The sequence below is a fragment of the Hymenobacter sediminis genome (genome assembly GCF_003231285.1).
Classification (GTDB): Bacteria; Bacteroidota; Bacteroidia; order Cytophagales; family Hymenobacteraceae; genus Hymenobacter; species Hymenobacter sediminis.
This window is the reverse complement of sequence record NZ_QKNS01000002.1, coordinates 1-57,671: the sequence shown is the minus strand read 5'-3', so window position 1 is coordinate 57,671 and position 57,671 is coordinate 1. Positions and strand designations below refer to the sequence as shown.

The following is a 57,671-nucleotide window of genomic DNA, read 5'->3' as shown; positions in this document are numbered from 1 at the left end:
TTTTAAACATGATAAATAGGGAAAGTGGGTGTTAGAAAGCAGCACCAATGGGCAATGTGGGAGCCCACTTGTGCTGGTAAGCAAGAGGGCAGCAGTTGGGAGCTGCTGCTGGGGTAGGAAATCAGATTACGAAGGCTAACTCCCCAACTCCGTGAGAAAGGTTCGGGTGATTAGAGCGAAGTGTCTGGGTAGCTCAGATGCACCTTACCTCCACCCCTTTTTAGGGGGAGGAGAACTAACACTAGCCCCCTACCCTTCTCCATTGGAGCAGGGGTAGGGGGCTGGCTTCTACTTAACTGCTAGCGTGGCAGTAGCAGGTTTGCTGGCCCCAAAGGCCTGGCTGCGCGCGGAGGGTAGGGAGCCGCCCACAGCAATGGTCACGGGCGCGGTGGGCGCTGCTGCTTTGCCCTGGGCATCAATAAGGGCCAACTGTTCGGGCGTAAGGGTAAACTTGACGGTGGTGCTGGCGCCGGGCTGGAGCTGCACGCGGCGGAAGTTTTTGAGGGCGTAGCGCGGAATCTGCTGGCCCTGGCGCGGGGTGTGGGTGAGGTAGAGCTGCACCACTTCTTCGCCGGCTACTTTGCCGGTGTTGCGCACGGTGGCTTCCACTTCTACCGGCTTGTTCTTGGCCGCTTTCTTGGGCAGCTTCAGGCCAGAATACTCGAATTTGGCGTAGCTCAGGCCATAACCGAAAGGATACATGGGTTCCTGACTCATGTAGCGGTAGGTGCGGCCGAGCATGCCGTAGCTTTCGTAGGCGGGCAGTTGGTCGAGGCTCTTGGGGAAGGTGATGGGCAGCTTGCCCGAGGGCGACACTTTCCCGAACACAATGTCGGCCACGGCGTTGCCGCCTTCCTGACCCGGATACCAGGCCAGCACTACGGCGTCGCAGAGCTCATGCACCTCCGCCAGGTTCATGGGGCTGCCGCCGGTGATGATGGCTACCAAGGGCTGGGTGTTGTTTTTGCGCAGACCGCGCAGGAAGTCAATCTGGTTTTTAGGCAGGTTGTAGTCAAGCCGGTCGCCGAACGAAGGCGAGGCAATGGATTCGCCCTCCTCCCCTTCCAGCAGCCCGTTGATGCCCAGCACCACAAAGGTGGCATCGGAGGTGCGGGCCGTGCCGCTCACCCAGTCCACGCCGTTCTGGTTGGGCCGGTCGAGCAGGGCGCCGGGGCGGTACTGCATCTGACTGGCGGGGCTCACCCCGGCTACCAAGCCTTCCAGAATGGTTTTCATCTCGGGGTTTACGCCGTAGTAATTGCCCAGCAGGGCATCGAGGTTGGCGGCGTTGGGGCCGGTCACGAAGTACTTGGGCAGGTCGTTGCGCAGGGGCAGCACGCCGTTGTTTTTCAGCAGCACAATAGATTTCTGGGCTGCTTCGCGGGCCAGGGCGCGGTGCTGAGGGCTGTTGATAACGTCGGTACCGAGCTTATCGTAGGGGCTGCTGCCGGGCGCATCAAACAGTCCCAGCTTAAACTTGGTGCGCAGCAGAATGGCCAGAGAGCTATCTATTTTAGCTTCCGTAGTGAGGCCTTTCTGCACGGCTTCGGGCAAGGAGGGGTACACGCTCCCGCAGTTCAGGTTCACGCCCCGCTCCAAAGCCAGAGCAGCGGCCTCGGCAGGCGTTTTCACTACTTTATGCCCTTGGTAGAAGTCCACCAGCGCCCAGCAGTCGGATACAATGTGGCCCTTGAAGCCCCACTGCTTGCGCAGCACATCCTGGAGCAGGTACTGGTTGCCGCAGCAGGGTTCCCCGTTGGTGGCGTTGTAGGCGCACATCACGGCTTCCACGTCGGCGTCTACCAGTTGCTTGAAAGCGGGCAGGTAGGTTTCCTGCAAATCCTGGGGCGAGGCTACGGCATTAAACTCGTGGCGCAGCTTTTCGGGGCCGCTGTGTACGGCAAAGTGCTTGGCGCAGGCGGCTACTTTCAGGTGCTGCGGGTCGGGGCCTTGCAGTCCTTTCACAAACGCTACCCCCAGGCGGCCCGTGAGGGTCGGGTCTTCGCCGTAGGTTTCCTGTCCCCTACCCCAGCGCGGGTCGCGGAAGATGTTGATGTTGGGCGTCCAGAACGTGAGGCCGCTGTACTGCTGGCGGTAGCCCTTGGCCACGGCGGCGTTGTACATGGCGCGGGCCTCGTCGGAAATGGCCGTGGACACGCGCAGAGCCAGGTCGTCATCGAAGGTAGCGCCCAGCCCGATGGCCTGCGGAAACACCGTAGCAGCGCCGGCCCGCCCTACCCCGTGCAGAGCCTCGTTCCACCAGTTATAGGCCGGAATGTTCAGCCGCTCGATGGCTTTGCTGTTGTACATCATCTGATCAGCCTTCTCCTCCAGGGTGAGGCGCGAAATCAGGTCCCGCACCCGCACACTGACGGGCTTGGAGGGGTCGAGGTAGGCGGCTGGGACTTGTTGGGCGTGACCCGACAGGCTCAGGCAGGCCAGGAAGCCGGAGAAAAGCAGACGTTTCTTCATGCGGTGGGAAAGGTGGAGTCAGAGAACGTAGCGCCCTGAGGCCCCGAGAAATCGGGGCCTGGCAAAGCGGCGTAGTGCGGTAGGTGCGGATTCAGCCTGGGGAGCTGGGGGTAGGCAGGGCGGCTTCGGAGGAAGGATTTCCGAAGTCGCGGGACGGTGGTTATTGCGCCGGAGCGGTTGCCGACACGCTGGCCTGGAAAGCCGAAGCAGGCAGTCCTTCTTTGTTGTAGAGGTTGGCGCCCTCAGGGTTATCGGCCCAGGCGTAGCGCACAGTAACGGGGGTAGGCACAGCTTCGCTCCAAACAACTACGGAGTTGCCTTCAATGCGGGCCTGCGCCCACACAAACTTTTTGTCGGGGCCAGCTACGGCAAAGTGCTTGAGCGGACCACCACCTTTAGCTACCAGGCCACCGCCTACGCTGGAAAAACGCAACGTGGCCGTATTGCCTTTCACCTGCACCGATTCCAATACTGGGCCGGAGGCTACCAGCTTCTTCTCACCGTAAGCCACCTGACGAGCAGCCAAGGCCAGGCGCTGCCCTACCGCTTCTTTGTTCAAAGGATGAATGTCATTCCACTCCCCTACGTCGGTAATAACGGCCATGGCCGTGTTAGGTACGCGCAAGGTCTGACGCTGGGCTTCTCGCACCTCGGCCCAGCCACTTTCGCTGGGCTCCGGCTTCATAGCCATGAAATTGGCCAACTGCACGTACAGAAACGGCAAATCAGGCCGCCGGAAGTGGGTACGCCAGTCGCTGATCAGGCTGGTCATCAGGGCCTGGTAATCCTGGGGGCGGCCTGCGTTGCTTTCGCCTTGGTACCAGAGCACTCCTTTAATGGCGTAGGGCAATACCGGGGCAATCATGCCATTGAACAGGGCTCCGGGCTGAAACTGAAAGGCTGTTGTGCCAGGCGTGGGCGGCAGCGTAGCGCCCAGCTTGTACTGCCACGGCCCCCGCAGATCCAGGGTCTGGCTGCCGGCCCGCAACTGGTAGTTTTTGTCGGGTGTGAAGCCCCCGCGCCCGCCGTTGCTGATCAGGCGCACAACCACTACGTTTTTACCGGGCTTCAGCACGCCAGGCTTCACTTCGTACTTGCGGGGCGGATACTGGTAACCGGTAGTACCCACCAGTTGGCCGTTGATGTAGGTAGAGTCAGCATCGACGAGGGTGCCCAGCTCGAGGCGGGCGGGTTGGCCTACCATACTAGCGGGCACCTCTACCTCCTTCCGGAACCACACTACCCCGTTCACTAAGCCCAACGGGGTTTGGTCAACCCAGTAGCCAGGCACACCCATTGTGTGCCAGTCACGAGCATCGTAGGCTGGGTCCGACCATTTTTGCTGGCCGCGGGCCTCGCCCTGGTCGGCCTGGTAGAGGCGCTGGTACCAGCTGGCTACGGCCGCGCCTTCGCGCTGCCGCAGTTCGGCCACTTGGGCGCTGTCCCGGTACTTATCAGCTTGCTGCACATACTTCGGAAACTGGCGCAGCGCGTCGGCACTCAGCCAGGCTTCGGCCGGGGAGCCACCTACGGCATCCTTTATCAAGCCCACCGGCACCTGGTATTTGGCATTGATTTCCTTGGCGAAGAAGTAGCCCACCGCCGAGAACTGCAGCACGGTCTGCGGGTCAGCGGTTATCCATTTGCCGCCGGCCACATCGGTGCGAGGCTTCTGTAGGGTGTAGGTCATGGGCACCTCAAACTGCCGGATGCGCGGGTTGGCGGCCTGGGCAATGGCCTCCGGGAACTTGTCGCGCAGGCGGCTCATGGGCGTTTCCATGTTCGACTGCCCCGACAGCAGCCACACGTCGCCCACCAGAACGTCGGTCAGCTCTACCTCATTGGAGGCTTTGAAGCGCATGGTATAGGGCCCACCAGCAGGCTGAGCAGGTAGGTTCACCGCCCACTTGCCATCAGGACCAGTGGTAGCAGTGTACGTTTTCTTTTGGAAGGTAAGGGCGACCTTCTCGCCTTTGGCGGCCCAGCCCCAGAGGGTCAGTTTCGTATCCCGCTGGAGCACCATGCCGTTGCTCACGAGCCGCGGCAACCGCACCTGGGCTGTGGCCGCGTGGCTCAGCAGTGCGGTTGCTACGGAGAGTGATAGTAAGAGTGACTTCATGGAGAAAAGAGGATTGACGCTTCGGAAAGGGAGAATAGGCCAGAAATAGAAGCCGTGGTTTCCCTTGCGGAAAACCACGGCTTCTGCTGCTGATCAGGCTTAGTTATAGCCGGGGTTCTGAGTGATTTTTCCCCCTGTACGGTCGATTTCCTGTTGCGGAATCGGGCGCAGTACGTGGAAGGGCTGGATGTTGCGGGCAGCATCCGAGCCGTAGTTGTCGGAAACACCAGGGATGGGCGATGGTTTGGAGCCCACGTAAGCCGGAACGTACTTTTTCACCCGCTCCACCAGCTTGCCGGTGCGCACCAGATCATACCAGCGGGTAAACTCGCCGCATAGCTCGCGGGTACGCTCATCCAAGATAAAGTCGATATTCAGCTGAGCAGCGGTAATTTCCATCTGGGCGGTTTTGCCCGGAGCAGCCGCGCGCCGACGAATGGTGTTGATTTGGTCAACAGCTTTGCCAGTGCTGCCGAGGTACATGTTGGCTTCGGCCGCAATCAGGTAGGTTTCCGCCAAGCGGTAGAAAATCAGCGGACGGTCGGAGCTGTTATTGAGGGCAGCCCGGGTAGCGTCGTCGAATTTGTTGATGTAGGGCGAGAACTGGGTAGTGTAGGTGCTAGGGGTACCCACTACGTACCGGCCATTCGGACGGTTGTTGATGCGCGTTTGCTCGGCGGCAGAGATTTCGCGACCCGCGTACCAGGCCGCCGTATCGCCTACCACGGCCTTGGGGTTAAAGGCCGTACCGCCGTTACCACCGGGTGAATTCACCAGCCACAGCGTCGAGAACCACTTGGCGTAGCGCGTATCAGTAGAGCGCCACTCCCGTGGGTTTGTTTCCGTAGCTAGTTTGTATGAGTCGAGCAGATAGGGCGTGGAGCCCAAGCGACCGAAGGGGCGGCCGTAAGGAATGCTCCGGGCCATGTTCGGTAAGAAGTCGTACCGAACGCGAAACAGGAAATTGGTTTGATTCTGGCCAGCGCCACCGGCACCGTTATCCGAAATGCCCGTGAAGGTAGGGTCAGCATTGAACTGCACGTTCATCAGCACCTCTTTGCCATTCTCATTTCCTTCCACAAATACCTGGGCTGGGTCGGCTTCCAGACCCTTCCCGTATTTGGAGGCGTCACGGATCAATTCTTCCGCATATTGAGCTGCTTTCGCGTAGTCGTCGGGAGCTTTTGCCACAGAAGTGGCGCGGGTAAGATACACCTTAGCCAGCAGGTGCAGGGCCGTGGCACGCGTAACGCGGCCGGGCTGCGCCGCCGCATTGGCGATAGAGGTAGTGGTAGGAACACCCTGCGCATTAGGGTTGCCCAACGCATCGTTCAGATCCTGAATGATGGCATTGTAAACATCCGCTACAGGAGCCCGGGAGAAGTCCTTGGTAGGCGAATCTACGAAACTGAGCGTGAGAGGCACCGCGCCGAACGACTGCACCAGATAGAAGTAGTTCCAGGCGCGTAGCACCTTGGTTTCAGCCACAATTTGGGTAACAGTTGCAGCAGGCAGCCCTTGCACCGAGCCGGCGTACTGAATGACGCCGTTAGCGGTGTTGATGTTGCCATAAAAGGTGTTCCACAGGTTAGTGGCCGTGCCGTTGGTGGCGCTCATCAAACCCGCGTTGTAGTCCTCATAGCCGTCGGAGCCAGAGAAACCGCGCATGAACTCGTCGGTACCTTGCGACATGAAGTTCGAGCCACCCTGGTCGGCGGTGATGTTGCGCAGACCCGAGTACACACCTACCAAGCCGGCCTGGATACCATCGGGGGTACCGAAAAAGCCGGGTACCAGAACCGACCGTGGATTTTCATCCAGCGTGTCTTTATCGCAGCTAGCCAAGGCAAGCATCAGAGCCAGTGCCGAGCCGGAAAAAAGTATCTTTTTCATATAAAATAAGCGCAGGGGGGCGCTAAGAAAGTTGAGAAAAGAGTTGAGAAGGGAATTAGAAGCCGACGTTCAGGCCTACGATGAAGGCCCGGGTTGCGGGATAGTTCACGCCCCGACCAGCCAAGCCGTTGTTTACACTGCTGTTCAGGTCGCCCTCGGCGAAAGCTATGCCCCCATTGACTGAGGTGCTGCCGCTGAAGCGCGTAGAGTAAGACAGCGCGTCCGGGTCGATAGCTTTGTTTTTCCGGAAGTACTCTTCCTTCGACCAGATCAGGGGGTTCTGCACCTGCACATAGATGCGGGCCGTGCTCATTCTTGCCTTCTCAATGAGGCCTTTAGGCAGTGAGTAGCCTAAGTCAATGCTCCGAACCTTGATGAATGTTCCATCGAGGTAAGCCAGCGTCTGGGCGTTGGGCACAAAGTCGTTGAAGTAGTTGCGGTTAGGCTGCGGGAAGCGGTTGTTCGGGGCAGAAGGCGTCCAGTATGGCAGGTTCACCTGGTTGCGGCGGCCACCATAGGTAGTAAAGTAGGAAGGTGGGTACAGCACCGGATCAACGATGGTAGCTCCTACCCGGCTCAGGGCCACGATATTTAAGTCAAACCCCTTGAAGCGGAAGCGCTGAGTGGTACCAGCCTCAAACTTCGGCTGACGCGACCCAATGATTTGCCGATCGCCGGCATCTACTACGCCGTTGCCATTGAGGTCCTGAATCTTAACCTGCCCTACGCGGGTACCGGCCTTAATAGCGGCTGCCTCCTCATTGGGCTGCCAGATGCCATCGTATTTATAATCGTAGAAGACATAAAGTGGCTGCCCAATAAAGCGTTGGTTGCTGATGTCGCTACGCTCATTGCCGTTTTCATCCTTACCTAGGCCTAGGTCAAGTACCTTCTCGCGGTTCACGGTGAAGTTCCAGTCAGAAGCCCATTCGAAGCCACTTTCCGTGCGAATATTCACCGTCGTCAGACCCACTTCAATACCACGGTTCTGGGTTTTGCCAATATTGCGCGTAAAAGAACCGTAACCGCTGGTTGTGGGTAGTGCGTCGGGCAGCAGCAGGTCGTTGGTGCGCTGCTGGTACACTTCTACCGAACCCGTCAACCGGTTGTTAAAGAATCCGAAGTCAAGTCCGAAGTTGGTGGTTGCAGTGTATTCCCAACCGAGGTTGCTGTTCCGGATGCTGGCCGGACGTACGCCTACCACCCCGGTAGGGCCGAAGTTGTAATAGCCGTTGCCGAGGCCAGTTTGCAGTGACCCCAGTGTTTGATACGGGTTCACGGCTGTGCTTCCGGTGCGGCCGTAGCTAGCCCGCAGCTTCAGGTTGCTTATCCAAGCTTGTCCTTGCAGGAACTGCTCGTTAGAGAGGTTCCACGCTACTGCCAATGATGGGAAGGCCCGGTAAATGTTGCTTGACAGACGCGACGAACCATCTACGCGTACCGTACCCGTCACCGAGTAACGGTTGTCGTAAGCGTAGTTCAGGCGGCCCATGTAGGAAATAATGTCCCACTGGCTTTCATTGCTGCTGGGCGAAGTAGGCGTGCCCGTACCCAGGTTAGAGGCCAGCTGGTAGTTAGCGAGCAGGTTTTGCGCGCCGGCTCCGAAGCCGTCGGTACGGAACTGCTGCCAGCTGTAGAGGCCGGTAAAGTTCACGTCGTGCTTTTCTGCAAACGTGCGGTTGTACGTCAAGAGATTCTCAACCAGCAGGTTGAAGGCAACGTTGGTATTGCGCGAGCCAGCGCTGGTTTGTGTGCCACGGTTGGCCGTGTTGGTAGCGCTGAATCCTTCGCTGAACTCGGCACGGCCGTCCAGGCCCAGGTTCAGGCGGTAATCCAACCCTTTCAACAGGTTGACTTGGCCGTAGAGGCTGTTGAAGGTACGAATACGCCGACGACGATCTAGGCGAGCGTCTTCGGCATAGTTTGTCAGCGGGTTAGCCGACGCCTGATCATCGTTGGGATAGAGCCGGAGCGTACCGTCGGGGTTGTAAGGCGAAGCCAGAGGGCTCAGGGTCAATATGTTGTACATATTGTTCAGACCTGGATCGTCTTGCTGTGTGAAGCTATTGAGCGTGTTCAGGCCTACTTTCACCCGCTTGCCCACCTGCTGGTCCAGCGTACCACGAAGCGAGTAGCGCTGAATCCGCTGCACTGGCACGATGCCAGTTTCGTCGTAGTAGCCTAAGGAAGCTGAGTATTGCGTCTGCTCCGTGCCTCCGCTCAGTCCCAGGGCGTGGTTCTGAATGCGGCCGTTCTGAAACAGAAGATCCTGGTAATCAAAGTCGCGGCCGGCAGCATAGTTGGCCTTCTCGTCATCGGTCAGGAAGCCGGCGGCAGTATTGGGGTCCAGGCCGGCGGCGCGGTACGCTTCAGCGCGGTAGTTGTAGTACTCCTGCCCGTTCTGCAGGTCGTAAAGGCCGTAAGCTCTTTTGGTACCGTAGTAAGCGTTGTAAGTAGCCCGCGGAGCACCGTTCTTGCCACGCTTGGTAGTAATCAGGATAACACCGTTGGCACCCCGCGCACCGTAAATAGCAGTAGAAGAAGCATCTTTCAGAACTTCCAGAGAGGTGATGTCATCGGGGCTCAAGTCGTTGAGGCTACCATCGTACGGTACACCGTCCACTACTAGCAGCGGGTCGTTGCTACCAGCAAACGAGCGGTTACCACGAATACGGATAACCGGGTTCTGGCCAGGGGCCGAACTGGCGCTGGAAATGTTTACGCCAGCGGCACGGCCCTGCAGGGCCTGGCCGATGTTGGCCACGGGTACGTCGCGCAGGCTCTGCTCATCCACCGAAGAAATAGCGCCGGTTACCTGGCTTTTCTTCTGAACACCATAACCAACAACCACTACCTCGTTCAGGGCCTTAGCATCCGTGGAAAGGGTTACGTTGAAAGTTGTGTTGGAGCCGATGGGACGCTCCACCGATACGTAACCGATTGCCGAGAATACTAAGGTGTTGCCATCGGCCGGCGCCTGCACTGAGAACGAGCCGTCAGTACCAGTAGACGCACCTGCGGAGGTGCCTTTCACCAGCACCGTCACGCCTGGGATACCCTCGCCGGTAGCCTGGTCCGTAACGCGGCCGGTAATAGTGCGGGCAGCTTGCGCTTGTACTTGTGTAGGGGCTAGCAGCGCACCAGTCAGCGGCAGGCCAGCAGCAAGCATCAGCGGCCAACCCAGCCCAAGAGCCGATTTTCGTATAGTTGATTGCATGGAGTGTGGGAACTTTAAAAGTGTGGGATGATGCAGGTTATCCGCCGGAGCAGAAGTTAAAAGCCAATGGAATTGCCGCCATCCACGGGGAGGGAAGCACCGGTGATGTAGCGGGCCCCTTCAGAGGCCAAAAACACGGCCGCATGGCCGATATCGGAAGGCTGGCCAAACTTACCCATGGGCGTGCGGCGCATGGCCCGGTCACGGCGGTCAGGGTCGGAGTTCATGGCGGTACGGCTCATCTCGGTTTCAATGAAGCCGGGGGCAATGGCATTCACGCGCACATTATGCTTGGAGAATTCCGAGGCCAACACCTTCACCATGCCCTCGACGGCCGATTTGGAAGCGGCGTAGGCCACTACCCTATCGATGCCGTAGTAGGCAGCCATGGAGGAAATCATCAGAATAACGCCGCTTTTGCGCTCCACCATGCGGCGGGCACACACCCGGGTCAGGGCAAACACGGCGTTCAAGTTGGTATGAATGATGCGGCTGAATTCTTCATCCGTCACCTCCAGAGCCGGCTTTTTCATGTTGATGCCGGCGTTGTTCACCAGGATATCCAGTGGGCCATGGGTGGTTTCGATCTGCTCCACCAGGTCTTCCAGGGTATCGAGGGCGCACACGTCGTTGGTGAGGTAGTGCACCGAGGGGCCCAGGTCGGCCACGGCTTCCTGAAGCACAGACTCGCGGCGCCCCGTGATGATGACGGTAGCGCCGGCTGTAGCCATGCAACGGGCAATTTCCAGCCCGATACCGGTACCGCCACCCGTCACGAGGGCCAGCTTGCCTTCCAGAGAGAAGGTACTTGGCTGGTGCTGCCCATTCGACTGGGTATGCGGAGAAACAAAGGACTCGATGTGTGCCATGCGAGAAAGAATAATACTGTGCTGTATGTGATTAGCGTAGTTGGTAGATGTCAACCAGCTCCTTGATTTCGGCTAGCGGACGGGTAGGCGCCGGAAGGCTAGGTGGTAGGGGCCGCTTGGCGTAGGTCTGGAAGTAGAGCACGCAGGCATCGCGCCACCACAGCGCCTCGCGGTGCTGAATGCGCAGGCGAGCAGCCACATCGGCGTGCAGCTCAGGGTCCATGGCAGGCTTGGCCTGCTCCCACTGCTGTTGCATCCAAAGCACTGAGTCGGCGCCGGTGTAGTAGCGGGTAGTCAGCTCATCCCAAAGGGTGCGGCCGGTGCTGAGCTGCTGCCCCCAGCCCACATGGTGGAACCAAAGCAGGTAGTCGGGTGGGCAGGTGGCGGGGTTGCTCCACACTTGGCGGGCGCCGGGAGCATATAGGCTTAGGGCGTTGGAGCCGCTGGCAGTCCGGTTGAAGCCGAGGCCTTCAGCATCAGCCTTATGGTAGTACACGGAGGTCCAGTCGGGGCGGGCGCTTTTCTCCAGCCAAGGCTCGGGACCATAATGAATGCTCTGGCCCATGATGTGGTGCAGGCCCAGCGGCGTGGTGTAGCGCACGTAAATGTCGCGCGATTGATTGAGGACCTGGGTTACGTTGGCTACGGCTTTGGGCTCGCGCGTTACGGTCATCTTGGTCCATTCATCAGCTACGGAAGCCGAGCTAAGCGTGTGGTCCCAGGCTAGGCGGCCGTAGGCGTACCAGTTAGCTTGGCCTACAGGGTGGCCCGTCCAGTTACGGTCAGAGCCGATATTTGCTACCCCTGCAATGCCGCTGAGACTGTGCTTTTCCAAAGAGCCATCCACCACTTTGGCAACCGTAGAGCCAGGGCCCTGGGCGTGCGTATCGGCTTCGAGGCACTCTTTAATGAGCGGACCCAGGTACACGAGATGGGTAGCAAAGCCCAGATATTCCTGGGTTAGCTGCACCTCCAGCACCAGCGGGGTGCGCGGCATAGCGCCAAACAGCGGATGGAACGGCTCCCGGGATTGGAAGTCAATCGGGCCGTTTTTCACCTGCACCAGCACCTTGGGGTTGAACTTGCCATCGAGGGGCTGAAACTCCTCGAAGGCTTCCTTAAACCGGTCGCCCTTGGAGTTGGCTTTGTACACGAAAGCGCGCCACATTACTACCCCATCATGCGAGCCCAAGGCCGTGGCTAGCATATTAGCACCATCGGCGTGGTTACGGCCGTAGTCCTGGGGGCCAGGCTCGCCTTCGGAGTTGGCCTTCACCAGAAAGCCCCCGAAGTCGGGAATCGTCTTGTAGATTTCGTCGGTTTTGGCTTTCCACCACTGCTGCACCTTGGGGTCGAGCGGGTCGGAAGTGGGTAGCCCCCCAATTACTTTGGGTGCGGCCCAGAACACCGAAAGGTACACCCGGATACCATAGGGACGCATCACGCCGGCCAGAGCGGCTACCTTCTGCAGGTACTCGGCTGTGAGGTAGCGGGCGCTGGCGTTTACGTTATTAAGTACTACCCCATTGATACCGATGGAAGCATTGGCACGAGCGTAGTCCTGGTAGCGTGGGTCGAGGCGGTCGGGCAGTTCCAGCCATTTCCAGATAGAAGAGCCGGCATAACCACGCTCCACGGTGCCGTTGGGGTTGTCCCAGTGGTTGAGCAGGCGGTATTGAATGCGGGGTTGGCTGCTGAGATTCAGCTTTTCAGGCATCTGGCCGGTCTGCACCTGGCGGAGCAGGGCAAAGCAGCCATAGAGCACAGCCGCATCGGTTGGGCCCGTAATTTCCAGCCCGTTTTTCTGGCTCGTGATGCGGTAGCCTTCCGTGCCCAGCGTAGGGTCGGCGGCTACCCGCAATCGAATGCGGCCCTTGCCGCCCGGCACCGCCCCTATCGGCACCGGGCGTCCCAGCAAGCCTTGCAGCCCGAATTGCAGTTCATGGGCAGCAGTTTGCAGGGTGGGAGTTGCATTGTTTTCTACTACGATACCCCGCGCCTGTGCCTCCCAGGCCTTACGCAAGCCAGTTTCGGGCAGTTTGTCGTACTTCAGCCACAAGCGGTAACCGTCATCGGCACGCCCTAATAAAGGTGCGCCTAGGCAGAACAACGCGAGTAGCAGGAAAAGACGGGGTAGCATAGGTGGGAGCGGGTGGGATGGAAGGGTCGGGTGAGAGCAGCTAGACGAAGCGGGTGGCGTGGGCCTCGTCGGATAGTTGAGCAGAAGTGTTTTCTTCGGTGGCTTCTAGGTTGCGGCGAATACCAAGCTCCAACCCCCGCAGCTCAGCCAGTCCGCGCAGGCGGCCGATGGCAGAGTAGCCAGGATAAGTGCGCTTTTCTAGGTCGTCGAGCATCTGGTGACCGTGGTCGGGGCGCATGGGCAGGCTGGGGTTGCCCTCGCCGGTGCGGGCCCGGCGCCGCTCTTCGCGCACCAGTTCCCGTACCACAGCATACATGTCCACATCGCCTTCCAAGTGGTCGGCCTCGTGGAAGTTACGCGGGTTTTCTTCGCGCTTGGTGGCGCGCAAGTGCACGAAATGAATGCGGTTTCCCAGGCGCCGCACGATACCGGGCAGATCGTTATCGGGCCGCACGCCCAGGGAACCAGTGCAGAAAGTAAGGCCATTGGCCGGCGAGTCGTAGGCTTGCAGCAGGCCCAGTAGGTCGGCTTCGGTGCTTACTACCCGGGGTAGGCCCAGCAGCGGGAAGGGTGGATCATCGGGGTGAATGCACAGGTTGATGCCTACCTCCTCGGCCACTGGCCCTACCTCCCGCAGAAAGTAATACAGGTTTTCGCGCAGGGTATTGGCATCAATGGCGGCGTACTCATCCAGCAGCCCTTGAAAACCCTCCAACTCGAAGGCTTCTTCGGAGCCGGGCAGGCCCAGTAGCACCACGTTGGTAAGGGTAGCTATTTCCTCCGGCGTGAGGGTAGCAAACTTCGCGCGCGCTGCAATAGCTACTTCTTCCTCATAATCAGCTTCAGCGCCCGGGCGGCGCAGAATGCAGAGGTCGAACAAGGCGAAGTCTTCCCACACGAACCGCAGAGCCCGTGAGCCGTCGGGCATCTCGTAGTTGAGGTTAGTGCGCGACCAATCCAGCACCGGCATAAAATTGTAGCATACCGTCTGGATGCCGCAGGCCGCTAGGTTACGCAGGCTCTCCTTATAGTTACGGATGTACTCAGCGCGGGCTGGGCGACCTTTCTTGATATCCTCGTGTACAGGCAGACTTTCTACTACTACCCAGTGCAAGGGCGCATACTGGCTGTTATCTGCCTCGACTAGCTGCTGACGGGCCCGAATGTCTTCCTGAGTCCACACTGAACCAACGGGGAGGTGGTGCAGGGCCGTTACAACACCCGTGCAGCCCGCCTGCCGCAGAGCAAAAAGAGAAACTGGGTCCTGAGGCCCAAACCAGCGCATGGTATGCTGCATAGAAAGCGTATTCTTGTAATCAAAAAGTACAATTCTTGATTTGAAAGTACACTTACAGCTCGATCGGCTTAAATTTCGGCCAACACGACAGTTAGGGAGTACTTACTACCGAAGATAGAAGAAGTATCCAATGGATTAGCAACCTAAAATCCCCCTTAAATCCCTGATTTCTAAATAAAAATATCGAAAACGTTTTCGAAAACGTTTTCGATAGGTCGCAACAACTACCTATCTAGTAAAAATATTTCTGTAGATTATACCTAAATTAAAAAATACGGCTTCAGCCTTGACTTTTCGAATCATCTGCCCACCTTTGAAATAATTCAATTCCACCCATGATTAAATGCACCAAGTGCCGGTCGGCGGACGCGGTAATGCGCGCTGGCTTCATTCGGGGGCGGCAGCGGTATCATTGCAAAGCTTGTAATTACCACTTCACCGATGAGAAGGCCCTACCCCTACCCGAAAAGAAGAGGCGCCAAACCACTATCAGCGACGTAGCCAAGGAGTTAGGCGTGGCTCCCTCCACGGTATCGCGCGCGCTCAACGGCCACTCCGATATTAATGCCAACACCCGGCAGGCCATTCTGGAAGTAGCCCGCCAACTCGACTACCAGCCCAATCTACTGGCCCAAAGCTTAAAAAGCAGCGAAACCAAAACCATTGGGGTGGTTATTCCGGACATTGAGCGGCCGTTCTTTGCTACGGCCGTCAGCGGGATTCAGCAGGTGGTGGCGGAGGCGGGCTACCGCGTGATGATCTGCCAGTCGAAGGAATCCTACGATATGGAGGTGAGCAACGTGCAGGCACTTATTGCCAGTCGGGTAGATGGGTTGCTGATCTGTCACTCCCGTGAGACCGAGAACTTCGACCATGTAAAGCAGCCGGCCAGCCGAGGTATCCCCATTGTACACTTCGACAGGGTGTGCAACGAGGTAGATACAGCCAAGGTAATCCTCGACGACTGGAACGGGGCGTTTAGCGTGACGGAGCACCTGATTCAGCAGGGAGCTCGGCGTATTGCCATTCTGGCCGGGCCGGAGAGCCTGCTAATCAGTCGCAACCGCCTGGCGGGTTACGTGAGTGCGCTGCAGAAATACGGCCTGCCCGTGCGCGACGAGCTGCGCATTCACATCAACTTCAAGCCGGAGCAGGCGGTAGCCGCCCTGGATACCTGGATGGCCCTACCCCATCCGCCCGACGCCATCTTTGCTATTAACTACACCAATGCGTTTGACCTGCTGGTGGCCCTGAAAGCCCGGGGGTTGCGCGTACCCGAGGACGTAGCCGTGGTTGGTTTTGGCGACGAGTTTATGGCTTCCATGATTGAGCCGGGCCTAACGACGGTAAACCTTCACCCCTACCGCATTGGGCAACAGGCGGCGCGCCTATTCCTGGAGCAAGTGCGCGAAAAGGAGCTGTTTCAGCCGCGTACCTTTGTTATTACCGGCGACTTAGTCATCCGACAATCCTCACTCAAAGACAAGGGAGAGTTTTTCAAGCTGGATATTTAACGCAACAGGCCAGAACTTACGCGTAGCGTAAATTCTGGCCTGCGTGTGCATGCGGTTGGCTGTATTAGCGGGTAGTACCGGTGGTGTTACCCGCTGTGGTGCCGGTAGTACCGGAAGTAGTGCCTGAGGTGGTACCGGTAGTAGTACCTGTGGTGGTGCCAGTGGTAGTAGAGCCACTAGTAGTACCATAGGTAGTGGAACCCGAGGTAGTACCGGTAGTAGTTGAACCACTGGTAGAACCGGTGGTAGTAGTACCTGAGGTGGTGCCATCAGTGCTGGTACCGGCCGGAGCATCGGTGCTGGTGCTTGAGCAAGAGGCCAGGGAAACACCGGCAGCAAACAGGACAGCAGCCGACAAGCGAGCAGACCAGGCGGAAACGGAAGTCAGTTTCATAGGGAGCAGGTTAGGTTAGTAAATCAGATTCAGGTGAGCAGCTAGGCTGCCAGAGGGGCTATACGGGATTTACTACAAAAAGGAGAAAAATAATTCTATAATCTGTTGACTAACTGCAATTCAAGCTCAGAAAGGCAGATATATTTGATGTAAACCGCTCCTCTCAAGCGCCTCCTTACTATCAATCTTATGATGTATCAAGCTACATGAGTTGAGTTATACATGTAATTATTATTTTAAATTATTGTACTTTTATTTTTCTCTGAATCTGGAGCGGGGCTGGTATCTATCCTATTGCATATGAAAAGTATTTTGGTGCTGATGCTGGCGTTAGCTGGCGGAAGCACGAGCGCTGAGTGCGCCCCTAAACAGGCACCTCAGGTGGCTGCGGTTACCCATATTGGCCAGATTCAGGGCAGTGGCCCAACGGCTACCGCTGGCACATACACCATAGAGGCTGTCGTGACGGGGGTGTATGACAAGCTGAACCCAGCCGGTTTTTACGTGCAGGAGCCTACCCGGGCTACCGACGCCAACCCCGCCACATCGGACGCCTTATTTGTGGTGCAGGCAGCGCCCACGGTAAAGCCCGGCGACATGGTGCGTGTAACGGGCACGGTGCTGGAGGCTGCGGCTGCTCCATCGTTCGGGCAGGCAGTTCTCACGGAGCCTACTGTTACTGTGATTTCCTCTGGCAACCCCTTGCCAGCTGTTACGATGCTGCCCAACGCTACTTTTTCGGCGGCGGCGCTGGAGCGGCACGAAGGAATGCTGGTTCAGTTTTCGGGGCCGCTGGTTGTTACGGATGTATATAACCTGCAAAAGCGTGGTGAGCTGACCCTCACTTCCGGCGGCATTCTATACCAGCCTACCCAGTTCATTGACCCCAACGACAATCCGGCCACCGGGACTGCCAGTACGGGCACCAGCAACCTGGCCGCCATCAAGGCCTATGAGGCTGCCAACCTCGACCGTTCCATTCTGCTCGACGACGGCAGCTCGGCCAACAACCCCCAACCTATTCCTTATACTGATGCTGCCTTTCGTACCGTACGGGTGGGTAGCAAAATAGAGCGGCTGCGTGGGGTGCTGGGCTACGGGTTCAATCAATGGCGGATACAGCCTTTGCCTGGGGCGGAGACACCGGTTGTGCAAGTGACGCGGCCGGGAATGCCGGTTTTTGGGCCTCTGGACTTAAAATTGGCCAGCTTCAACGTGCTGAATTATTTCAACGGCAATGGTATTGGCGGCGGCTTTCCAACTACCCGGGGCGCGAAAACCCTCCCCGACTTTGCCCGCCAGCGCAGCAAAATTATTGCGGCGCTCCGGGCCATGAATGCGGATGTAGTGGGCTTGACGGAAATTGAAAACGACGGTACTGGTCCTGCCTCGGCCATCCAGGATCTGGTGAATGGGCTAAACCAAGCCATGGGAGCCGGCACCTACGCCTTCGTGGATGATGGCGGAGCAGCCCAACAGCCCAACAATACCGACCAGATTCACTGCGCCTTTCTCTATAAACCCGCCGAAGTACGATTGCTCGGGCCTGCCTTGGTGGCTCAGGCAAAGGGTGTATTTGAGCGCCCGCCCCTGGCCCAGCTGTTCATCACCCGCCGCAAGCCCCGCCCCGACACGGTAGCTCTGGTTATCAACCACTTCAAATCTAAGGGTAGCGGTACGGGCCCGAATGCCGACCAGAACGACGGGCAGGGCGGCTCCAACGACCGGCGCCGGGAGCAGGCGCGGGCTCTGGTGGAATTTATCAACAGCACGGTGATACCAGCCGGCAGCGGGCGCGTGCTCTGCCTCGGTGACTATAACGCCAACTACGAAGAAGACCCCATTGACATTCTGCGGGCGGCGGGACTGGTGGCCGTTACGCCGCCTACCAGTGCTTCCTACGTGTTCAAAGGCCTGACTGGCTCCCTCGACCACTGCATCGTGACACCCAATCTGGCGGGCTTCATTGACGTGCACAAATGGAACATCAACTCTTTCGAACCTCTGTTTCAGCAGTACGATGTGGCGGGCGCGGCCACTGATGCCAACAGTCCCTTCCGCTCCTCTGACCACGACCCGGTGCTGATCGGGCTGAACTTTGCGGGTATCAGGCCAGCGAATGAGGCCGCCCGGCTGTTCGTATATCCCGCTCCGGCTGCGGGCAGCCGGGTTTACCGCCTCCCTACCCTACCTGCCGGCACCGGCCCACTCACCCTAGAAGTTACGCTGCCCCAAGGCCCGCCCATGCTGCATTTGCAGGGCTCTGTGTCCTTGCTGCAGGCCGAGCTGAACCGCTACACGGCTCACTTGCCGCCCGGTATTTACTTGGTACAGCTACGCGGCAAAGGCATTACCCGCACCCAGCGGGTAATGAAAGAGTAAGTACCTCCGCCCGACACTGAAAGCGTCCGACGGGCTGGCTTCGTGCTGACGTTTATTTGAGACCTGAGCCCGCTGCATGGGTAGGCGGATGATACCCCCAATCCGAAGAGTGTAAAGTCATCTTAATACATATTACCCTCTCAGCCCCTACCCCTTACAACTCACCCAACCGTTTGCCTTGCTGCCGACCCAGGCGCAGGTGCTTGGCCTGCCCGATAACCTGCGCCGAGTAGATGCCTTGGTGCCCGGAGAACAGGTAAGCCACTACGCATGCTAAGGCCAGGTAGCCGGCAGCCTGCACGCCAAACAGTTCCAGCCCCATCAGAAGGCAGGCTAAGGGCGTATTGGCGGCTCCGGCAAACACGCCCACAAACCCCATGGCCGCCAGCAGTGCCACCGGCAGCGGCAGCACCAAAGCCAACGCACTCCCCAGCGTCGCCCCAATAAAGAACAGCGGCGTCACCTCGCCCCCTTTAAAACCGCAGCCCAGCGTCAGGGCGGTAAGCATCAGCTTCAGCAGAAAATCCTGGGGTGGCAACGCAGTCTGGAAAGACTCTAGGATGACCGGTACACCCAACCCAATGTAGCGGGTAGTACCCAGCGCCCACACGGCCGCCACTACCAGCACTCCGCCTACCACTGGCCGCAGAGGCGGGTATTTCAGGCGGGCAAACTGTTGGCTGACCCAGTGCGTGAGGGTAGCAAAGCTGCGAGCCACCAATCCAAACGCTATAGCCGCCAGCAGCGCACAGCCTAAGCCCACGGGCGTGATGGGTAGAGACGCCAGCTGGGGGTAGTGCGTGTGCCCCACCCCCCAGGCCCGCGTCACGTAATCAGCGCTGAGGGCGGCCAGGAAGGCGGGTAGCACAGCGTCGTAGCGGATGCTGCCCAGCAGAAATACTTCCAACCCGAATACCGCCCCGGCCAGCGGCGTGCCAAATACAGAAGCAAAACCGGCGCTCATGCCCGCAATCAGGAGCAGGCGCCGGTCGCGGGGGCGCAGGTGTAGCAACTGGGTGAGCTGGTCGGCTAGGGCTCCGCCCATTTGCACGGCCGTGCCTTCCCGGCCTGCCGAACCCCCAAACAAATGGGTAAGCAGTGTACCGCCCAGCACCAGCGGCACCATTCGCAGCGGAATGGTAGCGGTAGGCGCGTGTATTTCGTCGAGAATGAGGTTGTTGCCCCGCACGACCCGGTTGCCAAAGTAGTGGTAGGCGAGCCCAATCAGAAAACCCGCTGCAGGTAGCAGCGCCAGCGCCCAGGGATGCAGCTCGCGCCAGTTAGTAACCCACTCCAGCGCCACCAGAAACAAGGCCGAAGCCGAGCCGGCTGCTACCCCCACCAAGCCCCCCAAGAGCAGCCAGCGTAGCACGAAAAGCAGGGCAACGGGGGTATGGCGGCGAAGACGGGCCGGCAACTGAGGCAGATAAGCGAAACGAGGGCGCATGGCAGGAGGCGAACAATACGATGAAGCTCACCGGCCACCACAACAGCGGCCGATTCAGTAGGAATCATCAGCACGGGGCGCGGGGCTCCGGCGGTTCGCGGTGGAAATCCATCACCGTATGCAGGGTAAAGATAACGCCGCGCCGCATTGGGTGCAGCCCTACCCCATGAAACTTGTTGTAAGTCCCGCTTCTCACCAAGTGCCTTAGTGCAGAAGGCAAGCACGACCTGAAACAGCCAGCTTTTCCAAACCAGCCCTCCCACCTAACGTAAACAGCTATTTTTTAATCATTTGCAATCTACTATGAGTCATAAAATCGGCTTTTCCCTCCTGCTCAGCAGTTTGCTTACTCTGGGCCTGGGTGCCACCACCGCCTCAGCCCAAACCGGTGATGCCGTGAATGCAACGGCCAACGGCAACTTGCTGGGCATGTCGAAGCTTTCCACGGAGCACACTACCCTGATGAAAGCGGTGAAGGCCGCCGGCCTCGAAGAGGCAGCCCGCGGCACCACCAAATACACCGTGTTTGCGCCCAACAACGCAGCATTCGACAAGCTGCCCGCGGGCAAGCTCAATGAGCTGCTACGCCCCGCCAACAAGCGCCAGCTGGTGCAGCTTATTGGCTACCACGTAGTACCGGGCAGCTACCTGGCGGCCAACCTCACCGATGGGCTGCAGCTGCAAACGGTACAGGGCGAAACCCTCACTGTGGTACGCCAGCCTAACAGCATCACGCTCAAAGACAGCAAAGGCACCGTGGCCACCATCATCAACGATGATATTGTGGCTGAAAACGGGATTATTCACTCCATCGATACCGTTTTGATGTCAGGCGGGGCCTCTGCTTCAAAATAGAACCCGCGCCTACCCCCTACCGCAGTACGAAGGCCGCCGCATTCGTCTTACCTTTGCCGTTATGAAACCGCCGTTATTTCACATTGGGCAGGAAGTTATCTGCACCAACGACGACTTTACCCTGCTGCTGGTCCAGAACCCCAACATCCAGACGCCCAAGCGCGGCCCCATTTATACCGTGCGCGGCCTCTATGATACTCACCGCGGCTACGGTATCACCCTCCACGAAATTCATAACGCCGAGGTGGCTCCCGGCTTCCCGGAAGCCAACTTCCACGAGTCGCGCTTTGCTCCGGTGCCTCCGCTGGAAGAAATCAGCATTGCCGACGCCATTGAGGAAAGCGTAACGGTGTAGGTTGAGCGAGTTACTTGAACGAAAAAGCCGCCCTGTCGAGTCTGACAGGGCGGCTTTTTTCAAAACGCAAGGTAGAGGCGGCCGCCGAAACATGGTGTTCTTTCATCAGTTGCCAGCCGCCGCTTTCTTAATCTCCGGGGAGGGCGGTTGTTCTGAATGACTGGCTACCAGATGCTACCCCCACCTGCACCTTCGATAGGATAAGGGGCGCTAGGTTGTCGGGGCGAGGCAGGCCTTCGGTGCGCCATAGCTCCAGGCCCTGCCGCACCAGTACGCAAGCCGGCAGCTGTACCGGCTCAAAACTGCGAACCACGGCCTCATAATCGGTAGCATTGATGCGCAGCACCTGCACGGCCGGCCCCAGCTGGCGCTGTAAACGGGCCTGATCAGCAATGGAAAAGACCGGGATGGGCTCTGCCTGCCGGGCGACGGCAGGAAGCATCACCAACAGCACGGCGGTGGCGGCTGATTCTTCGGTCGGGAAAGGCAAAGTGCCGGGCATGGACACGGGAGCTAGTGGAAAGTAGCTCAAAACTACCACCGGGCCCACGGCCTCCCGATGACCGGCGTCAGGCAGAGCTCCTGATATTGATCATCCGTTATTTGTTGCGAAAGTTGTTCCGGTGCCCTCTCTTTGTACGCTCCCTGCCATGCCAGCTCACATCCCCGCCAACTCCCTGACCGATATTCTTTTTGAGCAAGCCAACCACTTTGTTGGCTTGTATGACGTGGCGCAGGGCTGGTTTACGCAGGTAAACCCGGCCGGGTATCAGCTACTAGGCTATCCTTCGGCGCAGGCCTTCTACCACGACCCCGTACGCGCCCTACGTTCCCGGCAACTCCCACCCGAAGAGTGGGCCCGGCTGTGTGAAGAGGTGCTTCAAACCGGACGGCAGGAGGTGGAAGCCGAGCTGAGTCGGCTATCGGGCAGCTCGTTTTGGGCCCGGCTGGAGCTGCACAGCTTCACGCACGAGGGCAAGCCACATCTGGTAGTGCGTATTACGGATACCGACCATCTGCGCGCCACCGAGCGCCGCCTGAGCCAGAGCGTGGGCCGCTTCGAGGCCGTGTTTGCGCATGCCACCATCGGCATTATTGTGTGCAACCGGCAGGGCGACATCGTGCTGGCCAACGAGAAGGCCCAGGAGCTGTTCGACTACCCTACCGGTGCCCTACTAGGCCAACGCATTGATCTGCTGGTGCCCGATGCCATGAGCCACCGCCACGAGCGGCTGCGCGAATCGTTTAATGCCAACCCCCAGGTGCGCGCCATGGGCCACAACCGCGACCTGCAGGCCCGCCGGCGCGACGGCTCCGTGTTTCCAGTGGAAGTCAGCCTGAGCTACTTTCACCTCGAAGATGAGCTGTTCGTGGTGTCCTATGTCATCGACATTACGTTTAAAAAGGAAGCCGAGCGGGAGCTGATCGACCAGCGCCAGCGCGTGGAGCGCCTCAATGCCGAGCTGGAGCAAAAAGTTACGGACCGCACCCATGCCCTGATGACGACTCTGGCCCAGCTGGAAAAGCGCACCGAAGAGCTGGGCCAGGCCCTGCGGGCCGAGCAGGAACTGGGAGAGCTGAAGTCACGCTTCGTGAGCATGGCTTCTCATGAGTTTCGGACCCCACTCACGGCCGTGCTCACCTCCACCGCTCTGATTGAAAAGTACCCCGGCACCGACCAGCAAGACAAGCGCGTAAAGCACCTGCAGCGCATCCGGGCCTCCGTAAATCACCTCAACGACATTCTGGAGGAGTTTCTCTCGGTGGGTCGCATTGAGGAAGGCCGCATTGAAGCCCGGCCGGTGGAGCTGAATTTGGGCCAGCTACTGCACGAAACCATAGCCGACGTGCAGGGCCTGCGCAAAGCCGGCCAAACCATTGTGCCTGAGCTGAACTGCCCCGCTCCCGTGTACCTGGACCCTTCCTTGCTGCGCAAAATCCTGGTAAACCTGCTTTCTAATGCCCTAAAGTACTCCGGTGAGGGCTCTCTGGTGCGGGTGCGGGCCCAGTGTCAGGGTAGTCAGGTGCTGATTCAGGTGCAGGACCAGGGCGTGGGCATTTCGCCGGAAGACCAGCAACATCTGTTCGAGCGGTTTTTCCGGGCCCGCAACGTGGCCAACGTGCCGGGCACTGGCCTGGGCCTCTACATTATTGCCAAATACCTGGAGCTCATGAACGGCACTATTTCGCTGCAGAGCGAGGTAGGCGTTGGCACCACCGTCACCATCACCATTCCCCTATGAAGACGATTTTGCTCATTGAAGACAGCGAGTTTATCCGCGAAAACACCGCCGAAATTCTGGAGCTGGCCGGTTACGCGGTCCTGACAGCGGAGAATGGCAAAATCGGCGTGGAAAAAGCCCTGGCTACCCGCCCCGACCTGGTGGTGTGCGACATTATGATGCCCGTGCTGGACGGCTACGGTGTGCTACAGATTTTCAACCAGAACCCGCAGCTGGCGGGCGTGCCTTTCATCTTCCTGACGGCCAAAACCGAACGCACTGACCAGCGTCGGGGTATGGAGTTGGGCGCCGACGACTACCTGACCAAGCCTTTTGATGAAACCGAGCTGCTGAGCGCCATCACCGGCCGCCTGAACCGCTTTCAGCACCTGCGCCCCGACTACGATCTGCAGCAGCCCGGCGCCCTAAACGAGTTTCTGGATGATGCCGCGGCCTTGGGCAAGCTCACCGACCTGGTGGCCGACCGGCGCCCCCATGCCCTGCGCAAAAAGCAGGAAGTGTACGTGGAGGGCGACGAACCCACGCGGCTTTACTTCGTGCAGGAGGGTAGGGTGAAAACCGTACGGCGCACCGCCGCTGGCAAGGAGCTGATTACGGGCGTGTACGGCCCCGGTGAGTTTTTCGGCTACCTCCCCCTGCTGCAGCAAACCCCGCACGACGACACGGCCGTGGTGCTCGACGACGCTACCCTGCTTTATATCCCGCGCGAAGATTTTACTCAACTGGTGCACCGCAACCCCACCGTGGGGCAGCAGTTTATCCGGCTGCTGGCAGGCTGCGTGAGCGAGCGGGAGCAGCAGTTGGTGGGCATGGCTTACAACTCGCTGCGTCGCCGCGTAGCCGATACGCTCCTGCGCATGCACCAGGAAGCCGGCGCTACCCCCGAAACCCTCATCCAACTCTCCCGCGACGACATGGCCGCCGTAGTGGGCACCGCCCCAGAATCCTTGATCAGGACCTTGAGCGAGTTCCGGCAGGACGGTTTAGTGGAGCTGACCAGCAAGGGAATCCGGGTGCTACAGCCCCAGAAGCTGCGCCAGCCAAACTGGTGAGCAACTGCGGCGGCTACAGCACCCGGATTCCTGCACTAGTGCAGGACAAAGCTGTGTTAGTTAGATTTTCTCTGTGCTGGTGATGACGCCTACTGCCCTTTGTAGTTCTGGCTTGTGAGGGAGGTAGGCGCCATTACTATTTACCACGGGCTCACGCCGGTTTCCGGGGCGTTATCGTCGCTGAAGAACTGGCTGGTTGGGCCATCGGGGCCTATCAAAGCGGCTTTTACCACGCGGGCGGCGGCATCGGTTACTGAGCCGGGGCCGCTGTGGTGGTTAAAGTCGGTGGCGGTGTAGCCGGGGTCCACGGCATTTACTTTGAACGGGGTGTCGCGCAGCTCATAAGCCAGCATGATGGTGTAGGCGTTCAGCGCGGCCTTGGAGGGCTGGTAGGCAGCCCCTTTCACGGGGTAGTACTTCCAGGAAGGGTCGTTGTGCAGGGTCAGTGAGCCTAAGCCCGATGTCACGTTCACAATCCGGGGCGCAGGCGACTGCCGTAGCAGGTCGATAAACGCCTGGGTCACCTCAATTACCCCAAATACGTTGGTGTCGAATACCTCCCGGATAGTGCCAATGCTGGTACCTAGTGGGGGCTGCATCATGCCGCCTAGAATACCGGCGTTGTTGATGAGGACGTCCAACGCCTGCGTTTTCTGCCCCAGAGCCTGGCGGGCAGCGGCAATGGAGGCGCTGTTCGTCACGTCAAGCTGGAGCGGCTCCACCTGGGTCAGGCCTTCGGCATAGAGCTGCTGGGCGGCCTGCTGGCCTTTCTGCAGGTCGCGGCTGCCCAGGTACACGGTATAGCCATTTTGCAGGAGTTGACGGGCGGCTTCAAAGCCAATACTCTTGTTGGCGCCGGTAATAAGTGCAGTTTTCATGGTGGTTTATAGCCTGTGAATGAATGACACAAAACTACCTGGCACCCTGCGCGCCGCTGGCACCTATTCTGCGGTATTACTGGTACATTTCCCGGATGGTAGCGCGGTACTCCGCCGGGGTGACGCCGGTTTCGCGCTTGAAGAAACGGTTGAAGTAGGAAGCATCCGCAAACCCTAAGTCGAAGGCAATTTCCTTAAGCGAATAGGTGGTGTAAAACAGCAGACGCCGGGCTTCCAGCACCAGCCGCTCATGAATATGCTTAATGGCCGATTTCCCGCTCTGGGCCTTTACCACCTCGCTCAGGTGTCCGGCCGAAATATGGAGCAGGGAGGCGTAGGCCCCTACCTCGTGTAGCTCACGGTAGCACTCCTCAATCTTGGCCTGATACGTCTTGAGCAAAAGCTTTTCAGCTGAGGGCTCATCGGCGGCAAACTGCTGGGTGTACAAGCGGCTCAAGTAGGTAAGCAGCACGGCCAGGTGGGCGCTCAGCATGCGGTGCTGCCACTCGCCGGGGCGGGTGTATTCACCCTGAATTTTATCCAGCGTATCCTCTACAAAGGCTGCATCCGCTGCAGTCAGCCGCAGCTCGTGCCCATTATAAGGGTTTTGGATGATGGGCAGCTCACGCAAAGCGGCGTTCTGCTGCAGGGCCAGAAACTCGTTGGTGAAAGTTAGGTAGCTGCCCCAGAAGGGGGTAGGCTCCTCTTTGACCAGCACCTGGTGGGGCGTGGTGAAGTAAAACGTATTGTCTACATGCTCATAGGCAGTCATGTCTGCCCAGTGGCGGCCACTATTATGCTTTACAAATACCAGCAGGTAGTATGCCTTTCGGTGCGGTTTCAGCAGGTCCTCCTCGTACACCAACCCGCCCTCGGAGCGGGTGATGGTGAAGGCGCTGTTACCAACTGCCTCATCCCGCTCAAACGGGTAGGTAGGCACGGGCTGCGGGCTTTTGAGCATATACATAGCCCAAAACTACTTTTTTCCGGAGGAAGGTGGCTACCTTCTTGCTAATGGCGCAGGTAGCTTAAATGGCGCAGGTAGCTCAGCTCCCTCCTTTTGCCCGGGAATACTCTAGGCAGTCTGCTGGGCGGCGCGGTGGTTGAGCACCTGCCCACGTGCTACCCGCAACGACCACCCATGTACCCACGCGCCGGTGAGCAGCAACAGGAGCAATTTTAGAACTTCCAGCCCTATGTACACCAGGTGCAGGGAGCTGGGCGGGGCCGGATGGCCGGCCAGCAAAGCCAGGGCCCGCACATCGAGGGCCGGTAGCAGCCAAAGCGTTTGTAGCGCCAGAATAGTTACCACTACCCCCAGCGCCCCACCCATGCGCGCGGGTATCCGCAGGTAGATGCCACTTGCCACGGCCACGGCGGCCAACGTTAGCTCTACCTTGTTTAAAGCGGCAAACACAATGCGGCCAATGCCCAACCCCAGCGGAATAGTAATGCGGGGCGCGGTGAATTTGAGCGGGGCTTCCAGAAAGGAAATGCCGGCCACCATGCCAGCCCAGACGAACAGGGCCAGCACCAGCAACAAGGAAGCCGTAGCGCGGGAGCGGGACATAGCAACTATTTCAGCAAAGGCAGTTCTGGTGACCAGAACACTACCCCAAAGATGAGGGTTCGGGCCGGCGACTGGGGTAGGAAGATAGTGAGATGAATCAAGGGGGCGGCTGATTTTCGTCAGGTGTGGAGCGCGCGAACGGAGGGAGCTTTGAGCCTACATCAGCTGCCTGAACCTGTGCCAACTCTTGCCCCTGCTCCTACCCCTGTTCGCGTGGCCTGCGCCCACTGCGGCGACGCCTGCCCCGACCAGCCCATCCGGCTGTCGGCCCGGCCTGAGTTGCCTTTCTGCTGCCAGGGCTGTAAGGCCGTGTATGAGCTGCTGGACCAGAGCAACCTTTGTACCTACTACCGCCTCGACGACAAACCAGGCCAGAAAATACCGGAAGTAGAGCTGCCTGGCCGCTTCGACTACCTCAATTCGGAATCGGTGCAAAGTCAGCTGCTAGCGTTTCGCTCCGAGGCGCTCAACCAGCTCACCTTCAGCATTCCGCAGATGCACTGCGCCTCCTGCATCTGGCTGCTGGAAAACCTGTTCAAACTTAACCCCGGCATTACTTCTTCTCGGGTCAACTTCCTGCGCAAAGAGCTTACCGTGAGCTACAACCCGGCCGCCACTACCCTCACGGAAGTAGCGAAGCTGCTGGCCTCGGTGGGCTACGAGCCCCAGATTACCTTGGCCGAACTAGGAGCTCAGCCCCACCGCGCCAACCGTACGCTCTACTACCAACTGGGGCTGGCGGCCTTCGCCTTCGGCAACGTGATGCTGATGGCCTTTCCCGACTACTTTTCCTTCACGGAGCAGTTGCAGGCTTCCTTTGGGCAGTTTTTCGGGTGGCTGAGCCTGGGGCTGAGTTTGCCGGTGCTGCTGGTCAGTGCCCGGGGCTTTTACCGCTCGGCCTGGCAGGGGCTGCGGCATCGCTACATCAACCTCGATTTTCCCATTAGCCTGGGCTTGACGGCCTTATTCCTGACCAGCCTCTACGACATTGCGACCCAGCACGGCCCCGGCTACCTCGACTCGTTTACGGGGCTAGTGTTTTTCATGCTGATTGGCAAGTGGGTGCAGCAGCGCACCTACGACGCGCTGCGCTTCGATAGGGACTTCACTTCCTACTTCCCGGTAGCCGTAACGCGCCTTACGGCCGGCGGCCGAGAAGAGTCGGTGGCGGTGCGGGAACTGCGGGCGGGCCAACGGATACGGGTGCGCCACCAGGAAATTATTCCGGCCGACGCGGTGCTGCTGCGGGGCCAGGGGCAGATTGACTATAGCTTCGTGACGGGCGAAAGTGTGCCGGTGGCGCGCACCAGCGGCGAGGTGGTGTACGCCGGCGGCCGGCAAACCGGCGAGGCCCTGGAGCTGGAAGTGGTGCGCGAAGTGTCACAGGGCTACCTCACCCAGCTTTGGAATAACCCCGCGTTTCAGAAAGAGGAAAAAGCCACCCTGGAAACCTATGCCAACAAAGTAGGCCGCTACTTCGTGGCCGTGACCTTGGTGCTGGCCCTGGGCGCGGTGGCTTACTGGCAGTGGCAGGGCCGCCCCGACATGGCCCTGCGGGCGTTTACCTCGGTGCTGGTTATTGCCTGCCCCTGCGCTTTGTCGTTGGCCACGCCCTTTGCCCTGGGCGCGGCCCTGCGGGCGCTGGGGCGCTGCAAGCTCTTCCTTAAAAATTCCGGGGTAGTAGAAACTCTGGGCCGCGCCGATACCATCGTCTTCGACAAAACCGGCACCCTGACGGACGTAAAACGCTCGGCAGTAGAATACGCGGGCCCCACCCTCACCCTGGCCCAACAGCAAGCCATTGCAGCGGTAATTCAGCATTCTACTCACCCCTTAAGCCAGCGCCTGGCGGCCGAGCTTCCAGCCAGCCATCTGCCGGTGCAGGAGTTCCGGGAGGTGGCGGGCCAGGGCCTGTGTGGTACGGTAGCGGGCGAGGAAGTGCGGGTAGGCTCGGCTGCTTTCGTGGGGGTAGGAAACCCGGCCCCGGAGGCTGGAACGCCCGCAACAGCTGAATCAGCCGCTACCACGGATGGGTTGCAGTCTCGCGTGTACGTAAGCGTGGAGGGGGTGCAGGGCTGCTACCTGCTGCGCAATGTGTACCGCGAGGAGTTGCGCTCCATCCTAGCTGAGCTGAGCCGGCACTACCACCTAGCTGTGCTGTCCGGCGACAACGACACGGAGCAGGACCGCCTGCGGGAGCTATTTGGCCCCCAGGCCGAGCTGCACTTCCGCCAGTCGCCCCAGCAAAAGCTCGACTACGTAGCACACCTCCGGCAGCAGGGCCGCACCGTCATCATGGTCGGCGACGGGCTCAACGATGCCGGCGCCCTGCAGCAGGCCGACGCTGGCGTGGCTCTCACCGATACGCTTACCAACTTCTCCCCTGCCTGCGACGCCATTCTGGACGCCCGCAGCTTCGGGCAACTCAGCACGTTCCTGCGGTTCTCCCAAGACTGCCTGCAGGTGGTGCTGGGCACGTTCGTGCTGTCATTCTGCTACAACGGCATCGGGTTGGGCCTGGCCGTGCAGGGCAAGTTTACCCCCATCGTGTCGGCCATTCTGATGCCCATCAGCTCCCTGAGCGTGATGGTGTTTGCTACCCTGCTGGTGCACTACGCCGCCCACCGGCGCCAACTCTAACCTTTGTCATGGAAATCATCTTCGTTCTCATTAGCATTTCGCTCTGCGTGGCCATGCTCTTCTTACTCGCCTTCGTGTGGGCCGTGCGCAGCCACCAGTACGACGACACCTACACGCCCGCCGTGCGCGTGCTCTTCGATGACCAGGAGGAAAATGCGCAGCCGCGGGGGCAACGCTAGCGACTTTACAGCCCAAGGCCTTGCGGTGTACCGATGCGAGCATAACGCCCTGGGGCTTGTGGTCCGAACCGACGGATAAGCATCACTTCGACGTGGCTGCCGGCTACCTCTTGCCCCGGGCCGCAAGTCTACTGCCTGATGCTACTCTCGCCGCCGGCCAACGGCATCGGCTTAAGGAGCTGTAGCGGCGGGCTTCTGAAAAGGAAGGCAGGGCCTACTACGAGGCAAGCAGATTGATAGGCGCAGCAGGGGAAATAGCAATGGGCGCCGCCGCGTGGTAGGTGCCTCGATTACGCTACGAAGTTCCGCAATCAGGCTACAGCGGGCCGTTGGCCGGATGGGACCTTTGTGCTGTTCACTAACCCATTCTGCTACATGACTTCTCAACCGAATTCCGCCGGCCCGGCATCCGTTACTGGTGCTGCCTCCAAAACCTGGTTTATTACGGGCGCTTCCCGCGGCTTTGGCCGCGTCTGGACGGAAGCCGCCCTGCAACGAGGCGACCGGGTAGCCGCCACGGCCCGGCAGCTGGCCAGCCTGAGCGAGCTGACGGAGAAATACGGTGCCAACGTGCTGGCGCTGGAGCTGGACGTCACCCGGCCCGAGCAGGTGCGTGCGGCAGTTGCGCAAGCGCACGCCCACTTTGGCCGGCTCGACATCGTGCTCAATAACGCTGGCTACTCGCTGGTCGGCACCATCGAGGAAGCCAGCCTGGACGAAATCCGGGCCCTGTACGAAACGAACGTGTTCGGGGCCGTGGCCGTCATCCAGGCCGCGCTGCCCCTGCTCCGGGCCCAGGGTGGAGGGCACATCCTAGGCGTTTCCAGCGGGCTGGGCCACGTAACTTCCCCGGTCATAGGCTACTACTCCTCCTCAAAATGGGCCTTTGAGGCCATTCACGAAAGCTTGGCCGCCGAGGTAGCGCCGTTTGGCGTCAAGGTCACCATCATTGAGCCAGGGGCCTACGCCACCGAGTTCGGCAGCCCGGAGTCGCTGCGCTTTGCGGCCGGCCTGGATATCTACTCCGATTTCAAGAACCACTTTTTCGCGGGCTTAGGGCAAATGGAACGCGGCGACCCCGCGGCCACTCCCGCCGCCCTCTTCGCCGTGGTAGATGCCGAGCAGCCGCCCCTGCGCCTGTTCCTGGGCAGCCACAACCTGCCCTGGGTGCGTGCCGCCTACGCCGAGCGGCTGGCCACATGGGAAGCCTGGGCCGCGGTGGCGGATGCGGCGCAGGGCGGCGCCAGCGCAACCACTGTGGCCAGCCGGTAGTTGTTAGGAAGGTAACCGGGGCTCGGCCCACGAGAAATGAAAAAACCAGAAAACACTCCCTTGCGATTTGCCTCGCTGTCCGAGGCGCACCGGGCGCTAGGCTTGCCGAGCCCCCAGCATCCGCTGATCAGCCTCGTGCACGGCGCCGGCCCGGCCCCGACGGGCGCCGGGCACCGGCCCCACGTGCTGAGCTTTTATAAAATATCGTACCGGCCCCGGCTGAGCAACCGGCTCACCTACGGGCAGGGCTATTATGACTTCGCGGAAGGCGGGTTGCTGTTTGCCGCCCCCAACCAGATTATCGGCGGCACGGAGGAAGATGCCACGGGCGGCTGCTCGCAGTATACCCTGCTGATTCATCCGGATTTTCTGGCCGGTTACCCCCTGGCCAAAAAGATTCAGCAGTACGGCTTCTTCACCTACTCCGTCAACGAGGCGCTGCACGTCTCGCCCGAGGAAAAGGACGTGCTGCTGGCCTTGCTGGATACCATCGGGGCGGAGCTGGCCAGCCGCCTGGACGAATTCAGCCAGGATGTCGTCGTGGCTCAGCTTGAATTGCTGCTGACCTACGCGAACCGCTTCTACAAGCGCCAGTTTCTGACGCGCAAGGCCGTGCACAGCGGCTTGCTGCAGCAGCTGGAGGAAATCCTGGCGGGGTGCTTTCGCAGCGAGGACTTGCCCAGCCGGGGCATTCCGACGGTGCAGTACCTGGCGCAGCGGCTGCACGTGTCGCCCAGCTACTTGAGCGACATGCTGCGGGCCCTGACCGGCCAGAATGCCCAGCAGCACATCCACGACAAGCTCATCGAGCAGGCCAAGGAGAAGCTGAGCACCACGAGCTTGTCGGTCAGCGAAGTCGCCTACGCGCTCGGCTTTGAGCATTCGCAATCCTTCAGCCGGTTCTTCAAGACTAAAACCGCCCTCACGCCACTGGCCTTCCGCCAATCCTTTCGGTCCAACTGACGCGGCCTGATGGGCACCGAGCCTGGGTAAAAGCACCAGGGTAGTCAGCATTCGGCGGGTGTGTCTTCCGGGTCAGCACCGAGCACTGGAGCGCTGGCAGCGCGCCGGGTGTCACCCTACGGCTGGGCTGCCCGTGCGCGCTCAGGATCGGGGTCAATGCCTAATGAATAGTCATGTCGAGCGCAGCGAGACATCTGGTGAACGACGCTGACCCAGATGTCTCGCTGCGCTCGACATGATTATTTCGTTAGGTATCGGCACTTTGTCGGCAGCGGTGGTGCGGGGTGCAAGGAAGGTCCTTGGCTACGTCTTTTTTCGGTTCGCACTGCTCAGAATGACGTTCTGTTACTACGCTGTTCAGCCGTTCTTTTTGCAAGCTTGCTGACCGTTCGGCTTGCACCCGGCCTGACATCAATCAACCCCACGGCTGACTTTCGTCATCTTTTCCGACCCGGCCTAGCAGGACCTTTGGAGTATAAAATCACTCACTCCTGAAGGCTATGCAAGTCGAAGCCCTGCCGCCGGTTGCGGCGCCCAAGTCGCCGGCCGCGCCCCACGTTCCCCCGCGGGCAGTGGATACGTTTTTCTACGACAACAAAATCGTCCGCGACTTTGGCATTGCCACGGTAGTATGGGGTATTATTGGCATGCTGGTGGGCATTCTGGCCGCTTTTCAGCTGGCCCGCCCCGAGGTGAATATGGGCACGGCCTACACCACCTTCGGCCGCATCCGCCCCTTGCACACCAACGCCGTGATTTTCGCCTTTGTGGGCAATGGCATTTTCATGGGGGTGTACTACTCCCTGCAGCGCCTGTGCAAGGCCCGCATGTTCTCCGGCGTCCTGAGCAAAATCCACTTTTGGGGCTGGCAGCTCATCATCCTCTCGGCGGTGGCTACCCTGCCTCTGGGCATCACTACCTCCAAGGAATACGCCGAGCTGGAATGGCCTATTGACATTGCCATTACGCTGGTGTGGGTGGTGTTCGGTTGGAACATGTTCGGCACCATTGCCCGCCGCCGCGAGCGGCACCTGTACGTGGGCATCTGGTTTTACATCGCCACCTTCCTGACGGTGGCCGTGCTGCACATCGTCAACTCCATGGAGTTGCCGGTGAGCCTGCTGAAAAGCTACTCGCTGTACGCCGGCGTGCAGGATGCTCTGGTGCAGTGGTGGTACGGGCACAATGCGGTGGCCTTCTTCCTGACTACCCCCTACCTGGGCATGATGTACTACTTCCTGCCCAAGGCCGCCGAGCGGCCGGTGTATTCCTACCGCCTGAGCATCATCCACTTCTGGTCCCTGATTTTCATTTACATCTGGGCCGGCCCGCACCACCTGCTCTACACCGCCCTGCCCGACTGGGCCCAGAGTCTGGGGGTAGCCTTTTCGGTGATGCTAATTGCTCCCAGCTGGGGCGGCATGATCAACGGCCTGCTGACCCTGCGTGGGGCCTGGGACAAAGTGCGCGAGGAGCCCGTGCTCAAGTTTATGGTGGTGGCCGTGACGGCCTACGGCATGGCCACCTTCGAGGGGCCCTTGCTGAGCCTGAAGAACGTAAACGCCATTGCTCATTTCACCGACTGGATTGTGGCCCACGTGCACGTGGGGGCCCTGGGCTGGAACGGCTTCCTGACCTTTGCCATCTTGTACTGGCTGTGGCCCCGCCTCTACCGCACGCCGCTCTACTCCCGCAAGCTCGCCAACACCCACTTCTGGCTGGGCACCCTGGGCATCCTATTCTACGCTTTGCCCATGTACTGGGCCGGTTTCACTCAGGGCCTGATGTGGAAGCAATTCAACGGGGAGGGCATGCTGCAGTACAGCAACTTCCTGGAAACCGTGCTGCAGATTGTGCCCATGTATTACCTGCGCGGCATTGGCGGGGTGCTGTACCTGAGCGGGGTGTTCTTCATGGTGTACAACCTGGTGAAAACGGCCCAGGCCGGCACCCTGCTCCAGAACGAAAAAGCCCAGGCTCCGGCGCTGGTACCGGCTGAGCTGGTGGAAGAGCACCAAGGTGGCCACTGGCACCGCTGGATTGAGCGCCGCCCCGTGCAGCTGAGCATCGGCGCTACCGTGGCCATCCTCATCGGGGGCGCCATTGAGATGATTCCGACCTTCCTGGTGCGCAGCAACGTGCCCACCATTGCCTCCGTGAAGCCCTACACGGCCCTGGAGTTGCAGGGCCGCGACATCTACATCAAGGAAGGCTGCTCCAACTGCCATACCCAGATGGTGCGCCCCTTCCGCTCCGAAACGGAACGCTACGGCGAGTATTCGAAAGCCGGCGAGTTTGTGTACGACCGGCCCTTCCTGTGGGGCTCCAAGCGTACCGGCCCCGATTTGCACCGGGTGGGCCAGAAGTATCCCCACTCCTGGCACTACAACCACATGATGGACCCCACCAGTATGTCGCCGGGCTCGATTATGCCGCCCTACCCCTGGCTGTTCGAGGAAGATATTGACTACAAGATTCTGCCTGCCAAGATCAAAGCCCTACGCCACCTGGGCACCCCCTACCCCCAGGACTACGACCAGGTAGCCGTGGACGACGCCCGCCGCCAGGCCCAGGGGATTGTGCAGGAGTTGAAGAAGGAGGAAATCGAGGTGATGCCCGACAAGGAAATCGTGGCCCTGATTGCCTACCTCCAGCGCCTGGGCACCGACATCAAAGTGAAGCCCGAGCAGGCCACGGCCTCGGCCCAGTAGCCACCAATAATTGCTACCCCTTATGGAAAAGAAAGTCCTGCAATCCATTGCCGGAATTGAAATCTACCCGCTCATCTCCCTGGCCATTTTCTTTCTCTTTTTCCTCGGCCTGCTGGTGTACGTGCTGAAAACCAACCGCCAGCACCTGCACGCCATGAGCCACCTGCCACTCGGCCAAGAAGAAGACACTACCACTGCTAACGCAACCCTTCTCTACCACCTTAACCACGACGTGTTATGCTAACCAACCGCGCTTTCCTGCTGACTACCCTGGGCCTGCTGACTGGCTTTGCTGCCAATGCCCAAACCGCTGCTACGGGCCCCGGCCCCACGGATATCCTGAGCTGGGTAGCCGGTGCCCTGGCCGTCATTGTGCTGGTGATGGGGCTGATGACGGGCGTTTCGATGGCCTCGGTAGCCGCCGCCAGCTACCAAACCGATGGGGCCGCTACCCCCGCCCAGGCTGAAAACCCAGCCCCGATGGCTGCCGTTGCGCCCCAGGCCCCGGCAGCTGCTTCGGCCCCGAGCATTGAGGCCCCGGTTCTTACCTCCGAGCCCGTAGCTGCATGAGCCGATTTTGTTTCCTTCTGCCGGGAGTGGGGGTAGCGCTGCTGAGCGCGGCCCCTACCCTGGCCCAGTCGGCCGAAGCCACCGCCCCGGCCGCCGCGGATGCCGCTACCAATGGTCAGCTGTTTCTCTTCTGGGTGCTGCTGGGCTTGTTGGGAGTAGTAGTGCTCCTGTTTCTGGTGGTGTTTGGCGCTATCGTAGTGCAGATGCGGCCCCAGCTGCGCCGGGTGTATGAGCTGCCCTCGGTGCGCAACTCCGGCAGCGGCCAGGTGCTGGGCCTGCTCGTCGGCGACCCGGTGCTGGTGCGCGGGGTAGTGCGCGACGAAATGCTGGACCACGACTACGACGGTATTCAGGAGTTCGACAACGACCTGCCGCCCTGGTGGAAGTACGGCTTCTACATGACCATTGTGTTTGCGCTGGGCTACCTGGCCTACTACCACGTAGCGCAGGCCGGGCAGCTCAGCCACGCCGAGTACGAAACCGAAATGCAGCAGGCCGCCCTGCTCGTCTCTCCCGACGCCGACGACCCCAACAAGCTCACCACCTACCAGGCTCTCACTTCCCCGGCCGATATCAGCAGCGGCAAAACCCTTTTCGCCAGTAACTGCGCCGCCTGCCACGGCCCGAACGCCGAAGGCAAAGTAGGCCCTAACCTCACCGACGAATACTGGCTGCACGGGGGCGAGGTAAACCACGTCTACAAAACCGTAAAGTTCGGGGTGCAGGGCAAGGGCATGGTGGCCTGGAAAGGCAAGCTCTCGGGCAAGCAGATTCTGCAGGTCAGTTCCTACATCCTGAGCCTGCAGGGCACTAAACCCGCCGGTGCCAAAGAGCCCCAAGGCGAGAAAGAAGCCCCCGCCAAGCCAGTAGCCAAGCTCTAAGTCACTGCTCCGGAGCAACCGGCCGTTGTGCTGAGCGCAGCCGCAGCTGAAGCATCTCTACCGCTTCGGTTTAAAAGTCCGTCAGGTCGAGCTGGTCGAGGCATCTCGTTCGGCTGACGTTGCCAGAGTATCCGTCATGCTGAGCTCCGAGAATTATCTATACCGCTTCGGTGGGTTAGTAGCACACAGCAGGCGAGATGCCCCGACCAGCTCAATAGAATGACCGGATTGCCTTTTAGTTTCTACTACTCATGTCCGTTACTCAATTCAAGCCTGATGATTCGTACCGCGACTCTATTGCGACGGTGGACGCGGCAGGGCATCGGGTATGGCTGTATCCCAAGCAGCCGGTCGGTCGGCTTTATCGCCTGCGCTCCTGGCTGGGCTACGGATTGCTGGCATTGCTGCTGGCGGGGCCCTGGCTGCGCGTGGGCGGTTTGCCCGTGCTCCTGCTGAACCTGCCCGCGCGGCGGTTTATCATTTTCGGGCAGATTTTCTGGCCCCAGGACTTCTTTATTCTGCTGCTGGCCTCGCTCACCTTTCTGGTGTTTATCATCCTGTTTACGGTGGTGTACGGGCGGGCCTTCTGCGGCTGGGTCTGCCCCCAGACTATCTTCCTGGAAATGGTGTTTCGGCGCATTGAGTACTGGCTGGAAGGCGACGCGCCCCAGCAAAAAGCCCTCGACCGGGCCGCCTGGAGCTGGAACAAGATCTGGCGCAAAACCACCAAGCACGCGCTGTTTCTGGGTGTTTCGTTTCTGATTGCCAACACCTTCCTGGCCTACATCATTGGCACCGAGGAGTTGCTGCGCATCGTCACCGACTCACCGAAGGAGCACCTGGGCGGCCTGGCTTCTATGGTGTTATTTACCGGGGTGTTCTACGCCGTATTTGCCCGGTTTCGGGAGCAGGTGTGCACCATTGCCTGCCCCTACGGCCGCCTGCAGGGCGTATTGCTGGACCAGGACAGCCTGGTAGTGGCCTATGATTACCGCCGGGGTGAGAAGCGCGAAAAGCTGCGCAAAAACCAGGTGCGCACCGCCGGCGACTGTATTGACTGCCACCAGTGCGTGCAGGTCTGCCCCACTGGCATCGATATACGCAACGGCGCTACCCAGCTGGAATGCATCAACTGCACGGCCTGCATTGATGCCTGCAACCGGATGATGGACCTGGCCGGCCTCCCCCAGAACCTGATCCGGCACGCCTCTGTGAATACCATTGCCGAGGGTACCCGCTTCCGCCTGACGAGCCGGGTGAAGGCCTACTCAGCCGTGCTGGTGGTGCTGCTCGGGGTGCTAACGGGCCTGCTGGTGTCGCGCTCCAACGTGCAGGCCACGGTGCTGCGCACGCCGGGGCAACTGTTCCAGAAGACGCCGCAGGGCACCATCACCAACCTTTATAACATCTCCGTCATTAACAAAACCAACGCGCCCTACCCCCTCACTCTGCGCGTATTGGAGCCCGCTCAAGGCCGCATTTCCCTGGTAGGCAGCCAAGGCCTGACCCTACCGGCCCAGGGCATAGTGGAGGGCGTGTTCTTTGCCGAGCTGCCGCGCACGGCCCTGCACCGCACCAACCAACCCCTGCGCATCGGCCTGTTCAGCGGCAACCAGCTCATTGCCGAAACCAGCACCAAGTTCCTCGGCCCGGTGCAATAGGCAGGTCCGGCCCCACGCCGAAGGCGTCCTGGGGCCGGTTACCGTCCGCGCCGCTCGCGTCGATTCACAGCACGTAGGCCAGAACCCTAAGACCGTCATTCCGAGCTTGTCGAGGAATCTCGCGTGCTGACGTTGCACTGCTTGCCAGCCGCCAAGCAAGTTGCTCCGCCTCCAGCTCTGCATGACGTTCTGGGATGGAGAAACCACCACAACTGCCTGGATCAGTAGCCTCTTACCTCAACCCGAAGCCAACCGGCCCCAGGACACCTGCAGCGTCGGACCGGGGCTTTTCCTCTCATGACGACCATGACTTCTTCTCCGAAGCGCACCGTGTGGCCTTACGCCGTTATAGCCGCGTTTGTGCTGTTTGCTGGCTTTATCGGCTACCTCGTGCAGCAGGCCATGCGCACGAGCGTGGAGCTGGTCAGTCCCGATTATTACCAGCAGGAACTGGCCTACCAGCAGCGCATGGAAACCGTAGCCCGCACCGCCGCCCTGCCAGCCCCCGTGGAAATTGAGCACGATGCGGCCACCCGCCGCCTGACCCTGCAGCTACCGGCCGCTATGGCGGGCCAGCCGGTAGCGGGCACCATTCACTTGTTCCGGCCCTCCGACCAACACCTAGATTTTTCCCTACCCCTGCAGCCGTCGGCAACCCTCCGGCAGCAGGTCAGCACAGCCCGGATGCAGGCTGGCTACTGGCGCGTCCGTCTGGATTTCACGGCGAGTGGGCAGGCGTATTTTGTGGAGAGAAATATCACCCTCGCCAACTGATTTTCGTCATGTTAGCCCCGGCCCGGGCTGGCGTACTTGCCGCTGCAATCAGGTACGCTTTTCTGCTTTTTCGATGCTTTGGGCCGGTTTTGTTTTTGGGGTACTCGGGAGCTTCCATTGCGTAGGCATGTGCGGGGCCATTGCCCTAGCCCTACCCGGCCGGTCCGGAGCCTCCTCGCTAGGAGCGGGGAGCTTTGGAGCCGGCCGCCTGCTGTATAACCTGGGACGCACCACCACTTACGCGGTCCTGGGGGCCCTGGCCGGCTTGCTGGGCCACGGCCTGCGGCTGGCCGGCCTACAACAAAGCCTGTCCGTGGCCTCGGGCTGTCTGATTCTGCTGCTGGTGGCTGTGCCGGAACGCTATACCGGCCAGGTGGCCGGGTGGCTGGGCCTAAGCCGGCCCCTGAATTGGGTTAAATCGACCTTGGCGGGGCTGTTTCAGCATACATCGGGCTGGGCGCTCTACGGGGCAGGCCTGCTGAACGGGCTGCTCCCCTGCGGCCTGGTATACCTGGCGCTGGCGGGGGCCTTGACTGCGCCGGGTATACTAGGCGCGGCGGGCTACATGGCCTGTTTCGGGCTGGGTACCCTACCCCTCATGCTGGCTTTGTCGCTCACGGGTCAGTTGGTGCCGCTGTACTGGCGCGCCCGGTTCCGGCAGGTGGTGCCCTACGCTGCCTCCCTGTTGGCCATGCTCTTACTCGTGCGCGGCCTGGGCCTGGGCATTCCCTACCTCAGCCCCCAGCTCAAGCGTGCTCCCACGGCTGCTACCCCGGTCCAGCCCCCCAGCATGCACCGTTGCCACTAAGCCCTTTCTCTACCGGATTACGCTTTTCTATGAAAACCATTCTTGTTCCGCTCGACCACACGGCGGCCGCCGAGTATACCCTTGCCTACGCCAACAAGCTTGCCGTGCGGTGGCCGGCGGAAATTGTGCTGCTCTACTGCCATCCGGAAGCCATGCCGGGTCAGCCTGAGCCCGATTTTGTGAGCGAGGAAACGCGCCTGCGTAGCTTGGTGGAGCGCCTGCGCTACAAGCAGCTCACCCGCCAAGATGGCCGCCGCATCCGCTACCACTACCGCGTGCTCAGCGGTTGCCTTCACGACCACGCCGCTTCGGAAGCAGCCCGCTGCGGCGCCGACCTGGTAGTGATGGGCCTGGAGCATATTGATTGCAACCACCAGGCGCCGCCCGGCAACCACGCCGCCACTATTACCGAGCTGGTGAGCTGCCCGGTGCTGGTGGTGCCGCCCGGCCGCCGCTCCTTGCCCAACCGCGTGGCCTTCGCCGCCGATTTTGCTACCCTCAGTCTTAACGTGCTGCCTCGCCTCTCGGCCCTGCGTGAGGCATTTCCGGCGCCTCTGGATCTGGTGCAGTTCTACTCGCCAAACCAGCGTCCCCTGCGCCGCCAGCTCAAGCAGGCGGTAATTCAGGCCGCGGCTCAACTTACCTGGCCGCTCACTACCCCCCACCTGCTCGAAGACGATGCACCTCTGGAAGGCAGCAGTGAGTTTTGTGCCCGTACGCAGGCTCAGCTTCTCATTATTGCGCCCGGTAGCCCAGCGCAGTTGCTGCAGTATTTCGATAGGTGCTATACCACCACCCGCGCCTACCACACTCAAATTCCGGTGCTGGTGCTGCGCGCCACGGAGCGCCCTACTGCCGGGGCCTGCTGCGAGAAGTGTGCCGAGCGGCTAGAGCGCGAGCAACCGACCCGCCTCCTGCCCAACTATGCCGCCGTGCACTGGGCTTAGCCCCCTTACCCCCCATTTTCCCTGTTTTACTCTAGCAAGATGATTACTACCCAGCCCCTACCCCTTGTTTCTCGTCGTATTGTGGTAGAAGAATGGATGCGTTCCTTTCAGGATTGGCTTTGTCAGGAACTGGAAGCGGCGGATGGCGGCACGGTGCGCTTTACCGAGGATGCCTGGCGGCACCAGGGTGGTGGCGGCGGCCGCACGCGGGTACTACAGAACGGCGAGGTGCTGGAAAAGGGCGGCGTGGCTTTCTCGGCCGTGTGGGGCACCATGAGCGACAAGGCGGCCCAGCAATTGCTCATGCCCGACCCCGGCTACTTCGCCACAGGCGTATCGGTAGTGCAGCACCCGCGCAGCCCATTGGTGCCCATTTCCCACATGAACGTGCGCTACTTTGAGGCGGCCAACGGCGAGGCTTGGTTTGGCGGGGGCCTGGATTTAACCCCAATTTATGTAGATGTAGCGCAGGCCCGCTGGTTTCATGAGCAGATCCAAGCCGTCTGCGAGCTTTATGATGCTACGTACTACCCCCGTTTCAAGCAGTGGGCCGATGAGTACTTCTACCTGCCTCACCGCCAGGAAACCCGCGGGGTGGGCGGCATCTTCTTCGACCGCCTGACTATAGGTGAGGATGGCTCCTTCGACGAGTTGTTTGCGTTTGTGCAGGCAGTAGGTGAAGTGTACGGGCGGAGCTACTCGGCCCTTATGCGCCAAAACGCGGCCCTACCCTACACCGAGGCCCAAAAGCAGTGGCAATTGGTGCGCCGCGGCCGCTACGCCGAGTTCAACCTAGCTATTGATCGGGGCACCAAGTTTGGGCTGGAAACCGGAGGTCGCACCGAGAGCATCCTGATGAGTCTGCCGCCTCAGGCCGAGTGGCACTATAACCTCCAACCCCAGCCCGGCTCCCCCGAAGCGGCTACCCAGCAGTGGCTGCGCAAGGGTATCGATTGGCTTACTGCCGACACGCTAAACCTGCCTGCATAAGCTGAAAGTAAAAAGTCAGGCAGCAAAAGCACATTCGGCTTCGGCATATATACCCGCAAACGCAAGGAAGGCGGCCAGATTGGCCGCCTTCCTTGCGTTTAGAATTGCTAGTGAGATTTAAGCGGCCTTAAACCGATACTTTAGCCATACTACATCATTATCCAACTGCTGCACTTGGGTCAGGTGTAGGCGTGTGGCTGGGCCTTTGGAGAGGTAGTCACTCACCTCAAACGTGGTTGGCGACTGAGGCGTGCCGTCGGCCAGCGGTAGAATCAGCAAGCTCAGCTCGTCAATCAGGCCGGCATTGAGCAGGGACCCGTTCAGGTGGCCGCCGCCTTCCAGCATCAACGTTTCAATGGGAAACAGAGCCGCCAGTTGCTCTAGCACCGAGGCAAAATCCACCTCTTTCTCGCCGGCAAAGAGGTAGGAAATTCGCTGGCGCTGCAGATAGTACAGGTACTCGTCGCTGACTTGCTCCGTGAGCACCTCCACGATATGGTCGCCGCCGGTGGTGTTGCTTTCCCAACCTAGCTTACCGTGTGCATCTATGGCCACCGCAAAGGACGTAGCGTCAGCATCGCCGATGAAAGGCTCCCGAGCTATGGGGTGCGGGGCGGGTTGCAACTCAGGCTCCACGCCGCCGGAGAAGTCCCGTTCCATCGTGATGCGCCCGCACATCCAGGCCTGGCTGGTAAAGGTTTCGTGGTATTTCTCGAAGTATCCGGCGAAGGTGTTAGTGATTTCTTCGTCCTTCCAGTTCGCAGACAGAATTTTGCCGTCCACGCAGGACATCATGTGGCAGATTACGTGGGGTCGTTTCATAGTAGGCCTTGAACGAAAATTACGCCGCTAGGGTGTGTCATACCTACCTGGCGTAACCGGCCTGCCCTGAAACAGCGGCCTTCTTGCCTACCCCCGTTCCTTACCTCGGCTTTGTACCTCTACCCTGCTGTACTCCTTTTGGTGCTAGCCTGGGAAAGCGCAAAGGAGAACGTTTGTTAAGGATCAGCACCTTCTGTATTGGTCGTGCCACCACTTACCCGGGCTCCTAAGTTGGTAAGACCTGCTCCAACCAAGTGTAAGCCAGCTGCGTGGGTAGTTGGCTTCGGTTGCAGAGCATATTGCTTCTCATTATCTCCACCACAGGCTGAAGCTGAGGCTAAAAGCAGCACGAATAATAGATAACGGAGGGTAGCTAGTTGTTTCATAGGCTCAATAATACAAAAGCCCCGACGTAAGCCGGGGCTTTTGTATCGTTGCGGTTATGGGTGGTCAATGTCTTGAAAGTGCGCCCTATACCATCTAACCAGTGGTATTTCCCTTTTATTTCTCGTAGATCCCTAACAAAATTGGGGCTAATGCTACTTCGACTAGCTACCTGAGAACAACCTCACCACTTAGCTTTTTAGCGCTAACGATAAGGCTGCTAAAAAATAGAGCCCAGTAAGACCGAATATCAGCCCGTATAATAGAACTAACGCCCCCAAAAACTTGAGCACGACTTTACCACTGTGCACAAGCTTAAACCCCCACCACCACGCAAGCGGAACAGTCACTAACACAATAAGAAAAAATTGGAACAGCGGCGTTGGGTCTACCCCTGTTGCCTCCGAGAGTAGTAGCGGAGTAAACAGTAAGATTGAATGCATAATTCAAGCAGAAGAAAGGGTGCGCAAAAGGTGCTTTTTCTCTACACCTGTGTGCTCTGCCCCCTGCCCCGAGGTTGAAAAGGTATAGGGCTAAGCAGTGTTTACAATTATACAAATGCGCTGTACAACATAGCTGCCTAGCCGGCAATCCCGACGCGTAAAAAAGCCCTGGCTCAGGTCGGGGCTTTTCGTTTCTGAGCATGGCTACTGGTTTACTAGCTTCGGGGCTATGAAATGGTTCATCCCTTTATTGCTATCCGAACCGACTGGGGCCGATCCACGGCCTTTTATTCTACTAGCATCCGGCCTCTACCTAGTCACAATACTAGTAACCGTATGGTTGGTCGTGTTAGCAGGGAAAAGCTTACGACGCAGTACCGTCCGTTCACTTCAAGTGGCAGGATCTTTCTTTCTGCTAGTAGCCCTGATAGTGGGCGTGGGCGGAGTAACGTTTGCTATCTACTTCTGGAGCACGTAAGTGAGCCACTTGCAGCCTCTAAAGCAAAAGCTCTAACCTGTGCAGGTCGGGTTTCGTATCGTTGTAACTATGAAAAGATTACTGGTTGCTACGATTTTCTCTCTATCCTTAAACGGCTGCAATCAGGCATCTCAGGAACAGCAGGCACAACAAGCTGATGTTCCTATGAGAGGGGATAGCACCCTACTGGATAGCGAAGACACCACAATACAACTCGCTGATTCAGCACAGCATCTGGATTAGCCTCAGTAGACGCGCATTTATTTGCGGCAGCCAGCTTACCTGAAGCGAATCTGGTTGGTATGGGTACCCCGGAATCAAAAGCTTCGCGTTCATAGTAGCAACTACTTTTCGACTTTACTGCGTGATAGGTTAACTACCACTAACCCAAAAGGGAGACACGAAAAGAGCGTTACCCATGCTCCCAGGTCGTTACTTAGTTTGCTGCCTAGCCAAATGGGTAGTGAGGCCAGCATTAAAGCCATGACTTTAGAAGTAGTTGACGATGTTGATCGAGCGAGCCAAAAGAGAGGGTAACTCATCGCTAGTATTATGGGGGCTAACAACAAAAAACCAGCGAAAGATATGGGGTTAGATTCCGATAGAAGGAGGGTAAGCACCATAGATAGCGTAGGGCGGTACAAGTGATTTACTAGTAGTCGAGAAGGATAAACTACCAAGGTCTGACAATTCCCTGTATGCTGCACAGGCTTGAAGTACAGCACCCTCGTTCTCTTGGGGCGCTGCCTATTTCCCCGAGGTAAAAAGGCATAGAGTTAAGCTATCTGCTGCAATCGTATGAAAAAGCCCCGACTAACGTCGGAGCTTTTGCCTATAGTTGTGGTTTTAGTAGAGCGGATTGAGGACGTATTGACTGAGCTCGAAGAAACCCTGCAGGAGGATATTGAGAAGCTGACCCCTGCCAAGCGGGTAGAAGCCTTTTTTGCAGCTGCAGGAATACGTGCGGCCGAAGCTCAGCCGCAAGGAACACATTGGGGAAGGCGGTGGCCCAATTGAGATTCAGACCATCCGCCTAACGGAGGTAAAACGGGAGGGCCAGCCATGAGCAGCGGCACCCTCGACATCCGGCATACCAGCGTCTTCAACGCACCCCAACACCCTGACCGGAGCCTACAGTATCAGCACGGACCCGGTATGGTCAGGGGGTGGCAAAGGCGCTTTCACTAGTACGGCGGGCACTACTTGGCTCACGGTGAAAACCTACTAGCGCGTGCAACCCATCGTAAACAGGGGGCAGGCACTGGGATATGGCGCATGCGTATAACCAATGTGGATACGAATGAAGTCGTGTTCCATCAGATGAAATCCCAAGCTACCCAACCCTACGCTTCAGGTGCTACCAATCTGACTGGCAGTTGTTTTATGGACACGGGCGCAATCCCCCTAGCTTCGTATCGGATTGAAATGCTTGCGGAAACCGCCAACGTTTCCTTTGACTGTCTGCGCCTAACCGTGCCGGTTGGCGCAAATGGCGGCGGAGGCGCTTCTAGCTACCCGGAAGGTTTTACTGGTCTGATTGCGCCGGTAACGTTGCAGTATAATGACCCGCGCGTGGTTCTTAAGGTTGGTTTCGATGGCGTATGGGATGGATACGGCGCCATGAAATATGCCCGACCAAGTGGACCTAGAACGCTGGCTGCCAACTACCAGCCTGTGATTACGCTCACCAACAACGCCGAAGCCTACATGGCGGGATTGCGGTATAGCTGCATTACGGCACACCACGGCTGCGACTTTAAAATCTGGATTGATGAGCAACGGCAAACCTACAAGCAGAACGGTCAGATGGTTACGGTCGGCAGCCTCTATAGTGCTTCTGAGCAACCCGCTGCGGAGCGGGCTCTGATCACAGGTCTGAACCTAGCAGTTCACGCCAAAATAGAAATATGGTTGGTCAATTACAGTTTCGATCGCTGCAACCTGTTTATGGGGACACTGGAGTTCCTCGCTTAGTCGACTTGTAATAAATAATAAGCCCCGCCCCACCAGGCGGGGCTTATTATTTATTACAACCAGTACAGCCCCCTGCCCAGGCTATTGTTGCTAAATAACGGGCACCGCTTGCGGTACTGATATGGAGCCTATCCTACCTTTGTGGCCCCTCAATTCCAGCTCTTTTATAATCCAATGCTTGAAGTTTTACTAAAACAAGAGTCCATTACCACAAAACGAGAATTCGATGTCTCCTTAGAGGCTTTGCGAGGCCTAGCAGCGTTGCTCGTTGTTATTGGACATGCTGTTAAAGTTGATTCGCATCTCGACCCTACGTATCACATAGCGGGCCCCTGGCAGTACGGGGCTCCAGCTCACCTTAGCGTAATTGTTTTTTTTATGCTGAGTGGTTACGTCATCGGATTGTCAAATCCTAAGCCAATTCATACACGCTCAGAGCGGTGGCTTTATGTGAAAAAGCGCCTTGTGCGCTTGTATCCTCTCTATTTGATAAGTTTACTTGCCACGATAGGGGTAGCGGCCCTGCAACAGCAGTACTTTAGTCTTACCACTATCGGTGGGTGGCTCCTTTTTCTCCAAGGATTGGCGGTAGATGTACCTGACTTCAATCAACCGATATGGAGTTTAGGATATGAGATTTTTTATTATGCCGCCTTTATCCTGGTTTCAGCCCGTCAATGGAGAGCTGAGTACTTGGCGGTACTATTCCTGATTATCGGACTGTTCATAAGTAAGCTGCACATAGGCCCCGTTGTGCTCGCATCGTATGCCTACGGAGCTGTATTCTGGTTTCTGGGCCTCTTTCTGAACAGATTTCGCAAAAGCAGTAAGCCACTGCGGTTCGGGAAAATGCTGGCCTTCCTGCTGTTACTGCTTTGCTTTGAGCGCATGAATCTGGGCTTCAGCATCCTGTATGCACTAAATTTGGACATAAAGGAAATTGACACCCCCTCATTCTATGACCGGGCTATTGTCTTCTCTGATATGTCGTACCTAGTATTCTGCCTGCCATTGTTGCTATGCTTCACGCGCCGCTCTATATGGCGTAAGCAGTGGATAGAGTTGGTGGCTTTTGGTATTCCGGCGTTGTACATGGTGGCTTATATAGCATCAGGGAAAGTGCATCAGGTAGAGTTAATGAACACCATTTATATTCCTGTTGCCTGCTACATTTCATCATTAATCGTCTATGCTAGGAATAAACAATTCAATGATTTGGGTGAGCGTATCATAGAAAAAATGAAACCGCTGGGGTTGATCTCCTACGGCATATATATCATCCACTTTCCGCTATTGTTCCTTTTCCAGCAGGTAACTGCTTTCAGTGGTTCTCGCGAGGCATTTGCAGTGCGCCTGCTACTGTATCTGGCCGTAGTGATAGGAGTTGGGTATGTGCTGGAAATGAAGGTGCAACCGTGGTTTAAAAAGCGCCTTATGTAAACTACAAAGCCCCGCCCATCCGGCGGGGCTTTTGCTTTAGAAGGAGTACCGAATACAGGCCCTACCTTAAAAAAATTTGCTACTGTGTAAGACGAAGGGCCGGGCGATGGTGGAAACAGTCGTTACATCAAGACCCTCATCGAAAGCTTCGGTGAAGGCTGCTAGGGGGAAATTGGCTACGGCTGCACTAAGATTGTTAGTCAGCGCTACTCCTAAATGGATCGTATTGGCTTCTTGGTGGAACATGATATCCTCTGGACCGCCAATCACCTTATTGCCAGCCTCATAGATGGGACTCGTGTAGAATGGGGCCGAACCTGGCGCCGGACCTCCTCTATCGGTACCGGAAACCCAGCTTTTGGGCGCAGCATTAGGGGAACCTGGAACACCTTGCGAGGGGGGAGTACTGGCGGAGGTGGCCAGCGCCCGCCGAATGGCCCGGATCTGTGCCGAATGGCGCGCTTCAATCGAGTGAATATTGAGTGCCGCCGTCAGCATGGTCTTGTTGGTCATCAGCGTTGGCGTTAGGCCCTTGTAGGCGCGCACCCCTAAATCCTCCAGCGCCTGCGCCACTACTAAGAAGACAGCTGGATTTGTTGAAAAGCCGATATATGGCCCTTGCATTGAACCGATGCCGGCGGTAAAGTCGAAGAGAGCGAGCGGGGGCTCCGCAATCGGGGTGCCGCCCATCGCGCTGATTATGGTGCGCAGAAAGGCCACATGATTTGCTTCGTCGGCCGCAATCAGGTTAAGGGACGTTGTAATCGGAGCACTCAGCCCCGTAAGGGATGCGCGGTACTTATAGAGAGAAAGCTCCAGGTACTCCAGCTTGAGGGCAAAGTTGAGCGCCTCTACTACCTGCAGTCCGGCAGGGGTTTGCCCATAGGCTTTATTGAAAATCGCCCCGATTGCCAAGGGTAAGGCGGCGGCAGTAAGCTTTTGGCCCATGCCGCCCAAGTGTTTAAACACGGCCCGGCGCGAATCAAGCCGCTCGCCCAGTTCGGGGTCCAGTTGCTCAAGCTCAGAGAGGAGATGAAAAAAATTCACGGTAATTATAGACTAAGTAGGAAAAAAGAAAACCTGAAGGGGAAGCCGCTACCGGATCCCCGAAACGTCAAGCTTGGAGCCATCGGCCAGAAAGGTGTTGGCAATAGCGACAACCTCTTGGGGGGACAACGCCCGTTCCAGGCTCGAGCGAGCGGGAGCGTTGTTGGTAGCCACGCTGCTGGTGCTGGCCGAGGTGACGGTCGCAATGTCATTCCCAACAAAAGTCGACTCGGCCACCAAGTCGCGAATCATGGCGGCGTGGCGGGCCTCAACCGAAACGATTTTAGCCATTAGAAACACATACGCCGGCTCTGCCAAGTACTGGCTCACCCCGTTATAAGCAGCGACACCTAAGTCCTCCAGTACCTTAGCTGTGTTCAGTACCGAGGCCCGATCATTAAAGTTGACGGTGGAAAAGGTAGTGCGCAAGTCCGGTATGGGCGTATTACGTGATACCTTAATATCCGCTTTAAAGAATTCACGGTGAATGACTTCGTGGTAAAATAGATCATCCAAGATCAATTTTTCGGCACTGCCAGTTGCTAAGCCTGTATAATAGGAGCCGGCGCGTACTTGCGTGTAAAAATCGGCCTCCAGTTGTTCCAGCGCGTAGACATAGTTTAGCACGCCCAGCTTCCCCGTGCCCACGCTTACGGTGGTGGGTAGCACGGTCAACCCGGTGCTGGTGGCCGTGCCGCCAGAAGTAGCAATCACCAGGGTGGCGGCACCGGCGACGGAGGCGGTGGGCACCACGAACGTGAGCATCGTACTGCTCGTGACGGTAAAGGTCGCCGAGGTCCCATTTACGGTTACAGCGGTGGCACCGGTAAAGTTGGTACCCACCACGGTGACCACGGCATTAGGCAGGGCACTGGCGGGCGACACGTTGGTGATCGTGGGGGCGGACGCAGGGGCCGGCAACACAGTAAAAGCGCTGGCTGACGTAATTACGCCCCCCGGCGTAGTCAAGGTCAACGCCGCGGTTTGCGCAGAGGCCGGAACCGTAAAGGTGATTGTGGTATCGTTTACCACCGTGAAAGTAGCTGCCACCGTGCCGAGAAGGAGGCTAGTGGTTCCCGTGAAACCACTCCCCGTGAGGGTAATGGTAGCACCAGGCATGCCACTGGCAGGGGAAAAGCCAGTGATGGTTGCCGGGGCAAGGGGATCGTCTTCTTTCTTACAACTTGCCAACCATAAGCTGGCAAGGGCGGCACTGGCTCCCGTATATCGTAAAAAAGACCGGCGGGAAGGGTGTGGTGCAGTCGTCAACAATCGAGGACGTAGCGGTAATTCTGTGGACATTGGTAGAGAGAGGGATAGTAAAGCTCCTGTCGAGGTCTTTTACAGATAGTATTTTACAGCCAAGATAAAGGGATAAACTTGTCTGCAGCATCTTTGCTTTCCCAAATTAGTCACATTTCTAAACAACCGTTCGCAAACCCTGCCTTCCCGGTTCACCATGCACTGGCATTAGAGGCCGCCGCCTGCGCAGAACGGGTGTTACCCTTGTTTGAGCAGGCCTACCCCGACGATGTCCGTCCACGCCACGCTTTGACCACGTTGCGAGCCTGGGTGCAAGGTCAGGCAAGCATGATGGATTGTCGCCAAGCAGCCTTTGCCGCGCACGGGCGGCAGCCACCGCGGCGGGCTGCTCATCAGCCCGCCGCGGTGGCTGCCGCCCGTGCGGCCGGTCAGGCCGCTGCAGTAGCTCATATGTACACGCATGCGCCTCATGCGGCCGCTTATGCAGCCAAAGCACTTGCGTTGGCTACATAGTTTCATTAGGGCCACTGTAGTCTCAACTACAGAGACAACAGGACGAGGTGATTAAGCCAACGGATGATCTAACCTAAAGCACAAAGCCCCGACCATTCAGCCGGGGCTTTTAGTTTCTGTTCACTAACCCTGTTACTGCTTGAGCAGGCGACGCAGCTCTGTACTCTGCGCCGTGCTCACTTCCAGCAGATAGATACCTGCCGGCACCTGGGGTAAGTCTACTAGGTGGGTGGTGGCACTTGTCGCACTTGGTTTCACGTGCGCTTCGTACAGGGAGCGGCCCAGGGCATCACGTACCCGCAGGTGCGTGGTCAGCCGGTACCCCAGCAGGGTGACGGTCCACTTCCCCTCAAGGGCCGGATTAGGTTGGACTGTCACTAGGGCTCCGGCAGGCCCTCCAGAGGCAGAACTTGTTACGACGGGAAGGGCGGAAGGAGCAGATGGAGTACCGCAGGCAGACGTGACGACTACTGTATACTCCTGAATAGGAGAGTTAGGTGGCACCAGAATCGTTTGGTTGGTTTCTCCTGTCAGCACCTGTCCGTTGCGCCGCCATTGATTGCCAGCTGCGGCGCTGGAGCGTAGCCGCGTGCCCGTAGCTTCTACCGCAGCCGTTACCGTTGGAGTAGCCGGTGTGCCCCGGGGGTCTATCGTCACCGTGAACGGCGGGGAAGTGGCCGTGCCGCAATAGGTTGTAATGGTAACAGAGTAGGTGCCCCCCTGATTGACAGTGATGCTGGAGGTGGTGGCTCCCGTGCTCCACTTATACTGAATCTGTGAACTAAAGGGCGTGCTGAAGCCGGCACCATCAGCCCGCAATTTCACGGGAGTTCCGGCACATACGCGGGCAGGCCCCTCGGCGCGTACAGCAGGGCCGGGGGCGGGTGTAATACGCAGGTCGACGGCATTGACATATTCACATGTTCCGCCCTGTCCGACTAGTCGTCCACGTAGGATATATTGGCCTTCCATCTCCGGGGTAACGTTTGGGATACTGATCGATGCGGTCGTCGCCCGAAACCCCTGCGGGCCAGTCCATTCATAAGTAGCACCCGCACCTAAGCCCGAGCCGGAAGCAGTGTAGGTGCCTCCCAAACAAGGGCGGGAGGAAGTCATCGTAAGGCCTAAGTCGCGGCAGCGCAGAAGTTGAACCGTATAGTCTTCGGTTTCCCCTGAATCAAAAGCAGTGCAGGCATCAGCGGCGCCATTCGGTTTGCCCAAGGCCCGGCTCCGCAGTCGCATGCGGGTTGTACCCAGCACCGCAGACGTGGGAATCTGCACATTACAGTAATATTTATTGGGCATTTGATACTGGGGGGTAAATGCTTTCCATTCTCCGGCTTCCAGTTTTCCGTCCTGGTCATAGTCAATCCACACGGAGATGTTGGCTGGCTGTGTGGTGATAACGCTCAGTAGGTACTCTCGGCCCACCCGCATGAGTTGAGTATTACGGGCTACGGTCGTGGGGAATAAGGTATAACCTGGGTTTGGCGTGTCACTGCAGGTATTTGTAGTTGAAATCTGCGGTTCCAGTGTGTCATAATCCGCATCCGAATAAAAGGACGCAATCAAAGCCGAGGATGCACTGCAGGCGGGCTGCACGGGGATGCAATACGCAGGGGCAGTTTGCGCGGAAATCTGGGAAGAAGTCAGCAGCAGTAGCAGAAAGGATAGGGCTAACTCGATAAATCGGTGCGCGTGGTCTTGCTGCCCGACAGGCGTTGAAGTGTGGGATAAACGTGTACTCATCTAGTAGAAGCAATGGGTAATTAAAGGGCACTTGTTAAGCTGACAGCCCCGGATTTTAGGGCATTTGTCGTCGTGTTCAAACGTAAATGGATTGCGTGCTCGTTGGAGAAAGCAATAGTTAAACAAAACGAAGATAGAGTAAATATCCCTCCTACGATCTGGGAATAACCCTTAGTTTTGCGACGCTTTATTCAGCATACAGTCTAATGCTGCTATTCGCTTAGCTGATTGCTTTTCTTTCCATTACCCTTTTCTATATTCTCTTTTACATGAAAAAATTAAGTGTATTCGCGCTCGTCCTGGCACTAGGCAGCACAATGGTGGGCTGCGGCGACGACAACACGGACGATCCCACGCCGGCCGGCAAGACCACCAGCGAGCGGCTGATGGCCAAGTCGTGGATGATTACTGCTTCGACGCTACAGGTCGGAACGGGCAAAGCGGATGATATGTACGCCGAAGAAGAGGCCTGCAACAAAGACAACATCTACAAGTTTGAGGCAAACAAGGTGTTCACGCTCGACGAAGGCAAAACCCGTTGTGATGAGGATACGCCTCAGTCCGTGAAAGGCACCTGGGAGCTCACCAACAATGACAAGGACTTGAAGAGCGTCATCTCGTATTCGAATCCACTAGGTGAGGTTGAGCTAGAAATTTCCGGTACGCTGGAAGAAGTATCGGACACCAAGTTCGTGGTGGTGAGCAAGGAAACGGACAGTGGCGTAACCACCACTACCCGCACGACCTTTACTGCTCAGTAAGACAATCAGCATCCATCAACGCAGAAGCCCCGACCATCTGGCCGGGGCTTTTTTGGTGTTATTGATTCTTAGTCCCCACCACTAGCACAGCAGCACCCATATCAAGCAGTTGAACATCAAGTTATTGTTTGATGTAGCCAGTAGGAATTCATGCAGTGGGTATTATGACTTATAGACAACCCATAACTTTCGGAGCGAGTTATAGCGTTCACTTAGAAACAGCAAACCTTCTTCTAATAAACTTATTCAGAGGCTCCTCTACCAAGTAATATAGGCTAATTGATAGGGCATTTATAATTAGAAACACGACTATGTAGTTCACTGGATTGTCCGGCGTTATGCGGTTAACTAGCTCCCGGTAAATTATGCCAGCGTGTAGCAGGTAAAAAGCATACGAACTTTTACCTAACACATCAGCCCCTTTAGAAGAAAGCAGACGGGATAGCCAAGTGCTTTCCGTAACCAAGCCCCACAATAGGCAGGCTACTGCAAAGGGTAGAATGAAGTTATTGACCATCATTCCATAGGGATGGTCAATAGCTGGAGCAACACCAAAGTTTCGTTGCATAGCCACGAGGCCAAACACACAGGCGAGAATTCCCACTATAGCACCATAGGTGCGCGCGACGGAAGAGGAGAGCTCACGGATGTTCTGATGGCGCAGCCAGAATGCGAGTAGCATTCCTACCAGAAACTCAAAGATGCGGCCAAAAATCGTGTAGCTAAAAAAGAGTGGATACGAGTCCAAGAAGCCATAGGGCCCCACTGGCAATCCTGCCTTTAGAAGCAGACCCAGCCCTAAAACGCTGACCCAGGTGAGCAGCAGTGTACCAAATTGACGCCCATAGGAGGCTCGTATGCCAACAGCCAAGAGCACAACAGGCGCTAGAAAATAGAAGCATTCTTCTACTGTAAGCGACCAGCCCTGTCCGACCCCAGAGTAAATAACCTTAAAAAAGAAACCGCGTAGAAAACTGATATTCAGTATGTATTTTATCCCTATAGGAACGTCCGCTAAGTTGTCGTAGTCGGGGTATCTTAGTAGATACAGGAAGGTGAGACTGGTCAGCAGAAAATAGACAGGATAAATACGTGCAACACGATTTCGGAAATAGGTAAACAGGAAAGAGGTGGATAATTCTATTTTTCCTAGGTAGCGATAGGCGATAAGGAATCCACTCAATACAAAGAAAATGCTCACGCCGATATGCAGTTCATGCACAAAGTCGCGCAACAATAAATTGCCTGTAAAGACCGGATAAATATTGTAGTGATACAGGTAAACCAGATATGCTGCTACACAACGCAATCCGGTTAGAGGTTTAAAGTAAGATGTGCCCGGGCTGAGCTTGTCCTTAACGGTAAGGGAAGGAGTAAGAATTGACATCAAGAGAGAATAATAACCGCATAGCGCTGTCGCTAAGGACAGCAAAAATAAATCTCTTCTGCCGAGCTTTATCGTGTATTCTTCTCTCGGGTAACCGCCATTTCTTGCCTCCTATCTGGCCCTGCACCATCCGGCGGAGCTTTTTTATTCCTTTCTCTTTATGCCGAGACGGTCAAATAGTTCGTCTTGTTGCTGCTTTTCATGCTCCAGACGGTACCACTCAGGCCAGCTCTCCTCTAGTACTTCTTCCCAATCTCCAATGGGAAACGGCAGTCCAGGTTTCTTGTTAAATCGGCTAATCAGCGAGGCGAGTTTAACATAATAGCAATCACAATTCCGATAAACAATAGTCCTTAGGTCAAAAGAATATACTACAGCCCAAAAACTAAAGCTACTACCAGCATAATTCCAACAGATACAGCCAGTACAATCCATCCTAGCTGAGTGGATGACAATAGAGGGGCGGGCTTACGAGGATGGCGAGTCATGGAGAGTCATGGAGAGTAGATACTATGTGGTAGCAATAAACGATAAATAGCCCACGGTAGATTGAATATTGGTGTAGGAAGAAACTTGCGCGACGGAATTTTAAATTTCGTCGCGTTTTGGACTAAGTCCGTTACGTTTCGGCGGGGTAGCGTTTTGTAATGGCTCGGGGTAGCACGCCAGCCCCAGCTACTAGTAGCTTCCAGCATGCCAAGGAGGCGACCGTCAAGCTTCGGAGCGAAGGGCGTAACCGCCATTTCCTGCCTCCTACCTGGCCCCGCCTCACCCGGCGAGGCTTTTTTGTGCCTACTAAAACCGCGGTGCAACAAGAGTACATGCGCTTGCTTCCGGCCGGCTACCTGCCTCGGTAGTTTTGATTTCGCTCTGTCGATTAGGCTTTTAGTTGAATCAAAGTACCTAACACTAACACGGCTGCACCCATGGTGAAGAATGGTTTGGCCAAACTACAGGGGGTAGCCCATTATCAGGTTGTTGCCGTATCAGGAGCTAAAGCGATGCTTTAGCTTGAGAAATGGCGCTTCCAAATAGTGGTAGCTGCAATACGCCAGCAAAAAGGACAGCAAGGCAGCAGAGACAACATAGATCAGCCCACTCAGAAAAGCAGATGAAATAGCTCCTAAACGCATGGTCAGGTCAGTTATTTGAATAGCAATAGGATGCAGCAGATATAGACCGTAGGTGTACTTCCCGACTCTGGAAACCAAGCGAAAGCGGGAGAGTTTCACCGGGGAATTCTCGGCAAAATTCTGCTCCAGAATAATGAAGAGGAAAAACACGCAGTGTACTAGCCGGGAAAACGCTACTGTATCAGGCGTGTTGTAGAGGGTATCCCGAAAGACCAAGTGCGCAAAGCCTAGCACATACACTCCTATAATCAGGGCTTTAGGCAGCCGCTTAATAGTAGTCAGAAACTGGCTGCTGTGCAGGCAATACCACGAAGCTAAGCCACCCATTGCCAGATCAGAAGCCACTGAAAGCGTGTGAAAATACAGCGTTGCATGATCGGTGCGGTGCAGGAAGCGAAAACCTGTAGAAGTCAGGATAACTAGCCCCATTGCCACCGGATAGTGGCGTCGGGGCACCAGTACGAACAGCAGGGGCCACAGGAGGTAGAACTGCTCTTCAATGGCCACTGACCAGGTGATATTGAGGAAGGAAACAGATTTGTCTTGCAGCCCGTGATGGTGCAGATAAATTGAATCAAAGTTGCTCAGGAACGACCAGTACCAAGGTCCTTGATTGGCAACAATGAAATCCATGCCCAATAGCATCTTAATTTCTGGATACAGCCAGAAGCCAAATACCAACACCACATAATACAGCGGCCAGATGCGCAGGAACCGGCGCATGTAAAAGTTGCGAAGCGCGACTCGTCCCGTACTGGCTACTTCGCCCAGCAACAGGTAGGTAATCAGAAAGCCGCTGAGAGCAAAGAAAAACGAAACACCCAGGGCCCCATCGAACACAGTGCCGAGTAGCAGTTGGTAGTAGGTATTTGAACTCAGCAGCCCCAACGTTGCCGTCAGCTTAGTGTGCAGCCCGAACACCATGACAAAGGCCACAACTCGCAAGAAGTCAAGATTGCCGAAATACGGCTTGTTGGCAGATGCCTTTTCTACCCCCTTTTGCAAGGTTGAGTTTGTTGATAGAGTTGGCATACCCAGCAGTAAACTTGTTTGAACAGGTGAAGAACGGCGCTTTCCCAAGAAGCTTGTATAATCAATCCATCTTGTACAGTAACTCCCGTTCCAAACTTCGTTGCGTTTTGGACTAAGTCCGTGGCGTTTCGGCAGGGTAGCGTTTTGTATTAGCTCGGGGTAGTTGGAGTTTTGGAATATGCCGAAAGTGCTCACTCAGCCACTCACTCTGGAGCTACACCCCTTCTGCTCAAGTGGCGTGTGCCTGCGCTGGCTTTCGCCCCTGGGGAACTGGGAGGGCTGGCACTTCGATGGTGACACCGACGCTAACACGCCAGCCCCGGCGCCTAGTAGCTTCCAGCTGGCCAAGGGCGCAGCCGTGAAGCTGCGGAGCGGAGGGCGTAACCATCAGCTGCTGCGCGCCGGCAACCTGACCCCGGCTCAACATGCCGTGCTGAGCACGCTGCAGGACGCGCCGCAGGTCTATATCCAGTCAGCCACAGGGCAGCTCACGCCCGTTACCGTGGTGCCTGCCAGCACGGGCCGCACCTCTTCGGAAACCCGCACCGAGTTCGACGTGGAAATCGACCTGGGGCCGCGCAATGCTATTTCCCGAATATGAGCGCGGCTTCTCTCGTTTTGATGGATGGCAGTCGCCTGCCCTTAGCGCAAGGTCAGCGCGTGGGCGTTACCGTGTAGGCTAACGACCTCTTAAAGACGGATAGCGTTCAGGCGGACTACAGCAGTACGATCACGTTAGCCGATACGCCCGAGGTGCGCGCAGCATTGGGCCAGGCCCAGCACGGCCCGGCCCTGACCGATGCGCCCTATCAGCTGCAGGGCTGCACGTTGGAAACGCTGGGCTGGAAGTGCTGCCCGGCGTCGTGGCCATTATCGAGCAGCACCAGGTGGGCACCGGCTTCGAAGCCCAGGTCGTCGGCGGCAACAAGAGCTTTTACGCGGCCATAGAGGGCAAGAAGCTTCGGGAGCTTACCTTTCCGGACAGCACCGCCCACGATTGGACCTTGCCCGCCGCCGTGAAGGGCGCGGCCCACACCCGTTACAGCCAAGGCTACTGCTACGAGCTCTATGATCGGGGCAAGGGCGGGCCGGCGGCGGAAGCCACTGTTCACCTGCATAAGGATGAAGTATATCCTAGCGTGTACGCCCGCGCCGTGTGGGAGCAAATCTTCGTGGAGGCAGGCTTCCGCTGGGCTGGGCCCCTGCCTGAAGTCTTTGACCGCCTGCTTTTGCCGGCTACCGCCTTGCCCACCTACGGGGAAGAAGTCAGAAATGCCGCCAAGCTGGTAGCCGGTATTGATAGCCGAGGCGATAAAAACCGCATCTACGGCCGGCCCTACGAAGGAAGGGACGAAGTAGTGCGGACAGTACCCTACGATTACACGAACGGCCAGTACGGCTACCTGGCTCCGACGATGCCCGGCGTGTACAGCCCGGCTACGTACCGCTGGAAAGCCCCCTTTGTGTGCTACATCAATGTGTCGGCTACCACCACGGCCGTGATCGGGAGTCCCTACGGCAGTGCCCGCGCCCAAGTATTCGTGTACATCAATGGCCAGGAAATAGCCGGTGGGGAGCGGCAGGTCAGCAAAAAAAGCAGTCAGGACAAAAGCTATCTGACGCCTTCTGTCAGCCTGAGCAAATACCTGGTGCAGCAAGGCGACGAAGTAGAAATCCGTCTGAAGCTCACGGGCCAGGACTCGCAGGGTATTTTCCGCAAGTGGGGCTACGAATCCTTTACTGGCTACATCTATACAGTCGGCGGCAACGCGCTACCCCTAGATAGCTTTTCGGTGGAAATCCTGCCCGACCTGCCGCCCGTGGGCGCATCCGTTTGCAGGAGCCGCTACCCGACTGGAGCCAGCGCGACTTTGTGAAGGGCTTTATTGGCCTGTTTGGCCTGACCCAACAGACGGACCCCTACACGCGGCTGGTGCGCTTTACGCCCACCGGCCCCGCGCTGGCTCAGGCTTTAGCCTCGGCGCCGGATTGGAGCGACAAAGTAGATACCAGCCAGCCCGCCCCGCGCCTTTTCCACCTACCCGGCGTAGCCCAGCGCAACTGGTTTCGCTGGAAAGAGGATGAGGCCAACCCCAGGTCGGCTAAGCAGCTCGGTGACGGCATGCTGCCCTGTCCGGATGCTACGCTGGAG

General features: G+C 57.9%; 47 protein-coding genes and 1 riboswitch (1 of these 48 running past the window's edge). Of the genes, 27 read left to right on the top strand and 20 right to left on the bottom strand.

From position 1 onward, the window contains the following. From DNI29_RS06880 to uxuA, 8 genes are all read right to left on the bottom strand, one after another. On the bottom strand, nucleotides 1-10 hold the 5' end (the start) of the coding sequence (locus DNI29_RS06880; RefSeq protein ID WP_162303534.1) for an endo-1,4-beta-xylanase. Its footprint begins 1,865 nt before the window's first position; the window shows 10 of its 1,875 coding nt (coding positions 1-10); its start codon is at nucleotides 8-10; the stop codon falls past the left edge of the window. Between the two features lie 278 nt (nucleotides 11-288). Next, nucleotides 289-2,472: a glycoside hydrolase family 3 N-terminal domain-containing protein gene (locus DNI29_RS06875; protein ID WP_110977365.1), complete on the bottom strand. Its 2,184-nt coding sequence runs from the start codon at nucleotides 2,470-2,472 to the stop codon at nucleotides 289-291. A gap of 160 nt (nucleotides 2,473-2,632) precedes the next feature. Beyond that, nucleotides 2,633-4,591 carry a sialate O-acetylesterase gene (locus tag DNI29_RS06870; RefSeq protein WP_110977364.1) on the bottom strand — a complete coding sequence of 653 codons (1,959 nt, stop codon included), beginning with the start codon at nucleotides 4,589-4,591 and terminating at the stop codon, nucleotides 2,633-2,635. A gap of 99 nt (nucleotides 4,592-4,690) precedes the next feature. Beyond that, entirely contained in the window at nucleotides 4,691-6,484 is a 1,794-nt protein-coding gene (locus tag DNI29_RS06865) for a RagB/SusD family nutrient uptake outer membrane protein (protein WP_110977363.1), read from the bottom strand. Nucleotides 6,485-6,539: 55 nt separating this feature from the next. After that, nucleotides 6,540-9,701 carry a SusC/RagA family TonB-linked outer membrane protein gene (locus tag DNI29_RS06860; protein WP_110977362.1) on the bottom strand — a complete coding sequence of 1,054 codons (3,162 nt, stop codon included), beginning with the start codon at nucleotides 9,699-9,701 and terminating at the stop codon, nucleotides 6,540-6,542. A gap of 56 nt (nucleotides 9,702-9,757) precedes the next feature. Next, complete coding sequence (locus DNI29_RS06855; RefSeq protein ID WP_110977361.1) at nucleotides 9,758-10,570, bottom strand: SDR family NAD(P)-dependent oxidoreductase; 813 nt, start codon at nucleotides 10,568-10,570, stop codon at nucleotides 9,758-9,760. A gap of 31 nt (nucleotides 10,571-10,601) precedes the next feature. Continuing rightward, nucleotides 10,602-12,710, bottom strand: a complete 2,109-nt coding sequence (locus DNI29_RS06850) for an alpha-glucuronidase family glycosyl hydrolase (RefSeq protein ID WP_110977360.1) — start codon at nucleotides 12,708-12,710, stop codon at nucleotides 10,602-10,604. 40 nt (nucleotides 12,711-12,750) lie between these two features. After that, nucleotides 12,751-14,007, bottom strand: a complete 1,257-nt coding sequence (gene uxuA / locus DNI29_RS06845; protein ID WP_238388034.1) for a mannonate dehydratase — start codon at nucleotides 14,005-14,007, stop codon at nucleotides 12,751-12,753. 335 nt (nucleotides 14,008-14,342) lie between these two features. Here uxuA and DNI29_RS06840 point away from each other — a divergent pair, with 335 nt between their 5' ends. Continuing rightward, complete coding sequence (locus tag DNI29_RS06840) at nucleotides 14,343-15,521, top strand: LacI family DNA-binding transcriptional regulator (RefSeq protein WP_110977359.1); 1,179 nt, start codon at nucleotides 14,343-14,345, stop codon at nucleotides 15,519-15,521. A gap of 64 nt (nucleotides 15,522-15,585) precedes the next feature. Here DNI29_RS06840 and DNI29_RS06835 read toward each other — a convergent pair whose 3' ends face one another. Continuing rightward, nucleotides 15,586-15,915, bottom strand: coding sequence for a hypothetical protein (locus DNI29_RS06835; protein WP_202910387.1), 330 nt, complete (start codon nucleotides 15,913-15,915; stop codon nucleotides 15,586-15,588). Nucleotides 15,916-16,215: 300 nt separating this feature from the next. On the opposite strand from DNI29_RS06835, the gene DNI29_RS06830 reads away from it, so the two are divergent. Beyond that, the gene (locus DNI29_RS06830; protein ID WP_110977358.1) at nucleotides 16,216-18,297 is read left to right on the top strand and encodes an ExeM/NucH family extracellular endonuclease; all 2,082 of its coding nucleotides are present in this window, start codon (nucleotides 16,216-16,218) and stop codon (nucleotides 18,295-18,297) included. A gap of 154 nt (nucleotides 18,298-18,451) precedes the next feature. On the opposite strand, the gene DNI29_RS06825 is transcribed toward DNI29_RS06830, so the two are convergent. Continuing rightward, complete coding sequence (locus tag DNI29_RS06825; protein WP_110977357.1) at nucleotides 18,452-19,744, bottom strand: chloride channel protein; 1,293 nt, start codon at nucleotides 19,742-19,744, stop codon at nucleotides 18,452-18,454. Between the two features lie 51 nt (nucleotides 19,745-19,795). Further along, a riboswitch (Fluoride riboswitch) is annotated at nucleotides 19,796-19,869 on the bottom strand. Nucleotides 19,870-20,047: 178 nt separating this feature from the next. Here DNI29_RS06825 and DNI29_RS06820 point away from each other — a divergent pair. Next, a complete protein-coding gene (locus DNI29_RS06820; RefSeq protein WP_110977356.1) occupies nucleotides 20,048-20,599 on the top strand; it encodes a fasciclin domain-containing protein in 552 nt (183 codons plus the stop codon). Between the two features lie 61 nt (nucleotides 20,600-20,660). Then, on the top strand, nucleotides 20,661-20,954 hold the full coding sequence (locus DNI29_RS06815; protein ID WP_110977355.1) for a hypothetical protein: 294 nt from the start codon (nucleotides 20,661-20,663) through the stop codon (nucleotides 20,952-20,954). Between the two features lie 127 nt (nucleotides 20,955-21,081). Here DNI29_RS06815 and DNI29_RS06810 read toward each other — a convergent pair whose 3' ends face one another. Further along, nucleotides 21,082-21,456: a hypothetical protein gene (locus DNI29_RS06810; protein ID WP_110977354.1), complete on the bottom strand. Its 375-nt coding sequence runs from the start codon at nucleotides 21,454-21,456 to the stop codon at nucleotides 21,082-21,084. 148 nt (nucleotides 21,457-21,604) lie between these two features. On the opposite strand from DNI29_RS06810, the gene DNI29_RS06805 reads away from it, so the two are divergent. Continuing rightward, nucleotides 21,605-23,197, top strand: coding sequence for a sensor histidine kinase (locus tag DNI29_RS06805; protein WP_110977353.1), 1,593 nt, complete (start codon nucleotides 21,605-21,607; stop codon nucleotides 23,195-23,197). Continuing rightward, nucleotides 23,194-24,249 carry a response regulator gene (locus DNI29_RS06800; protein ID WP_110977352.1) on the top strand — a complete coding sequence of 352 codons (1,056 nt, stop codon included), beginning with the start codon at nucleotides 23,194-23,196 and terminating at the stop codon, nucleotides 24,247-24,249. The genes DNI29_RS06805 and DNI29_RS06800 overlap by 4 nt, the downstream gene beginning before the upstream one ends. 140 nt (nucleotides 24,250-24,389) lie before the next feature. Here DNI29_RS06800 and DNI29_RS06795 read toward each other — a convergent pair whose 3' ends face one another. From DNI29_RS06795 to DNI29_RS06785, 3 genes are all read right to left on the bottom strand, one after another. After that, nucleotides 24,390-25,127 (bottom strand): SDR family oxidoreductase, encoded by a 738-nt coding sequence (locus tag DNI29_RS06795; RefSeq protein ID WP_110977351.1) that lies wholly within the window; start codon nucleotides 25,125-25,127, stop codon nucleotides 24,390-24,392. A 76-nt stretch (nucleotides 25,128-25,203) separates the two neighbouring features. Beyond that, on the bottom strand, nucleotides 25,204-26,088 hold the full coding sequence (locus DNI29_RS06790) for a helix-turn-helix domain-containing protein (RefSeq protein WP_238388033.1): 885 nt from the start codon (nucleotides 26,086-26,088) through the stop codon (nucleotides 25,204-25,206). Between the two features lie 114 nt (nucleotides 26,089-26,202). After that, the gene (locus tag DNI29_RS06785; RefSeq protein ID WP_110977349.1) at nucleotides 26,203-26,697 is read right to left on the bottom strand and encodes a hypothetical protein; all 495 of its coding nucleotides are present in this window, start codon (nucleotides 26,695-26,697) and stop codon (nucleotides 26,203-26,205) included. 177 nt (nucleotides 26,698-26,874) lie between these two features. Here DNI29_RS06785 and DNI29_RS06780 point away from each other — a divergent pair, with 177 nt between their 5' ends. The 13 genes from DNI29_RS06780 to hemF all read left to right on the top strand — a co-directional run bounded on the left by DNI29_RS06780 (nucleotide 26,875) and on the right by hemF (nucleotide 41,093). Then, nucleotides 26,875-29,337: a heavy metal translocating P-type ATPase gene (locus tag DNI29_RS06780; RefSeq protein WP_110977348.1), complete on the top strand. Its 2,463-nt coding sequence runs from the start codon at nucleotides 26,875-26,877 to the stop codon at nucleotides 29,335-29,337. Nucleotides 29,338-29,345: 8 nt separating this feature from the next. Beyond that, a complete protein-coding gene (gene ccoS, locus DNI29_RS06775) occupies nucleotides 29,346-29,516 on the top strand; it encodes a cbb3-type cytochrome oxidase assembly protein CcoS (protein ID WP_110977347.1) in 171 nt (56 codons plus the stop codon). 375 nt (nucleotides 29,517-29,891) lie between these two features. Further along, nucleotides 29,892-30,788 (top strand): SDR family NAD(P)-dependent oxidoreductase, encoded by an 897-nt coding sequence (locus DNI29_RS06770; protein WP_110977346.1) that lies wholly within the window; start codon nucleotides 29,892-29,894, stop codon nucleotides 30,786-30,788. Nucleotides 30,789-30,824: 36 nt separating this feature from the next. After that, the gene (locus tag DNI29_RS06765) at nucleotides 30,825-31,751 is read left to right on the top strand and encodes a helix-turn-helix domain-containing protein (protein WP_110977345.1); all 927 of its coding nucleotides are present in this window, start codon (nucleotides 30,825-30,827) and stop codon (nucleotides 31,749-31,751) included. A gap of 500 nt (nucleotides 31,752-32,251) precedes the next feature. Then, nucleotides 32,252-34,462: a cytochrome-c oxidase, cbb3-type subunit I gene (ccoN, locus tag DNI29_RS06760; protein ID WP_110977344.1), complete on the top strand. Its 2,211-nt coding sequence runs from the start codon at nucleotides 32,252-32,254 to the stop codon at nucleotides 34,460-34,462. A gap of 22 nt (nucleotides 34,463-34,484) precedes the next feature. Continuing rightward, a complete protein-coding gene (locus DNI29_RS06755; protein WP_110977343.1) occupies nucleotides 34,485-34,706 on the top strand; it encodes a hypothetical protein in 222 nt (73 codons plus the stop codon). Continuing rightward, nucleotides 34,700-35,032 carry a hypothetical protein gene (locus DNI29_RS06750; RefSeq protein WP_110977342.1) on the top strand — a complete coding sequence of 111 codons (333 nt, stop codon included), beginning with the start codon at nucleotides 34,700-34,702 and terminating at the stop codon, nucleotides 35,030-35,032. Before DNI29_RS06755 ends, DNI29_RS06750 begins: the two co-directional genes overlap by 7 nt. Then, nucleotides 35,029-35,913, top strand: coding sequence for a cbb3-type cytochrome c oxidase N-terminal domain-containing protein (locus DNI29_RS06745; RefSeq protein WP_110977341.1), 885 nt, complete (start codon nucleotides 35,029-35,031; stop codon nucleotides 35,911-35,913). The genes DNI29_RS06750 and DNI29_RS06745 overlap by 4 nt, the downstream gene beginning before the upstream one ends. Nucleotides 35,914-36,164: 251 nt before the next feature. Next, the gene (gene ccoG / locus DNI29_RS06740; protein ID WP_110977340.1) at nucleotides 36,165-37,574 is read left to right on the top strand and encodes a cytochrome c oxidase accessory protein CcoG; all 1,410 of its coding nucleotides are present in this window, start codon (nucleotides 36,165-36,167) and stop codon (nucleotides 37,572-37,574) included. A 306-nt stretch (nucleotides 37,575-37,880) separates the two neighbouring features. After that, the gene (locus tag DNI29_RS06735; protein ID WP_162303533.1) at nucleotides 37,881-38,348 is read left to right on the top strand and encodes a FixH family protein; all 468 of its coding nucleotides are present in this window, start codon (nucleotides 37,881-37,883) and stop codon (nucleotides 38,346-38,348) included. Nucleotides 38,349-38,421: 73 nt separating this feature from the next. After that, nucleotides 38,422-39,156, top strand: a complete 735-nt coding sequence (locus DNI29_RS06730) for a sulfite exporter TauE/SafE family protein (RefSeq protein WP_110977338.1) — start codon at nucleotides 38,422-38,424, stop codon at nucleotides 39,154-39,156. A gap of 29 nt (nucleotides 39,157-39,185) precedes the next feature. Further along, nucleotides 39,186-40,103: a universal stress protein gene (locus DNI29_RS06725; protein ID WP_110977337.1), complete on the top strand. Its 918-nt coding sequence runs from the start codon at nucleotides 39,186-39,188 to the stop codon at nucleotides 40,101-40,103. Nucleotides 40,104-40,142: 39 nt separating this feature from the next. Then, nucleotides 40,143-41,093 (top strand): oxygen-dependent coproporphyrinogen oxidase, encoded by a 951-nt coding sequence (gene hemF / locus DNI29_RS06720; RefSeq protein ID WP_110977336.1) that lies wholly within the window; start codon nucleotides 40,143-40,145, stop codon nucleotides 41,091-41,093. A 117-nt stretch (nucleotides 41,094-41,210) separates the two neighbouring features. Here the strand turns inward: hemF and DNI29_RS06715 are convergent, their stop codons facing one another. Continuing rightward, a complete protein-coding gene (locus DNI29_RS06715) occupies nucleotides 41,211-41,915 on the bottom strand; it encodes a RibD family protein (RefSeq protein WP_110977335.1) in 705 nt (234 codons plus the stop codon). Between the two features lie 2,103 nt (nucleotides 41,916-44,018). Here DNI29_RS06715 and DNI29_RS06705 point away from each other — a divergent pair. The 3 genes from DNI29_RS06705 to DNI29_RS06695 all read left to right on the top strand — a co-directional run bounded on the left by DNI29_RS06705 (nucleotide 44,019) and on the right by DNI29_RS06695 (nucleotide 46,634). Beyond that, nucleotides 44,019-44,237 (top strand): hypothetical protein, encoded by a 219-nt coding sequence (locus DNI29_RS06705; RefSeq protein ID WP_110977333.1) that lies wholly within the window; start codon nucleotides 44,019-44,021, stop codon nucleotides 44,235-44,237. A gap of 258 nt (nucleotides 44,238-44,495) precedes the next feature. Then, nucleotides 44,496-45,194, top strand: a complete 699-nt coding sequence (locus DNI29_RS06700) for a hypothetical protein (RefSeq protein ID WP_123823100.1) — start codon at nucleotides 44,496-44,498, stop codon at nucleotides 45,192-45,194. Between the two features lie 141 nt (nucleotides 45,195-45,335). Continuing rightward, complete coding sequence (locus tag DNI29_RS06695) at nucleotides 45,336-46,634, top strand: acyltransferase family protein (RefSeq protein WP_162303531.1); 1,299 nt, start codon at nucleotides 45,336-45,338, stop codon at nucleotides 46,632-46,634. A gap of 66 nt (nucleotides 46,635-46,700) precedes the next feature. Here DNI29_RS06695 and DNI29_RS06690 read toward each other — a convergent pair whose 3' ends face one another. Together DNI29_RS06690 and DNI29_RS06685 are read right to left on the bottom strand one after the other, a co-directional pair. Next, the gene (locus DNI29_RS06690; protein ID WP_110977330.1) at nucleotides 46,701-47,681 is read right to left on the bottom strand and encodes a ferritin-like domain-containing protein; all 981 of its coding nucleotides are present in this window, start codon (nucleotides 47,679-47,681) and stop codon (nucleotides 46,701-46,703) included. Nucleotides 47,682-47,729: 48 nt separating this feature from the next. After that, entirely contained in the window at nucleotides 47,730-48,983 is a 1,254-nt protein-coding gene (locus tag DNI29_RS06685) for a ferritin-like domain-containing protein (RefSeq protein WP_110977329.1), read from the bottom strand. A 195-nt stretch (nucleotides 48,984-49,178) separates the two neighbouring features. Here DNI29_RS06685 and DNI29_RS25320 point away from each other — a divergent pair, with 195 nt between their 5' ends. Next, on the top strand, nucleotides 49,179-49,457 hold the full coding sequence (locus DNI29_RS25320; protein ID WP_369073970.1) for a putative immunity protein: 279 nt from the start codon (nucleotides 49,179-49,181) through the stop codon (nucleotides 49,455-49,457). A 132-nt stretch (nucleotides 49,458-49,589) separates the two neighbouring features. On the opposite strand, the gene DNI29_RS06675 is transcribed toward DNI29_RS25320, so the two are convergent. Further along, the gene (locus tag DNI29_RS06675) at nucleotides 49,590-51,206 is read right to left on the bottom strand and encodes a GEVED domain-containing protein (protein WP_110977327.1); all 1,617 of its coding nucleotides are present in this window, start codon (nucleotides 51,204-51,206) and stop codon (nucleotides 49,590-49,592) included. Nucleotides 51,207-51,475: 269 nt separating this feature from the next. Between DNI29_RS06675 and DNI29_RS06670 the strand changes: the two genes are divergently transcribed. Continuing rightward, nucleotides 51,476-51,967: a hypothetical protein gene (locus tag DNI29_RS06670; RefSeq protein WP_110977326.1), complete on the top strand. Its 492-nt coding sequence runs from the start codon at nucleotides 51,476-51,478 to the stop codon at nucleotides 51,965-51,967. 208 nt (nucleotides 51,968-52,175) lie between these two features. Here DNI29_RS06670 and DNI29_RS06665 read toward each other — a convergent pair whose 3' ends face one another. Continuing rightward, a complete protein-coding gene (locus DNI29_RS06665; protein WP_110977325.1) occupies nucleotides 52,176-53,354 on the bottom strand; it encodes an acyltransferase family protein in 1,179 nt (392 codons plus the stop codon). A 986-nt stretch (nucleotides 53,355-54,340) separates the two neighbouring features. Next, nucleotides 54,341-55,519 carry an acyltransferase family protein gene (locus tag DNI29_RS06655; protein WP_110977323.1) on the bottom strand — a complete coding sequence of 393 codons (1,179 nt, stop codon included), beginning with the start codon at nucleotides 55,517-55,519 and terminating at the stop codon, nucleotides 54,341-54,343. Between the two features lie 178 nt (nucleotides 55,520-55,697). On the opposite strand from DNI29_RS06655, the gene DNI29_RS06650 reads away from it, so the two are divergent. The 3 genes from DNI29_RS06650 to DNI29_RS06640 form a co-directional block, all read left to right on the top strand. After that, nucleotides 55,698-56,120, top strand: a complete 423-nt coding sequence (locus DNI29_RS06650; RefSeq protein ID WP_110977322.1) for a hypothetical protein — start codon at nucleotides 55,698-55,700, stop codon at nucleotides 56,118-56,120. Nucleotides 56,121-56,382: 262 nt separating this feature from the next. After that, entirely contained in the window at nucleotides 56,383-57,396 is a 1,014-nt protein-coding gene (locus DNI29_RS06645) for a hypothetical protein (protein ID WP_123823098.1), read from the top strand. Beyond that, on the top strand, nucleotides 57,354-57,671 hold a 318-nt coding region (locus DNI29_RS06640), incomplete at its 3' end, for a hypothetical protein (RefSeq protein WP_133255748.1). The genes DNI29_RS06645 and DNI29_RS06640, both read left to right, overlap by 43 nt.

Coding starts and splice junctions, on each gene's coding strand:
- DNI29_RS06835 (WP_202910387.1), bottom strand. CDS start 15,915: ATGAAACTGACTTCCGTTTCCGCCTGGTCTGCTCGCTTGTCGGCTGCT.
- DNI29_RS06870 (WP_110977364.1), bottom strand. CDS start 4,591: ATGAAGTCACTCTTACTATCACTCTCCGTAGCAACCGCACTGCTGAGC.
- DNI29_RS06790 (WP_238388033.1), bottom strand. CDS start 26,088: ATGCTCAAAAGCCCGCAGCCCGTGCCTACCTACCCGTTTGAGCGGGAT.
- DNI29_RS06810 (WP_110977354.1), bottom strand. CDS start 21,456: ATGCCCGGCACTTTGCCTTTCCCGACCGAAGAATCAGCCGCCACCGCC.
- DNI29_RS06795 (WP_110977351.1), bottom strand. CDS start 25,127: ATGAAAACTGCACTTATTACCGGCGCCAACAAGAGTATTGGCTTTGAA.
- DNI29_RS06840 (WP_110977359.1), top strand. CDS start 14,343: ATGATTAAATGCACCAAGTGCCGGTCGGCGGACGCGGTAATGCGCGCT.
- DNI29_RS06850 (WP_110977360.1), bottom strand. CDS start 12,710: ATGCTACCCCGTCTTTTCCTGCTACTCGCGTTGTTCTGCCTAGGCGCA.
- DNI29_RS06670 (WP_110977326.1), top strand. CDS start 51,476: ATGAAAAAATTAAGTGTATTCGCGCTCGTCCTGGCACTAGGCAGCACA.
- DNI29_RS06745 (WP_110977341.1), top strand. CDS start 35,029: ATGAGCCGATTTTGTTTCCTTCTGCCGGGAGTGGGGGTAGCGCTGCTG.
- DNI29_RS06815 (WP_110977355.1), top strand. CDS start 20,661: ATGAAACCGCCGTTATTTCACATTGGGCAGGAAGTTATCTGCACCAAC.
- DNI29_RS06650 (WP_110977322.1), top strand. CDS start 55,698: ATGCCGAAAGTGCTCACTCAGCCACTCACTCTGGAGCTACACCCCTTC.
- DNI29_RS06730 (WP_110977338.1), top strand. CDS start 38,422: ATGCTTTGGGCCGGTTTTGTTTTTGGGGTACTCGGGAGCTTCCATTGC.
- DNI29_RS06825 (WP_110977357.1), bottom strand. CDS start 19,744: ATGCGCCCTCGTTTCGCTTATCTGCCTCAGTTGCCGGCCCGTCTTCGC.
- DNI29_RS06830 (WP_110977358.1), top strand. CDS start 16,216: ATGAAAAGTATTTTGGTGCTGATGCTGGCGTTAGCTGGCGGAAGCACG.
- DNI29_RS06820 (WP_110977356.1), top strand. CDS start 20,048: ATGAGTCATAAAATCGGCTTTTCCCTCCTGCTCAGCAGTTTGCTTACT.
- DNI29_RS06675 (WP_110977327.1), bottom strand. CDS start 51,206: ATGAGTACACGTTTATCCCACACTTCAACGCCTGTCGGGCAGCAAGAC.
- ccoN (WP_110977344.1), top strand. CDS start 32,252: ATGCAAGTCGAAGCCCTGCCGCCGGTTGCGGCGCCCAAGTCGCCGGCC.
- ccoG (WP_110977340.1), top strand. CDS start 36,165: ATGTCCGTTACTCAATTCAAGCCTGATGATTCGTACCGCGACTCTATT.
- uxuA (WP_238388034.1), bottom strand. CDS start 14,007: ATGCAGCATACCATGCGCTGGTTTGGGCCTCAGGACCCAGTTTCTCTT.
- DNI29_RS06685 (WP_110977329.1), bottom strand. CDS start 48,983: ATGTCCACAGAATTACCGCTACGTCCTCGATTGTTGACGACTGCACCA.
- DNI29_RS06700 (WP_123823100.1), top strand. CDS start 44,496: ATGCGTATAACCAATGTGGATACGAATGAAGTCGTGTTCCATCAGATG.
- DNI29_RS06715 (WP_110977335.1), bottom strand. CDS start 41,915: ATGAAACGACCCCACGTAATCTGCCACATGATGTCCTGCGTGGACGGC.
- DNI29_RS06770 (WP_110977346.1), top strand. CDS start 29,892: ATGACTTCTCAACCGAATTCCGCCGGCCCGGCATCCGTTACTGGTGCT.
- DNI29_RS06735 (WP_162303533.1), top strand. CDS start 37,881: ATGACTTCTTCTCCGAAGCGCACCGTGTGGCCTTACGCCGTTATAGCC.
- DNI29_RS06750 (WP_110977342.1), top strand. CDS start 34,700: ATGCTAACCAACCGCGCTTTCCTGCTGACTACCCTGGGCCTGCTGACT.
- DNI29_RS06875 (WP_110977365.1), bottom strand. CDS start 2,472: ATGAAGAAACGTCTGCTTTTCTCCGGCTTCCTGGCCTGCCTGAGCCTG.
- DNI29_RS06705 (WP_110977333.1), top strand. CDS start 44,019: ATGAAAAAGCCCCGACTAACGTCGGAGCTTTTGCCTATAGTTGTGGTT.
- DNI29_RS06725 (WP_110977337.1), top strand. CDS start 39,186: ATGAAAACCATTCTTGTTCCGCTCGACCACACGGCGGCCGCCGAGTAT.
- DNI29_RS06755 (WP_110977343.1), top strand. CDS start 34,485: ATGGAAAAGAAAGTCCTGCAATCCATTGCCGGAATTGAAATCTACCCG.
- DNI29_RS06800 (WP_110977352.1), top strand. CDS start 23,194: ATGAAGACGATTTTGCTCATTGAAGACAGCGAGTTTATCCGCGAAAAC.
- DNI29_RS06805 (WP_110977353.1), top strand. CDS start 21,605: ATGCCAGCTCACATCCCCGCCAACTCCCTGACCGATATTCTTTTTGAG.
- DNI29_RS06855 (WP_110977361.1), bottom strand. CDS start 10,570: ATGGCACACATCGAGTCCTTTGTTTCTCCGCATACCCAGTCGAATGGG.
- DNI29_RS06785 (WP_110977349.1), bottom strand. CDS start 26,697: ATGTCCCGCTCCCGCGCTACGGCTTCCTTGTTGCTGGTGCTGGCCCTG.
- ccoS (WP_110977347.1), top strand. CDS start 29,346: ATGGAAATCATCTTCGTTCTCATTAGCATTTCGCTCTGCGTGGCCATG.
- DNI29_RS06865 (WP_110977363.1), bottom strand. CDS start 6,484: ATGAAAAAGATACTTTTTTCCGGCTCGGCACTGGCTCTGATGCTTGCC.
- DNI29_RS06665 (WP_110977325.1), bottom strand. CDS start 53,354: ATGTCAATTCTTACTCCTTCCCTTACCGTTAAGGACAAGCTCAGCCCG.
- DNI29_RS06765 (WP_110977345.1), top strand. CDS start 30,825: ATGAAAAAACCAGAAAACACTCCCTTGCGATTTGCCTCGCTGTCCGAG.
- hemF (WP_110977336.1), top strand. CDS start 40,143: ATGATTACTACCCAGCCCCTACCCCTTGTTTCTCGTCGTATTGTGGTA.
- DNI29_RS06655 (WP_110977323.1), bottom strand. CDS start 55,519: ATGCCAACTCTATCAACAAACTCAACCTTGCAAAAGGGGGTAGAAAAG.
- DNI29_RS06860 (WP_110977362.1), bottom strand. CDS start 9,701: ATGCAATCAACTATACGAAAATCGGCTCTTGGGCTGGGTTGGCCGCTG.